Source organism: Burkholderia sp. FL-7-2-10-S1-D7, assembly GCF_001524185.1.
In the GTDB taxonomy this organism is placed as follows: Bacteria; Pseudomonadota; Gammaproteobacteria; order Burkholderiales; family Burkholderiaceae; genus Burkholderia; species Burkholderia diffusa.
On record NZ_LOWY01000100.1, the window covers coordinates 1 to 55,499 of the forward strand.

General features: G+C 67.0%; 56 protein-coding genes and 1 pseudogene (1 of these 57 running past the window's edge). 24 read left to right on the forward strand and 33 right to left on the reverse strand.

What is annotated here, in order from left to right:
• Window positions 1-358: 358 nt before the first annotated feature.
• The gene (locus WS75_RS28075) at window positions 359-607 is read right to left on the reverse strand and encodes a hypothetical protein (RefSeq protein WP_059685470.1); all 249 of its coding nucleotides are present in this window, start codon (window positions 605-607) and stop codon (window positions 359-361) included.
• Window positions 608-650: 43 nt separating this feature from the next.
• On the opposite strand from WS75_RS28075, the gene WS75_RS34830 reads away from it, so the two are divergent.
• Window positions 651-863, forward strand: a complete 213-nt coding sequence (locus WS75_RS34830; protein ID WP_257129469.1) for an ASCH domain-containing protein — start codon at window positions 651-653, stop codon at window positions 861-863.
• A 249-nt stretch (window positions 864-1,112) separates the two neighbouring features.
• Here the strand turns inward: WS75_RS34830 and WS75_RS33950 are convergent.
• Window positions 1,113-1,190 (reverse strand): annotated as a pseudogene (locus WS75_RS33950) (aspartyl/asparaginyl beta-hydroxylase domain-containing protein); the annotation flags it as partial.
• A gap of 61 nt (window positions 1,191-1,251) precedes the next feature.
• On the reverse strand, window positions 1,252-1,650 hold the full coding sequence (locus tag WS75_RS28085; RefSeq protein ID WP_059685472.1) for a nuclear transport factor 2 family protein: 399 nt from the start codon (window positions 1,648-1,650) through the stop codon (window positions 1,252-1,254).
• Window positions 1,651-1,728: 78 nt separating this feature from the next.
• Between WS75_RS28085 and WS75_RS28090 the strand changes: the two genes are divergently transcribed.
• Window positions 1,729-2,670, forward strand: a complete 942-nt coding sequence (locus WS75_RS28090) for a LysR substrate-binding domain-containing protein (RefSeq protein ID WP_059686326.1) — start codon at window positions 1,729-1,731, stop codon at window positions 2,668-2,670.
• A gap of 28 nt (window positions 2,671-2,698) precedes the next feature.
• On the opposite strand, the gene WS75_RS28095 is transcribed toward WS75_RS28090, so the two are convergent.
• Window positions 2,699-3,388, reverse strand: a complete 690-nt coding sequence (locus WS75_RS28095; RefSeq protein ID WP_059685474.1) for an aspartyl/asparaginyl beta-hydroxylase domain-containing protein — start codon at window positions 3,386-3,388, stop codon at window positions 2,699-2,701.
• Window positions 3,389-3,592: 204 nt separating this feature from the next.
• Between WS75_RS28095 and WS75_RS28100 the strand changes: the two genes are divergently transcribed.
• Together WS75_RS28100 and WS75_RS28105 are read left to right on the forward strand one after the other, a co-directional pair.
• Entirely contained in the window at window positions 3,593-3,937 is a 345-nt protein-coding gene (locus tag WS75_RS28100) for a DUF4148 domain-containing protein (protein ID WP_059685476.1), read from the forward strand.
• Between the two features lie 71 nt (window positions 3,938-4,008).
• Complete coding sequence (locus WS75_RS28105; protein ID WP_059686328.1) at window positions 4,009-4,293, forward strand: DUF4148 domain-containing protein; 285 nt, start codon at window positions 4,009-4,011, stop codon at window positions 4,291-4,293.
• A gap of 267 nt (window positions 4,294-4,560) precedes the next feature.
• Here WS75_RS28105 and WS75_RS28110 read toward each other — a convergent pair whose 3' ends face one another.
• From WS75_RS28110 to WS75_RS28120, 3 genes are all read right to left on the reverse strand, one after another.
• Window positions 4,561-5,088 carry a cytochrome b gene (locus tag WS75_RS28110; RefSeq protein ID WP_059685478.1) on the reverse strand — a complete coding sequence of 176 codons (528 nt, stop codon included), beginning with the start codon at window positions 5,086-5,088 and terminating at the stop codon, window positions 4,561-4,563.
• 70 nt (window positions 5,089-5,158) lie between these two features.
• The gene (locus WS75_RS28115) at window positions 5,159-6,610 is read right to left on the reverse strand and encodes an ATP-binding protein (protein WP_059685481.1); all 1,452 of its coding nucleotides are present in this window, start codon (window positions 6,608-6,610) and stop codon (window positions 5,159-5,161) included.
• On the reverse strand, window positions 6,607-7,266 hold the full coding sequence (locus tag WS75_RS28120) for a response regulator (protein WP_059685483.1): 660 nt from the start codon (window positions 7,264-7,266) through the stop codon (window positions 6,607-6,609). The genes WS75_RS28115 and WS75_RS28120 overlap by 4 nt, the downstream gene beginning before the upstream one ends.
• A gap of 231 nt (window positions 7,267-7,497) precedes the next feature.
• Between WS75_RS28120 and WS75_RS28125 the strand changes: the two genes are divergently transcribed.
• The 3 genes from WS75_RS28125 to WS75_RS28135 all read left to right on the forward strand — a co-directional run bounded on the left by WS75_RS28125 (window position 7,498) and on the right by WS75_RS28135 (window position 10,219).
• Window positions 7,498-7,896 carry a hypothetical protein gene (locus tag WS75_RS28125; RefSeq protein ID WP_156429908.1) on the forward strand — a complete coding sequence of 133 codons (399 nt, stop codon included), beginning with the start codon at window positions 7,498-7,500 and terminating at the stop codon, window positions 7,894-7,896.
• A gap of 68 nt (window positions 7,897-7,964) precedes the next feature.
• A complete protein-coding gene (gene hpnI, locus WS75_RS28130) occupies window positions 7,965-9,134 on the forward strand; it encodes a bacteriohopanetetrol glucosamine biosynthesis glycosyltransferase HpnI (protein ID WP_059685487.1) in 1,170 nt (389 codons plus the stop codon).
• A complete protein-coding gene (locus tag WS75_RS28135; protein ID WP_059685489.1) occupies window positions 9,131-10,219 on the forward strand; it encodes a lysylphosphatidylglycerol synthase domain-containing protein in 1,089 nt (362 codons plus the stop codon). The genes hpnI and WS75_RS28135 overlap by 4 nt, the downstream gene beginning before the upstream one ends.
• A gap of 79 nt (window positions 10,220-10,298) precedes the next feature.
• On the opposite strand, the gene denD is transcribed toward WS75_RS28135, so the two are convergent.
• The 8 genes from denD to WS75_RS28175 all read right to left on the reverse strand — a co-directional run bounded on the left by denD (window position 10,299) and on the right by WS75_RS28175 (window position 18,489).
• Window positions 10,299-11,270 (reverse strand): D-erythronate dehydrogenase, encoded by a 972-nt coding sequence (gene denD / locus WS75_RS28140; RefSeq protein WP_059685491.1) that lies wholly within the window; start codon window positions 11,268-11,270, stop codon window positions 10,299-10,301.
• 28 nt (window positions 11,271-11,298) lie between these two features.
• Window positions 11,299-12,075, reverse strand: coding sequence for a 2-oxo-tetronate isomerase (gene otnI / locus WS75_RS28145; RefSeq protein ID WP_059685494.1), 777 nt, complete (start codon window positions 12,073-12,075; stop codon window positions 11,299-11,301).
• Window positions 12,076-12,135: 60 nt separating this feature from the next.
• Window positions 12,136-13,461: an MFS transporter gene (locus WS75_RS28150; RefSeq protein WP_059686330.1), complete on the reverse strand. Its 1,326-nt coding sequence runs from the start codon at window positions 13,459-13,461 to the stop codon at window positions 12,136-12,138.
• A gap of 138 nt (window positions 13,462-13,599) precedes the next feature.
• A complete protein-coding gene (otnC, locus tag WS75_RS28155; protein ID WP_059686332.1) occupies window positions 13,600-14,238 on the reverse strand; it encodes a 3-oxo-tetronate 4-phosphate decarboxylase in 639 nt (212 codons plus the stop codon).
• On the reverse strand, window positions 14,238-15,524 hold the full coding sequence (gene otnK / locus WS75_RS28160; RefSeq protein ID WP_059685495.1) for a 3-oxo-tetronate kinase: 1,287 nt from the start codon (window positions 15,522-15,524) through the stop codon (window positions 14,238-14,240). The genes otnC and otnK overlap by 1 nt, the downstream gene beginning before the upstream one ends.
• A 19-nt stretch (window positions 15,525-15,543) precedes the next feature.
• Window positions 15,544-16,434, reverse strand: coding sequence for an L-threonate dehydrogenase (gene ltnD / locus WS75_RS28165; protein ID WP_059685498.1), 891 nt, complete (start codon window positions 16,432-16,434; stop codon window positions 15,544-15,546).
• A gap of 69 nt (window positions 16,435-16,503) precedes the next feature.
• Window positions 16,504-17,208: a FadR/GntR family transcriptional regulator gene (locus WS75_RS28170; RefSeq protein WP_059452152.1), complete on the reverse strand. Its 705-nt coding sequence runs from the start codon at window positions 17,206-17,208 to the stop codon at window positions 16,504-16,506.
• A gap of 207 nt (window positions 17,209-17,415) precedes the next feature.
• The gene (locus WS75_RS28175) at window positions 17,416-18,489 is read right to left on the reverse strand and encodes a GlxA family transcriptional regulator (RefSeq protein ID WP_059686334.1); all 1,074 of its coding nucleotides are present in this window, start codon (window positions 18,487-18,489) and stop codon (window positions 17,416-17,418) included.
• 260 nt (window positions 18,490-18,749) lie between these two features.
• Here WS75_RS28175 and WS75_RS28180 point away from each other — a divergent pair, with 260 nt between their 5' ends.
• From WS75_RS28180 to WS75_RS28205, 6 genes are read left to right on the forward strand one after another with little or no spacing between them, the layout of a single operon-like run.
• Window positions 18,750-20,135, forward strand: a complete 1,386-nt coding sequence (locus WS75_RS28180) for an L-serine ammonia-lyase (RefSeq protein WP_059685500.1) — start codon at window positions 18,750-18,752, stop codon at window positions 20,133-20,135.
• A gap of 15 nt (window positions 20,136-20,150) precedes the next feature.
• Window positions 20,151-21,395 (forward strand): sarcosine oxidase subunit beta family protein, encoded by a 1,245-nt coding sequence (locus WS75_RS28185; RefSeq protein WP_034180813.1) that lies wholly within the window; start codon window positions 20,151-20,153, stop codon window positions 21,393-21,395.
• Between the two features lie 28 nt (window positions 21,396-21,423).
• On the forward strand, window positions 21,424-21,723 hold the full coding sequence (locus WS75_RS28190; RefSeq protein WP_059685502.1) for a sarcosine oxidase subunit delta: 300 nt from the start codon (window positions 21,424-21,426) through the stop codon (window positions 21,721-21,723).
• Complete coding sequence (locus WS75_RS28195) at window positions 21,720-24,731, forward strand: sarcosine oxidase subunit alpha family protein (RefSeq protein ID WP_059685504.1); 3,012 nt, start codon at window positions 21,720-21,722, stop codon at window positions 24,729-24,731. Before WS75_RS28190 ends, WS75_RS28195 begins: the two co-directional genes overlap by 4 nt.
• Window positions 24,721-25,350 carry a sarcosine oxidase subunit gamma gene (locus WS75_RS28200; protein ID WP_059685506.1) on the forward strand — a complete coding sequence of 210 codons (630 nt, stop codon included), beginning with the start codon at window positions 24,721-24,723 and terminating at the stop codon, window positions 25,348-25,350. The genes WS75_RS28195 and WS75_RS28200 overlap by 11 nt, the downstream gene beginning before the upstream one ends.
• Window positions 25,347-25,787: a dihydroneopterin aldolase gene (locus WS75_RS28205; protein WP_059685508.1), complete on the forward strand. Its 441-nt coding sequence runs from the start codon at window positions 25,347-25,349 to the stop codon at window positions 25,785-25,787. Before WS75_RS28200 ends, WS75_RS28205 begins: the two co-directional genes overlap by 4 nt.
• 76 nt (window positions 25,788-25,863) lie before the next feature.
• Here WS75_RS28205 and WS75_RS28210 read toward each other — a convergent pair whose 3' ends face one another.
• The gene (locus WS75_RS28210; protein WP_059686335.1) at window positions 25,864-26,970 is read right to left on the reverse strand and encodes an alkene reductase; all 1,107 of its coding nucleotides are present in this window, start codon (window positions 26,968-26,970) and stop codon (window positions 25,864-25,866) included.
• A 169-nt stretch (window positions 26,971-27,139) separates the two neighbouring features.
• On the opposite strand from WS75_RS28210, the gene WS75_RS28215 reads away from it, so the two are divergent.
• The gene (locus WS75_RS28215; protein ID WP_059685510.1) at window positions 27,140-28,015 is read left to right on the forward strand and encodes a LysR family transcriptional regulator; all 876 of its coding nucleotides are present in this window, start codon (window positions 27,140-27,142) and stop codon (window positions 28,013-28,015) included.
• 75 nt (window positions 28,016-28,090) lie between these two features.
• Here WS75_RS28215 and WS75_RS28220 read toward each other — a convergent pair whose 3' ends face one another.
• The 5 genes from WS75_RS28220 to osmF all read right to left on the reverse strand — a co-directional run bounded on the left by WS75_RS28220 (window position 28,091) and on the right by osmF (window position 32,774).
• Entirely contained in the window at window positions 28,091-28,759 is a 669-nt protein-coding gene (locus WS75_RS28220) for a lytic transglycosylase domain-containing protein (RefSeq protein WP_059685512.1), read from the reverse strand.
• A 217-nt stretch (window positions 28,760-28,976) separates the two neighbouring features.
• Window positions 28,977-29,744: an ABC transporter permease gene (locus tag WS75_RS28225; protein WP_156429909.1), complete on the reverse strand. Its 768-nt coding sequence runs from the start codon at window positions 29,742-29,744 to the stop codon at window positions 28,977-28,979.
• Window positions 29,741-30,679, reverse strand: a complete 939-nt coding sequence (locus WS75_RS28230; protein WP_059685514.1) for an ABC transporter ATP-binding protein — start codon at window positions 30,677-30,679, stop codon at window positions 29,741-29,743. Before WS75_RS28230 ends, WS75_RS28225 begins: the two co-directional genes overlap by 4 nt.
• Window positions 30,676-31,854: an ABC transporter permease gene (locus WS75_RS28235; protein WP_059685516.1), complete on the reverse strand. Its 1,179-nt coding sequence runs from the start codon at window positions 31,852-31,854 to the stop codon at window positions 30,676-30,678. Before WS75_RS28235 ends, WS75_RS28230 begins: the two co-directional genes overlap by 4 nt.
• Entirely contained in the window at window positions 31,851-32,774 is a 924-nt protein-coding gene (gene osmF, locus WS75_RS28240) for a glycine betaine ABC transporter substrate-binding protein OsmF (RefSeq protein WP_059685517.1), read from the reverse strand. The genes WS75_RS28235 and osmF overlap by 4 nt, the downstream gene beginning before the upstream one ends.
• A 166-nt stretch (window positions 32,775-32,940) precedes the next feature.
• Here osmF and WS75_RS28245 point away from each other — a divergent pair, with 166 nt between their 5' ends.
• Entirely contained in the window at window positions 32,941-33,870 is a 930-nt protein-coding gene (locus tag WS75_RS28245) for a 2-hydroxyacid dehydrogenase (RefSeq protein WP_059685519.1), read from the forward strand.
• 100 nt (window positions 33,871-33,970) lie between these two features.
• Here WS75_RS28245 and WS75_RS28250 read toward each other — a convergent pair whose 3' ends face one another.
• Both WS75_RS28250 and WS75_RS28255 read right to left on the reverse strand, forming a co-directional pair.
• A complete protein-coding gene (locus WS75_RS28250; RefSeq protein WP_059685521.1) occupies window positions 33,971-35,917 on the reverse strand; it encodes a Xaa-Pro dipeptidyl-peptidase in 1,947 nt (648 codons plus the stop codon).
• A 602-nt stretch (window positions 35,918-36,519) separates the two neighbouring features.
• Window positions 36,520-36,858, reverse strand: coding sequence for a helix-turn-helix domain-containing protein (locus WS75_RS28255; protein WP_044844401.1), 339 nt, complete (start codon window positions 36,856-36,858; stop codon window positions 36,520-36,522).
• 78 nt (window positions 36,859-36,936) lie between these two features.
• On the opposite strand from WS75_RS28255, the gene WS75_RS28260 reads away from it, so the two are divergent.
• Both WS75_RS28260 and WS75_RS28265 read left to right on the forward strand, forming a co-directional pair.
• On the forward strand, window positions 36,937-37,842 hold the full coding sequence (locus WS75_RS28260; RefSeq protein ID WP_059600279.1) for a hypothetical protein: 906 nt from the start codon (window positions 36,937-36,939) through the stop codon (window positions 37,840-37,842).
• Window positions 37,843-38,122: 280 nt separating this feature from the next.
• Window positions 38,123-38,353, forward strand: a complete 231-nt coding sequence (locus WS75_RS28265; protein ID WP_059685523.1) for a hypothetical protein — start codon at window positions 38,123-38,125, stop codon at window positions 38,351-38,353.
• An 81-nt stretch (window positions 38,354-38,434) separates the two neighbouring features.
• On the opposite strand, the gene WS75_RS28270 is transcribed toward WS75_RS28265, so the two are convergent.
• The 4 genes from WS75_RS28270 to WS75_RS28285 all read right to left on the reverse strand — a co-directional run bounded on the left by WS75_RS28270 (window position 38,435) and on the right by WS75_RS28285 (window position 41,497).
• The gene (locus WS75_RS28270; protein WP_179948962.1) at window positions 38,435-39,283 is read right to left on the reverse strand and encodes an alpha/beta hydrolase; all 849 of its coding nucleotides are present in this window, start codon (window positions 39,281-39,283) and stop codon (window positions 38,435-38,437) included.
• 116 nt (window positions 39,284-39,399) lie between these two features.
• Complete coding sequence (locus WS75_RS28275; protein WP_059685527.1) at window positions 39,400-40,131, reverse strand: alpha/beta fold hydrolase; 732 nt, start codon at window positions 40,129-40,131, stop codon at window positions 39,400-39,402.
• Window positions 40,128-40,934 carry a DinB family protein gene (locus WS75_RS28280; protein WP_059685529.1) on the reverse strand — a complete coding sequence of 269 codons (807 nt, stop codon included), beginning with the start codon at window positions 40,932-40,934 and terminating at the stop codon, window positions 40,128-40,130. The genes WS75_RS28275 and WS75_RS28280 overlap by 4 nt, the downstream gene beginning before the upstream one ends.
• A 131-nt stretch (window positions 40,935-41,065) precedes the next feature.
• Window positions 41,066-41,497, reverse strand: a complete 432-nt coding sequence (locus tag WS75_RS28285; RefSeq protein ID WP_059685531.1) for a YciI family protein — start codon at window positions 41,495-41,497, stop codon at window positions 41,066-41,068.
• A gap of 364 nt (window positions 41,498-41,861) precedes the next feature.
• Here WS75_RS28285 and WS75_RS28290 point away from each other — a divergent pair, with 364 nt between their 5' ends.
• A complete protein-coding gene (locus tag WS75_RS28290) occupies window positions 41,862-42,092 on the forward strand; it encodes a hypothetical protein (protein ID WP_059685533.1) in 231 nt (76 codons plus the stop codon).
• A gap of 35 nt (window positions 42,093-42,127) precedes the next feature.
• On the opposite strand, the gene WS75_RS28295 is transcribed toward WS75_RS28290, so the two are convergent.
• From WS75_RS28295 to WS75_RS28305, 3 genes are all read right to left on the reverse strand, one after another.
• Complete coding sequence (locus tag WS75_RS28295) at window positions 42,128-42,829, reverse strand: MBL fold metallo-hydrolase (protein WP_059685535.1); 702 nt, start codon at window positions 42,827-42,829, stop codon at window positions 42,128-42,130.
• 145 nt (window positions 42,830-42,974) lie between these two features.
• Window positions 42,975-43,745, reverse strand: a complete 771-nt coding sequence (locus tag WS75_RS28300) for an ABC transporter permease (RefSeq protein WP_057927564.1) — start codon at window positions 43,743-43,745, stop codon at window positions 42,975-42,977.
• Between the two features lie 5 nt (window positions 43,746-43,750).
• Entirely contained in the window at window positions 43,751-44,695 is a 945-nt protein-coding gene (locus WS75_RS28305; RefSeq protein WP_059685537.1) for an ABC transporter ATP-binding protein, read from the reverse strand.
• 429 nt (window positions 44,696-45,124) lie between these two features.
• Between WS75_RS28305 and WS75_RS28310 the strand changes: the two genes are divergently transcribed.
• From WS75_RS28310 to WS75_RS28335, 6 genes are all read left to right on the forward strand, one after another.
• Window positions 45,125-45,421, forward strand: coding sequence for a cupin domain-containing protein (locus tag WS75_RS28310; RefSeq protein WP_059685539.1), 297 nt, complete (start codon window positions 45,125-45,127; stop codon window positions 45,419-45,421).
• 629 nt (window positions 45,422-46,050) lie between these two features.
• Window positions 46,051-47,664 carry a DUF2957 domain-containing protein gene (locus WS75_RS28315; RefSeq protein WP_059685541.1) on the forward strand — a complete coding sequence of 538 codons (1,614 nt, stop codon included), beginning with the start codon at window positions 46,051-46,053 and terminating at the stop codon, window positions 47,662-47,664.
• 71 nt (window positions 47,665-47,735) lie between these two features.
• Entirely contained in the window at window positions 47,736-48,989 is a 1,254-nt protein-coding gene (locus WS75_RS28320) for a DUF2957 domain-containing protein (RefSeq protein WP_059685543.1), read from the forward strand.
• Window positions 48,990-49,062: 73 nt separating this feature from the next.
• Entirely contained in the window at window positions 49,063-49,887 is an 825-nt protein-coding gene (locus WS75_RS28325) for an OmpW/AlkL family protein (RefSeq protein ID WP_059685545.1), read from the forward strand.
• Window positions 49,888-50,010: 123 nt separating this feature from the next.
• Entirely contained in the window at window positions 50,011-50,514 is a 504-nt protein-coding gene (locus WS75_RS28330) for a hypothetical protein (RefSeq protein ID WP_059534146.1), read from the forward strand.
• 241 nt (window positions 50,515-50,755) lie between these two features.
• Window positions 50,756-51,877, forward strand: coding sequence for a hypothetical protein (locus WS75_RS28335; RefSeq protein WP_059685547.1), 1,122 nt, complete (start codon window positions 50,756-50,758; stop codon window positions 51,875-51,877).
• A 77-nt stretch (window positions 51,878-51,954) separates the two neighbouring features.
• On the opposite strand, the gene betA is transcribed toward WS75_RS28335, so the two are convergent.
• The 3 genes in view from betA to betI are tightly spaced (at most 32 nt apart) and all read right to left on the reverse strand, a layout consistent with a single transcriptional unit that may run on beyond the window.
• Entirely contained in the window at window positions 51,955-53,655 is a 1,701-nt protein-coding gene (betA, locus tag WS75_RS28340; RefSeq protein ID WP_059685550.1) for a choline dehydrogenase, read from the reverse strand.
• Between the two features lie 25 nt (window positions 53,656-53,680).
• Entirely contained in the window at window positions 53,681-55,150 is a 1,470-nt protein-coding gene (gene betB / locus WS75_RS28345) for a betaine-aldehyde dehydrogenase (protein ID WP_059685552.1), read from the reverse strand.
• 32 nt (window positions 55,151-55,182) lie between these two features.
• Window positions 55,183-55,499 carry the 3' portion of a transcriptional regulator BetI gene (gene betI / locus WS75_RS28350; protein ID WP_059685553.1) on the reverse strand. Its footprint extends 268 nt past the window's final position, so only the last 317 of its 585 coding nucleotides appear in the window; its start codon lies beyond the right edge, outside the window; its stop codon occupies window positions 55,183-55,185.

Here is a 55,499-nt window from a genome sequence, read left to right on the forward strand (position 1 = left end):
GCTCCAGGAACTGAGCACCTACAACTACTGCCTCTAGTGAAGGAATGACTAGCAGCAGGCTCTCAGCATGTGGACGTGCATGAAATTCTCCAGGCACAAGCGTGCGCAATTACTCGCGATTTGAATATAGGATCGATCTGAAAAGCCATTTAGATGGGCGGCTAACTGTAAAAAATTCATTTTAGCGCACAGCCGTTCTCGTTGGCCGGGGGCGAAAAAAGGCGTGCGTCAGCAATGCTGGGGGGAGTCTCGGCCGGGTCCTGGACTAATATTGCGCATGGCGTAGGTCGGCTGATTCTGCGTCGTGAAGGGCGCACAAGGGGCAGCGGTTTTGCCATGGCCCGGCGCCAGTACCTGCTCACACCACAAGATTGCGCGCCGACGCCAGCCCGTCGATGTAGCCCAACCACGCCTGCAGCATCTTCCGCCGCTGGTAAACATAGTCGGCCCGGTTGTAGACGTCGCGCACACTGCCGATGGTGTGATTCAACGCTTTCTCCACCCCGTCCGCCTCCCAGCGCTGTTCATGCAGCAACTTGGAGGCTGAGCGCCGCAGATCATGGATCGTGAAGGCGGAAATCTCCTGCGCCTGTAATGAAACCTTCAACGCCTGGAGGTGACGCTATTTACCGAGGAAGAAAACCGTTGCCATGCCGCGATCCGCGCTGTCGATCGTCAAACCCGCCGTCGACGATATCGTCGCGGGCCGCAAGCGGGTGGAAATCCGGTCGTGGGCGCCGCCGGCCCTGCCGCTGCGCGATCTCGTGCTGGTGCGGAACACGCTCTTCCTGCGACAGGACGGACAGGCGGATCCCGATGGTATCGCGCTCGCGTTGGTCGACGTCGTGGGGATATACGACTGAACGCCTGATGAAGCCCGCGCGCAAGGCTAGCAATGGTGCGCCGGATACGTATGCTGGGAACTGACGAATGTGCGGGCGATCGATCCGCCTTTTCCGTGCGTCGCCAGGCGCGGTATCTATGCGTTGACGGATGACTCCGGCAAGGTATCCTGATGATTGCGCCGGCATCCCGGGCGTGCCGCGTCCCCTTTCGACACACAAGCGGCCGGTAGAATCGATCGATCACCCGGCGCGCGCCGGTGACGTGCGCTAAACCGGAATCGACCGCCCGCGAATCCTGATCCCGAGCCGCACGACGCCGATCACCGTATTCGACAGCCACGTCAGCAGCGACATTTGCCGTGCGGCCGGCGGCGCGACGACGTTGCTGCGTCGCGCCTTGATCCGGCTATGCATATTTGTCGCCGACGGTACTTCGCACCGGATGCGTGTCGTAGATGATGACCATGCGCTCGATGCGCGCGTCGTCGTCGAATTCGAACACGTCGACGCACTCGAACCGTACTTCGGAGCCGTCCTTCAGTCCCCAGTCGTAGACGAAATAGCCGGTGGCCCGACGGGCGCCCGTCGTGCTGACGCAGATGTCGATCGGCGTGATCCGGCTTTGTCCGGATGCCGCCGCGACTTTTTCGAAAAAGGGCTGCGGCGTCATCCAGCCGAGAAACGGCGAGAATATCCGTGCATCCGGCGCGAACAGCGCGCAGATCTCGGCGACGTCGCCGCGTTCCAGGGCTTTCAGGTAGGTACCGACCTGCCGCGTGTATAGTGCGTCGGACGACGAGACCATGGTATTTCTCCGCTGATGGTTGACGAGCCTGCCGCGACAGCCGTCGCGAACCGGTTCAACCACGATAGCGATGCCGCGATGACCGAACAAACGAATAATCCGCAACCCGGGTATGTCGCCCGCGCATATCCGCTGGCGGATCTGACCCGTGCGCTGCCGCCGCTGACGGCGTTCCAGGCGTTCGTCGCCGCCGCCGAACTCGGCAGTTTCAACCGGGCGGCCGAGCATCTGTGCCGGACCCAGGGTGCGGTGAGCCGTCAGGTGCAGCAACTGGAAGCGCACTACCGATGTGCGTTGTTCGTCCGTCATCCGTCGGGATTGACGCTGACCGCGGAAGGCGGCGCGTTGCTGACGGTGGCCGTCAACGTACTCGCGCAACTGGCGCAACACGCGTACGCCCATGCGCATTCCGCGTCGACCCTGACGTTGCGCTTGCCTTCCACGTTCGCGATTCGGTGGCTGCTGCCGCGGCTCTCGGCGCTCAATCACGCGTTGCCGCGAACCGAATTGCGTATTCACACGTCGGCGGATGACACACCGGATTTCACCGGCGCCGATTTCGATGCCATCGTCGTGCGCGGTACCGGAAACTGGCCGGGAATGGTGGTAGTGCCTTTGTTCGACGAGTGCCTTACGCCGATGTGCACGCGCGATGCAGGCACGTCGTTGAAGTCGTTCGCCGATCTCGCGCATGTGACGCTGCTGCATCCCGCGCGCAATCGCGACGAATGGCGATGCTGGCTCGACGCCGTCGGCGCAACGCAGATCGACCCGGGCACCGGGCTCGTATTCGATACGCTCGAACTGACGTTGACGGCTGCGGCTCACGCACACGGCGTCGCGATCGGCGATCCGCGCATGGCGGCGGATCGGCTGGCTGCCGGCGCGCTGGTCACGCCGTTTCCGGAGGTGGTGCGCAACGGTCTGGGTTACTACCTCGTCTACCCGGCACAGCGCGCCGCGCAACCCGCGATTCAAGCGCTCGCGGAGGTTCTGACGCGTCTCGCGCGCGAGGATTGACCGCCAAGGGCGGGCGCCGTGCGGTTGGCTAAACCGGAATCGACCGCCCGCGAATCCTGATCCCGAGCCGCACGACGCCGATCACCGCATTCGACACCCATGTGAGCAAGCGCGGCATCCCGCGCCGTCGGATATCGAGCAGCAGCACGATCCGCACGCCGTCGCTGTCGTTCCATACCTCGTGCACGAACGTGTCGTCCCACAGAAGGAAACGTCCTTCGTCGAGCCGGTATTCATGACCGTCGACCTTCAGCACCGCGGCCGGCGTGCCGTCCGCGCGCTTCGGCATCGACAGCACGAGATAGCCGCGCAGGATGCCGCGAAACGGCCCGCGATGCGGCGGGATGTGTTTGCCGGGCGCGAGGAACGACAGCGATGCGGACAACACGTCTGGCGACGCCGCGACGATCGACGCGACGGTCGGGCAACGCGACAGGTTGCGCGGGAACGGCTGGCCGTAAGCCTGCATGATGAACATCCGCCAGTCGCGCGCATCGTTGGCCGAGATGTCGTGCTGCTCGCGCATGATCTCGTGGAAACGCGGGATGCGCGGCAGGTCGCGCGCGACGGCCAGCGCTTCCGCGCGAATGGCCGGCCACGCGCGGACGAATCGCTCGGCGTCGGGGAACATGGCCGAGTCGAGCACGGCACTGCTGTCGATATGACGGTCGAACAGTGCGCGAAGCAGGCCGGCTGCATAGTCGTAAGCGACGGACATGATCGAGGCGCGATCCACAAGGTGTCGTCAGTCTGCCCCACGCGCGGTGGGGCCTGCGTTACGTCAGGTTACGCCGGCTGACGAAAGAATGACAGTTCGATGAACGTCCGGCACAAGCGGTTCGCCATTCCGGGAATAAACGAGCACCCCGCGTCGTCATACGGGTGTAGCACGTCGTTTCGTTGATTTCTCAAGGAGTGGAACATGAACACGCATGGGCTGGTGGCCGCCGCCGTGGCGGCGATTTCTCTCGCGGGTATCGCGCCGCAAGCGTCGGCACAGGCACTGACGCGCGCGCAGGTCAGGCAGCAACTGATCGACGCCGAAAACAACGGCCTGCGCTTCGTGACCGATACGTCGTATCCGGGCGTGAGCCCGCTGTTCCAGCAACAAGCCGAACAGATGCCTCGGCACCAGGCCGAAACAGCGGTCGGCAGCGATCCGGCCGCGACTTCGGATGCGGGAAGGCCGACGGTACTGCCGTCGCGTCCGCGTTCGGCCGCGTGCGTGGGCCCCGAGAGCTTCTGCACGCCGTATTTCGGAAGCTGAAGTAACGGACTGCCGCGACCGGCCCGAAATCCACGAAGGTTGAGCGGCACGCAAGATTGAAGGAGTCGATGATGAAAACTTGTATCGCACTACTGATGATGATCGGCGTGATATCCGGTCAAGCTGCATTCGCGCAATCGAATGCGCCGCTCACGCGGGCTCAGGTTCGCGAGGAGCTGATTCGTCTGGAAGCGGCGGGCTACGATCCGTCGAAGGGGGACGACGGCGAATATCCTGCGGACATTCAGGCCGCGCTGGCGAAGCTCGCCGAGCAGGATCGGGCGAGGATGGCGGCGTTGCCCGCCGCGCCGGCACCGGCGCCGGCCTCCGTCATGCCGGTGCAGACCGGCAACTAGGTGTCGACATGGACGTGTGTGTCTTCAGGCCGACGTGTTCGCGGTACGGCGATACGCATGCCGTTCGCGGCACGCGGCCTGGCCGATCTGCACGGACGGCGAGGCCGTCGATCGCGCGCCGCTTCGCGCGGCGCCGCGATCAGCTCGTGGCCCGAATCCGATGGGCGCGCAGGTGGATTGCAGGATGAGCCGCGATGCAGGCGAGCGCGCGATCGGCCATTGCGGGATATCTGCCCGGGACGGTGCGCAACGGGGCAGGTGGCGAGATTACCAGGGCATCATCCGTTGCATGACCCTGTCGCGCAGGACGAAACGATGCGCGACTGCGGCCGAGACGTGAAGGCAGATGCCGCCGAACAGTGCCCACGCGAGGATGCCGTGCACGTCGCCCATCGCGTGCCCGAATCCCGAGCCGGCCGCCGACAGCGCCGGCAACGGGACGATGCCGAACAGCGTCACGGCCCACGCGCGCGACGACGCATTGATCCAGCCGAGCAACGGCACCGCAATCAGCAGTGCATAGAGCCCGAAGTGCGTCGCGCCGGACACCGCGCGCATCGCGGGCGACAGATCGTCGGCGGGTGGGCGATGCGTCACGCGCCAGAGCACGCGGCAAGCCATTGCGGCAAGCAGCGCGGTGCCCACGATCAGGTGCGCGGCGATCAGGCCGACCGGTTGAGTATCGCGATGCACGTCGGGCATCGTCCAGCCGATTGCATACTGCGCGACGACCAACGCCACGATCAGCCAGTGAAGAAGGCGTGCGACTGCGTCGTATCGGGCGGTTGTAGTCATAAAAGCTCCTGCCATGCGGATGGGGACCGTATCTTCCGGCGGATTCTACGGCCGAATCCTTAACGAAACGTTAAGCGTGCGGCCGCGCAGCGGCGTCGCCCGATAACGCCTGCGTGCCATCGATCCGAGCCGATTCAGCCGACGGCAACGCGATCGTGACGCCGAGGCCGCGGCCGCCGATGCCGGGCCCGAACTGCACGGTTCCGCCGAAGTATTGCGCGATGCGCTGGACGATCGACAGCCCGAGTCCGCTGCCGGGCAACTGCGTGCCGGCGCCGCGATAGAAACGATCGCCGAGCCGCTCGTGCTCGCCTGGGGCGACGCCGGGCCCGTCGTCGCGCACGACGATGCGCTGCGCGGCGCCGTCGTCGTGTACGTCGATCTCGATGCGGCCACCTTGCCGGCCGTACTTGACCGCGTTGTCGAGCAGATTGTCGAGCAGGATGCCGAGCAGGATCGGATCGGCCTGGATCGCTCGCCCGGGCGTGCCGGTGGCGACGATGTCGATGAAGTGATCCGACGCCTTCGCGAGATGCCGCTCGATGGCCGCGTCGACCAGTTCGCGGACGACGACGGCGCGCACCGGAATGCGTTCGTATTCGTCGAGCCGCGCGAGCAGCAGCAACTGTTCGGCGAGACGCGCGCTGCGATCGACGCCTTGCACCACGCGCTGCATGGCGAGCTGCTTGCGCACCGGATCGTCGGTCGCGAGCGCCACCTGGGCCTGAACCTTGATCGCGGCCAGCGGCGTCTTGAGTTCGTGCGCCGCGTCGGACGTGAATGCCCGCTCGCGCACGATGGATTGCCGTAGTCTCGCGAGCAGGCGGTCGATCGCGTCGACCAGCGTGCGGACTTCTGCCGGAACGGTCGCGATGCCGAGCGGTTCGAGCGAGCGCGCATCGCGCGCGCCGATCAGCGTCGACAGCGTTTTCAGCGGCGCGAGACTGCGCCCGATCAGGTACCAGAGCAGCAACGCCAGCACCGGGAGCGCGACGATCAGCGGCCAGACGATGCCGCGCGCGATGCCCGTCGCGAGATCGCTGCGCGTGTTGGTCGGCTCCATCACCCGTATCCATCGCCCCGACGCGTCGTCGCGCAGCGTGTGCGTGCGCCATTGCGTGCCGCGCACGACGATCGTTGCAGGGGTGTCGCTTCGGCCCGCTGCATCGGGCCGGCCGGGCGCGTCGACCGGAAGGCTCGACGCAACGACGTTGCCCCGCGCGTCGCGGACTTCGAACAGCACGTCGCGCGGCAGACGATCGCCGTCGTTGTCTCGGGTGGCGGCCGACGTGCCGTGCGCCAGCTCGATGCGCGCGTCGGGCGGGAAGCGGGCGAGGCGCTCGAGGTCGGCCGGTGCGAGATCGACGAGCAGCGACGCATATTCGACGAGACGGGCGTCTTCCCATTCGCCGATCTCGCGTGTCGCGTGCCGGAAGCTGCCGAACACGGCGACGATCCACACGACGGTCACGCAGCCGAGCGCCATCGACGAAACGCGGCGTCGTATCGAGCGCGAGATCATGGTTTGTCGACGACGTAGCCGATGCCCCGCACCGTCCGGATCAGTTCCGCGCCGAGTTTCTTGCGCAGGTTCGAGATGTGAACCTCGATCGCATTGCTTTCGATGCCTTCCTGCCATCCATACAGGCCGTCCTCGAGACGCGCCCGCGACTGGGGCACGCCCGCACGACTGACGAGCTGAACGAGGATGGTCCATTCGCGTGACGTCAGCGCGATGCGCGTGGCGTCACGTGTCACCGTTTGGGTGGTCAGGTCGATCGTGATGTCGCGCCATACGATCTCGTCGCCGGCGCGGCCCTGGGAGCGCCGCACGAGCGCGCGACAGCGGGCGAGCACCTCGGATAGCTCGAACGGTTTCGCGAGATAGTCGTCGGCGCCGTCGTCGAGGCCACGGACCCGATCGGCCACGGTGCCGCGCGCGGTGAGTACGAGCACCGGCGTGGTATCGCCCGCGTCCCGCATCGCACGCAGCAGTTCCGTTCCCGATTTGCCGGGCAAGCCGAGATCGAGGACGACGAGCGCGAAGCGCGTCGTCGCGAGCGCGGTGGCGGCGGCATGACCGTCGCGCAGCCAGTCGACCTGGTAACCGGCCTGACTCAGGCTGATTTCGAGGCCGCTGCCGATCAGGTCGTCGTCTTCGACAAGGAGGAGTCGCATGGTCGATTCGTGTGCAGATACGTGCAATTGTACGAGCCAGACTGTGCGCGCCGTGCAACGGATTGTAATTGCGTTCCCTCAACTATCGCCCGATTCTGAAGAACGCTTAAGGTTCGGCACCGGCATTCCCGCTACCATCGGCCACAACATTTCTCGGGACGATCTCCGCTTCCCCTGATCCCGAACCGGGTTCGGCGCGTCCGGCACGCGCTTGCCCGTCCACCCGCGACCATGTCGATCGAATCAGGATCGATGCAGGCCGTCCGCACGGGAGGTTCATTCCTGATGGCACCCTCGACGATCGAGCGATGGCGCGCCTACCTGTTGATCGCCGCGCTCACCGGTATGTTCATTCAGTGTTTCGTGCTGGTTTCGTTGTTTGCGCTGCGCGTACCCGAAGCGTTTTTCACGACGATGACATTCCGCATCTGGACCATCGTCGCGGTCGCAACCGCGATCCTGTCGGCGCGTAAGGTGGCCGACGCGGCGTTCAGGGCCGCGGACGTGTGCGGCCATGTGCGCGTGTCCGGAATCGATCGCCGCACGGTAGTCGTGTCATCTGATTGCGCGTACCGTTGGTTGATCGTCCTGCATATCCGGCTCAACGGGAATCGATACGGCGGCGTGTAAGGGTGAGCGCACGTTCGCGCGTGCCGGCCCCGGGCGTCGCGGTCAATGAGCCACCACTGGGGAGAAGCATGGTATTGCTGCATGTGCTGTATGCGCTGGCCTGCGCGATGTCGATCGCCTGCGGGTTGGGCGCGTTGCTCGGCATTGCCTACACTGTCACGGCCAGCGTGCTCGTCGGCCGGTTCTTTTCGCGCGCGCGGGCGATGCCGCACGATTATCCGGGCGTCACCGTCGCGAAACCGCTGCACGGCGACGAATGGAATCTCGTACAGCATCTTGAAAGCTTCTTCGTCCAGGATTATCCGGGGCCGGTACAGCATCTGTTCGGGGTGCACGATGCGGGCGACGCGGCGCTCGCGGCCGTCGAAACGCTGCGCGCGCGCTATCCGGACGCGAACATCAAGGTCGTCGCCGATGCGCGGTTGTACGGGCCGAACCGCAAGATCGCGAATCTCGTCAACATGCTCGAACATGCGGAGCATTCGGTGCTGTGTCTCGCCGACAGCGATGTGCTGGTCGAGCGCGATTATCTGCGTGCCGTCGTCGGCGCGCTACAGCAGCCGGAAGTCGGCATCGTGACGAGCGTGTATCGCGGCATCGCGTCGCCGGGCTTCTGGCCCGGTGTCGCCGTCGCGATGACGAACTACCATTTCCTGCCGGGCGTCATTACCGGGCTTGTCATCGGGCGCGCGCGTCCGTGCTTTGGCCAGACGATTGCGATCACGCGCGCAACGCTCGAACGCATCGGCGGGCTCGCGCGTTTCGCGCATCACCTGGCCGAGGATCACGCGCTCGGCGAAGCGGTGCGGCAGGTCGGCGCGCAGGTCGTCGTCCCGCCGTTCGTCGTCGGACATGCCTGTGTCGAAGAGACCTTCGCCAGCCTGTACGCGCACGAATTGCGCTGGAGCTGCACGATTCGCGCGGCGGACCGGCTCGGTCACGCCGGGTCGGTGCTGATGCACCCGGTGCCGCTCGCGCTGCTGGCCGTGCTGTTCTCCGGCGGCACGCGCGCCGCCTGCTGGCTGGCCGTCGCGGCGCTCGCCGCGCGGGCGCTGCTGATGCTGAAAACGAGCCGTGCGACCGGTGCCGGGCTGCGCGGCGCGCTCTGGCTGCCGTTCGTCGATCTGCTGCAGTTCCTGGTGTTCGTGTCGAGCTTCTTCTCGTCGCACGTGGTCTGGCGCGGCACGCGCTTTCGCGTCGATCGCGAGGGCTTGCTGTCGCCGGCAGGGAAATCATGATGCACGACACGCATTTCGATGTCGAAGGCGCGGACCAGCGGTCCGCGCGTCGCGATGCACGGTTGCGGCATGCGGGGCGCGCGGCGGCGCTGGCCGGGCTGGTGCTCGCGGTGTGGCTGATCTGGCGCGAGCATCCGCTGGAGATCCTGCACCGGTTGCGGATCGCCGGCGCCGGGTTGCTGATCGCCGCGCTGGCCCACATCCTGCCGATGCTCGCGAATGCGTGGGACTGGCGGATGCTGATCCGTGGCCCGCGCCGGCCGTCGTTCGCGACGATGCTCAAGCTCGTGTGGATCCGCGAATCGATCAACGGGCTGTTGCCGGTCGCGCGGATCGGCGGCGAGCTCGTGTCGTTCAGCCTGCTGCGGCAGGCGGGCGTGCGCCCGGCGACCGCCGTAGCGAGCCTCGTCGCGGACATGCAGCTGACGCTGATCAGCCAGCTGGTGTTCGCGCTGGTCGCGATCGGCTACGTGCTCGAACACGTGTCGTCCGACGCCGCGCACGTGGCCGCGCGACTCGCCATCGGCATGGCGGCGCTCGTGCCGGTGCTGCTGCTGTTCGCGCTGGTTCAGCACGCGCGCCCGTTCGAGCGCGCGATGCGCGTGGTCAACCGCGTCACGAGCGGCAAGGTGGTGGCGCTGGTCGGCGAATCGGCACGCACCGATCAGTCGATCCGGATGATCTGGAGAAAGACGGGTATCGTCGTCCGCTATCTGGCGATCTGGCAGACGCTGCAATTTGTCGGCTATGCGCTGGAAATCTGGCTCGCGCTGCATTTCCTCGGCGCCGATCCTACATTCGCGCAGGCGCTCGCGATCGAAGCGCTGATCCAGCTGCTGAGCAGCATCGCGTTCCTGATGCCGGGCGGGTTGGGCGTGCAGGAGGGCGGGTTCGTGCTGATCGGCGGGCTGCTCGGGTTCGACCCGACGACTTGCCTGGCGCTCGCCGGCGCGCGGCGCGTGCGCGACTTGCTGTTCTATCTGCCGGGCTTGCTGGCATGGCAGCATGCGGCCGGCGCGGCGCGCTCGCCCTACGAGGCGAAGCGCGCATCCATGCGCGTCGGGGAGTCCGCCGGGCCGCGTTGATGCGGCCCGACGTTGCCTGCCAGCCGGGCGGGAAGCGGCGCGCCGACGCGGCCGCGTGCCCCGCCGGGCGGCGCGGCCATCAACGCCGCTCGTCGGCGATGTAGCTGCGGATCACGTCCGCGAACGACGTGTCGCCCTTCAGTCCGAGCGCTTCGGCGCGCGTCGTGTCCCAGCTGCCCGGCCAGCTGCCGACGATCTTCTCGACGCGTTCGTCCGGCGCATGGCGAATCAGCTTCACGACGTCGTCGCCCGCGACTTCGCGCAGCGCCGCGATCATTTCGTCGACCGACACCGACAGGCCGGGCAGGTTGATCACGCGCTTGTTGCCGAGCTTCTCGCTGTCGATCTCGCAACCCGCGACGAGCGCGTCGATCGCGCCGCGCGGCGACAGCAGCCACAGCCGCGTCGAACCGGGCACCGGGCATACGCTTTCCTCGCCGTTCAGCGGTTCGCGGATGATACCGCTCGCGAATGACGACGCGGCCGCGTTCGGGCGACCGGGCCGCACGCTGATGGTCGGCAGCCGCAGCACGCGGCCGTCGACGAAGCCGCGCCGTGCGTAGTCGCACAGCAGCAGTTCGGCGATCGCCTTCTCCGCGCCGTACGACGATTGTGGATTCAGCGCGGTGTCGTCCTGCACGACGTCGGGCAACACGCCGCCGTAGACGGCCACCGAGCTCGTGAACACGACGCGCGGACGATGGCCGCGCGCGCGGCACACTTCAAGCAGCGTGCGCGACGCGTCGAGGTTGATCCGCATGCCGAGATCGAAATCGGCTTCGGCCTGCCCGCTGACGATTGCCGCGAGATGGAAGATCGCGCTCGTCTGCGCGTCGATCGCGCTTTCGAGCACCGTGCGATCGGCGATGTCGCCGACGATCGACGTCACGCGGGCGTCGCCGAAATCGCTGCCCTTGACGACGTCGAGCAGCACCAGCTCGTCGATCTTGCCGGTCCGGCCGTCGGGGCCGGTCAGTTCGCCGCGCTCGAGCAGCTTGCGCGCGAGACGCTGGCCGAGAAAGCCGGCGCCGCCGGTGATCAGTACTTTCATGTTGTGAGCCCTCTTCGGAATGCCTGGATTACAGATAAGACTTGAGCCAGCCAAGCCCTTCGGACGTGCCGGCCTTCGGGCGATACTCGCAGCCGATCCAGCCGTCGTAGCCGAGCGCGTCGATCAGCTCGAACAGATACGGGTAGTTGAGTTCGCCGATGTCCGGCTCGTGACGCTCGGGCACGCCGGCGATCTGGATGTGGCCGATGCCCGCGAAATCGCGCTTGAGCTTCATCGCAAGGTCGCCCTCGACGATCTGGCAGTGATAGCAGTCGAACTGCACCTTCAGGTTCGGCGCGCCGACTTCCGCGCGGATGTCATGCGCATCGTCCTGGCGGCTCAGGAAATAGCCGGGCATGTCGCGCTGGTTGATCGGCTCGATCAGAATCGCAATGCCATGCGCGTCCGCCGCCTGCGCCGCATGCCGCAGGTTTGCCACGTAGGTATCGCGATGGCGCGCACGGTCGGCGCCCGGCGCGACCATCCCGGCCATCACGTGCAGCTTCTTGTTGCCGAGCACGCGCGCATAGTCGAGCGCCTGGTCGATGCCGCGCCGGAACTCGTCCTCGCGGCCCGGCAGCGACGCGATCCCGCGTTCGCCGGCGGCCCAGTCGCCGGGCGGCGCGTTGAACAGCGCCTGCTCGAGGTTGTGCGCATCGAGGCGTGCGCGGATGTCCTCGGCGGCGAAGTCGTACGGGAACAGGTACTCGACGGCCTTGAAGCCGTCGTACGAGGCAGCGGCGAAGCGTTCGAGGAACGCATGCTCGGTGTACATCATCGAGAGGTTGGCGGCGAAGCGGGGCATGGCAGCGGGTCCTGTGAATGAATGGGGCAGGGCGCTCGGCGCCCCGCGTCGAATGACGGATCAGCGGTTCACGAGTTTCGCGGGCGTGAGCCACACGGCGATCGCGCCGATCACGAGCATGGCGGCCAGCACGTACATGCCGGATGCCGTGCTGTGCGTGACGTCCTTCAGGTAGCCGATCACGTACGGGCTCGCGAACCCGGCGAGGTTGCCGACCGAGTTGATGATCGCGATCCCGGCGGCCGCGGCGGAGCCGGCGAGAAACGCGGTCGGCAGCGACCAGAACAGCGGTGCGCAGGTCAGCACGCCGCCCGCCGCGAGCGACAGGAACACGATCGACACCGCCGTATTGTGCGAGTACGACGCGGCGACCGCAAACCCGACCGCGCCCATCAGCGCCGGCACGATCAGGTGCCAGCGGCGTTCGCGGCGCTTGTCCGCGCTGTGGCCGAACAGGTTCATCACGACGATCGCGACGACGAACGGAATCGCCGACAGCAGGCCGATCTGCAACGTATCGGTGATGCCGGTCGACTTCACGAGCGTCGGCATCCAGAACGTGAGACCGTACTGGCCGGTGACGAACGCGAAGTAGATCAGCGACATCCACCACATGCGCGGGTCGGAGAACACGGCCTTCAGCGAATGGCCGTGTTTCTGCTGTTCCTGCGGCTGCGCGGCGATTTCGTCCTCGAGGATCCGTTTCTCGCGCTCGTCGAGCCATTTCGCGCTGCGGATGCTGTTGTCGAGATACAGGATCGTCGCGATGCCGACGAGCACGGCCGGCACGGCCTCGATCATGAACATCCATTGCCAGCCGTGGAAGCCCGAGCCGCCGTGAAAGCGCTCCATGATCCAGCCCGACAGCGGGTTGCCGAAGATGCCCGACACCGGGATCGCCGACATGAACACCGCGATGATCTTCGCGCGGCGATGCGACGGGAACCAGTACGTGAGGTACAGGATCACGCCCGGATAGAAGCCGGCTTCGGCGAGACCGAGCAGGAAGCGCAGCACGTAGAACTGCGTCGGCGTCTTCACGAACGCGAACAGCGCGGACAGCAGGCCCCACGTGATCATGATCCGCGCGATCCAGATGCGCGCGCCGATGCGGTGCATCAGCATGTTGCTCGGCAGTTCGAACAGGAAGTAGCCGAGGAAGAAGATGCCGGCGCCGAGGCCGAACACGGTTTCGCTGAACGCGAGGTCCTGCGACATCTGCAGCTTCGCGAAGCCGACGTTGACGCGGTCGAGATACGCGACCACGTAGCAGAGCATCAGGAACGGCACGATGCGCCAGAACACTTTCTTGTAGGTTCGGTCGAGTTCGGCCGATTGGGCGGGCGCGGCGGGCGAGCGGCCTGCGGCCGCGTCGAGAGCATTCATCGTCGTCTCCTGGGATGTCATGTGCCGGCGGCGCGTACGCCGCCGGATTGTGTCGTGTGTGCTGATGGCGGGCCCGCGCACACGGCGGGCATGGAAATCGGTACGTAGTCCTGCGTGATCCGGACGCGATGCGTTGCGTTACCAGCGTGCGCCGAAGGTCTTGCGCAGCTCGTCGAGCGCCGCGTCGGACAACGGCTTGGGTTTCGGGTTCGTCATCAGCCAAAGCCGCGCGGTTTCCTCGAGCTCTTCGAGCGCGTACGACGCGTGCGACACCGACTGCCCCCACATCACCGGGCCGAGGCGGTCGAGCAGCACGCCGCGCACCTGGTCGGCGAGCGCCGCGACTTCGGCCGCGACCGCCGGGTCGCCGGGGCGGCGGTAACGGATCAGCGGAATGTGGCCGACCTTCATCACGTAGTACGGCGTGATCGGCGGCAGCACGTCGGTGTCGCGCCATACGCCCGCGAGCGTCAGCGCGACCAGGTGCGTCGAATGCGTGTGGACGATGCCGTTTGCTTCCGCGTTGCGCGCGTAGATGCCGCGATGCAGCGCGAGCGTCTTCGATGGCTTGCCGCCCGATACGGGCTGGCCGTCCAGGCCGACTTTCGCGATGTCGTTCGGGTCGAGGCGGCCGAGGCAGGCGTCGGTCGGCGTGATCAGCCAGCCGTCATCCAGGCGCGCGCTGATGTTGCCGGCGCTGCCGACTGCGTGGCCGCGCGCATACAGGCTCGCGCCGACGACGCAGATCTCTTCGCGCAGTGTCGCTTCGTGGCTCATCATGCGGCTCCGTCGAGCGCGCGCAGCGCCTTGTCGAAAAAGTCCACCGTGCCGAAGTTGCCGGATTTCAGCGCGAGGCCGAGCGGCTGCGCGTCGATGGTGGCCGTCGCCGGCACGCCCGGATCGATTTGCGCACCGATCTGCAGCGACTTCACGTCGAGCGCCTGCACGACCGCGCCGGACGTCTCGCCGCCGGCCACGACGAACTTGCGCACGCCGAGGTCGCGCAAGCCCGTGGCGATCGCCGCGAGCGTGCGCTCGACGAGTTGGCCGGCCGCCTCGACGCCGAGCGCCTGCTGGACGGCCTTCACTTCGTCGGGCGTCGCGGTCGCATAGATCAGCACGGGTTGGGGCAGGTGCGAGCGTGCGAATGCCAGTGCCGCGTCGACGACGGGTTCGCCGCGCGAGGCCGCGAGCGGGTCGATCCGGAAGCTCGGCCGGCTTTCGCGCCACGCGGCGACCTGGGCGTTGGTCGCCTTCGAAGCGCTGCCGGCGAGCACGGCGGACAACCCGTCGATGCGCGGCAGCGAGGCTGCGTTGTCGCGCTCGGGCAGTTGATCCGCGCGGCGGAAATTCGCGGGCAGGCCGAGGGCGACGCCCGAGCCGCCGGTGACGAGCGGCAGGTCCGTACACGCTTCGCCGAGCACGTAGAGGTCGCGATCCGACAACGCGTCGGCGATCGCGAACCGCACGCCTTCCGCGCGCAGCTGTTCGATCCGCGCGCGCACGGCGGCTCCGCCCAGGGCGATCGTGTCGTAGCGGATCAGGTCGACATGCGACTTCGTTTGCCGCTGCAGCACGCGCACGAGGTTCGCGTCCTTCATTGGCGTGAGCGGGTGGTTCTCCATGCCCGATTCGTTCAGCAGTACGTCGCCGACGAACAGATGGCCGCGGAAGATCGTGCGCCCGTTCTCCGGGAACGCCGGACACGCGATCGCGAAGCCGCCGCCGGCCGCATCGAGCAGCGCATCGGCGACGGGCCCGATGTTGCCCGCATCGGTCGAGTCGAACGTTGAGCAGTACTTGAAGAAGAATTGCCGGCAGCCCTGTGCGCGCAGCCATTCATGGGCGGCGAGCGATTGCGCGACGGCGTCGGCGGCGGGAATCGTGCGCGACTTCAGCGCGACGACGATCGCGTCGGCGTCGATTGCAGCGTCGCCGGCGGGCACGCCGATCGTCTGCACGGTACGCATGCCGCTCTTGACGAGCATGTTCGCGAGATCGGTCGCGCCGGTGAAATCGTCGGCGATGCAGCCGAGCAGGGGACGGGAAGCGGAAGCGGTCATGGCAGGAACGTCGTTCGAATCAGCGGGCGGGCGGCAGCGTGATGCCGGGGAAAGTTTTGATCACGGCGGAATCGTCCTCGCCGCCGTGGCCGGCGCTCGACGCGCTCATGAACATCTGGTGCGCGGTGGCCGACAGCGGCAGCGGGAACTTGCTGCGCCGCGCGGTATCGAGCACGAGGCCGAGATCCTTCACGAAGATGTCGACGGCGGACAGCGGCGTGTAGTCGCCGTTCAGGATGTGCGGCACGCGGTTCTCGAACATCCACGAGTTGCCGGCGCTGTGCGTGATCACGTCGTAGAGCGCGTTGGCATCGACGCCTTCGCGCAGGCCGAGCGCCATCGCCTCGGCGGCTGCCGCGATGTGCACGCCGGCCAGCAGTTGATTGATGATCTTCACCTTCGAGCCGATGCCGTGCGCGTCGCCGAGGCGATACACCTTGCCGGCGATCGCGTCGAGCACGTCGTCGCAGGCTGCGTAGGCGGCGGCGGGGCCCGACGTCATCATCGTCATCTCGCCGGAGGCCGCGCGCGCGGCGCCGCCGGACACCGGCGCGTCGAGCATTTGCAGGCCTGCGGCCTCGATGCGCGCGCCGAGCGCCACCGCGAAGTCGGGTGCGACGGTCGCGCTCGCGATCACGACGCCGCCGGGCTTCATCGCCGCGACCGCGCCGTGCTCGCCGAACAGCACCGTTTCGGTCTGCGCGGCATTGACGACGAGTGTGATGACGACATCGCACCGCGCGCCGAGCTCGGCCGGGCTCGCGCAGGGCACGCCGCCTTCGGCCGCGAACGTCTGCAGCACGGTGTCGCGCACGTCGCATGCATGCACGCGGAACCCCGCGCGCAGCAGCGAGCGGGCGACGCCGAGGCCCATCGCGCCGAGGCCGATGACTCCAACATTTCGTGACATGGTCAACCTTGATCGATTCGGGAAAGGTTCGGGACGGTGGCGGCGCCCGCTCGGGCACCGCCGCCGGCTTCAGCAGATGCCGGCTTCCGCGAGACGGCGGGCGGCGTTGTACATGTGCGTGCGCGCCGCGTTGCGCGCCGCCATCGGGTCGCGCGCGCGGATCGCGTCGGCGATCGCCGCGTGTTCCTCGCGCACCTGCCGCGAGAAATCCTCGCGCGTCGCTTCGTTGCGCCGCGTGACCTTCACGCCGGCCTCGAGGTACTGGTTCAGGAACTGCAGTGTCTTCAGGAAATACGGGTTGCCGGTGACGGCCGCGATCGTGCGGTGGAACGCGACGTCTTCCGCGACGCCGTCGCGCCCTTCGGCCACCGCATCGTCGATCTTGCGCAGCGCGTCGTCGATGTCGGCCATGTCGTCGGCCGTGTGGTGCAGCGCGGCTTCGGCCGCGACTTCAGCCTCGATCGCGCGGCGCACCGCGAGAAGGTGCGGCAGCGAGCTGGCCTCGACGGCTTCCGCGTAGTCGATCCGCAGCGGCCGGATGGCGCCGTGCTGGTTCACGTACACGCCGCTGCCCTGGCGCGGCTCGACCACGCCCTCGTTCTTCAGCCGCGAGATCGCTTCGCGGATCACGGTGCGGCTCACGCCGAATTCCTGCGCGAGGACGGCTTCCGTCGGCAGCTTGCCAGTGGCCGAGAAACTGCCGACTTCGATCTGCTTCAGCAGCTGCTGCGCGACGTGGTCGCTCATCGCACGGGCGGGAATTTTCTCGAACATGGCGCTCAGGTTTGTAAGGTGATGTGGTCATCATACAAATTTGAAGATGCGTCAGCATCCGGGATAACCCTCGGTTAATGCGCAGCAACGTCGGTCAAATTGATTGGAACCGGTTCCAAAATGGCGTGAAATTGCCGCGATCGTATGTGACGTCGAGGCGTGGGCAGGGGGAGGAAAGGGGGCGCGCGCCGGCGGCGCGCGAGATCGTCAGTCGGCGACGTCTTCGACGGGATCGGGATCAGCCGCCATCGGTGCGTCGGCTTCCGCGCCGTCCCCGCCGCGCTCGCGATAGGTCGCCGGCGGCACGCCGAACTGCTTGCGGAACTCCCGGCCGAGGTGCGACGCGTCGGCGAACCCGCAACTCGACGCGATATCGGCGACGGTGCGGTCGGAGCTGGTCAGCAGCCAGGCGGCCGTGCGCAATCGCACCTGCTTCGCGAACGCCTGCGGGCTCTTGCCCGTTTCGGCCTTGAACAGCCGCTCGAGCTGGCGCGTCGACATGTCGAGCTTGCACGCGAGCTCCTCGAGCGGCAGCGCGCGGCCGACATGCTGTTCCATCAGGAGAATCGCGCGCTTGACCTTCGGGTGCGTGGCCGGCTCGAGGCCCGGCGGATGCGGCTGCGGCGCATTGCCCTTCTGCATCTCTCCGACGAGCAGGATGCGCAGAGCCTTCTGCACGGTCGCATGATCGAAATGGCGCAGCAGGACCGCGGCGGCGACGTCGATCGACGCACGCCCGCCCGAGCAGGTGATCCGTCGCCGGTCGATCACGAACAGGCGATCGGCGATCAGCATGTCGGGATCGGCGTTCGGGAAGCGTTCGATGAAATCCCAGTAGTGGAACCAGCTGACGCAGGTGCGGTAGCCGTCGAGCACGTTCGCGCGCATCAGCGTGAACACGCCCGTGCAGATCCCGACGAGCGTCGCGCCGCCCGTCGCCGCGCGGCGGATGAAGTCGAGCGTTTCGGGGCCGGCTTGCGGCCCCGAATGCAGCAGGCCGCCGACCACGACGACGTAGTCGAACGGCTCGGCGCTCTCGAAGGTTTCCCACGGCGTGATCTGGATCCCGCAACTCGCGCGCACCGGCGCCAGCGTTTCGCCGATCACGCTCCACGCGCAGCGCACCGGCTTGCTGTAGTCGCCGTCGTCGGCCGACAGCCGCAGCATGTCGACGAAACCCGAGAAGGCCGTGAGCGTGAAGTTCGGCAGCAGCACGATGCCGAAACGGATGCGCTGCGGCGCGGGTTCGGCGAAGGGGGAAACGGGTACGTCGGGTGTCATCGCGGTCAATCTCGTCACGCCGGGAAGGCGGGTCTCACTCGTTGCAATCTGTTCGCGGGCACGGTTGCCGGTTGGCGCGGACCCGGCCGACTTGTGGTTTTTCGTCGCCAACCATCGTCAAAACGCACTTTCCGGCCGTCCTGCGCGGGGCTTGGCGGCGGTATCCCACGCCGATGCCGTTTTTGTTCTATCGGCCAATTTTACGCTTTGATGTACTGATGCCAACGACATTTCACGTACGCCCACCCAGAGGAAGTCAGATGAACGTCAGCGCGTTCGACCTGTTCAAGATCGGCATCGGCCCGTCCAGCTCGCATACGGTTGGCCCGATGATCGCCGCGTGCCGCTTCGCGTCGCACATCGAGGACGCGAACCTGCTCGGCTTCGTGCGCCGCGTGCGGGTCGAACTATACGGCTCGCTCGGTGCAACGGGCAAGGGCCACGGCACGGACAAGGCGGTGCTGCTCGGCCTCGAGGGCCATCTGCCCGACACGATCGATCCGGACCTGATCGAGCCGCGGCTCGCGGCGATCCGCGCGGAGAAGTCGCTGGCGCTGCTCGGCAAGCAGACGATTCGCTTCGACGAGAAGGAGAACATCGGCTTCTATCGCAAGCTGATGAGCGGCACCAGCATCGTGCATCCGAACGGGATGCGCTTCCAGGCGTTCGACGAGCACGGCCAGCTGCTCGTCGAGAAGGAGTATTACTCGATCGGCGGCGGCTTCGTCGTGAACCGCGACGGCGATCGCGTGAACGGCGTGCGTGCCGCGGCCGACGTGCCGTATCCGTTCCGCACGGGCGACGACCTGATGCGCCAGTGCCGCGAACACGGGCTGTCGATCGCCGAGCTGATGCTGCGCAACGAATCCACGCTGCGTCCGGAAGAGGAAGTGCGCGCCGGGCTGCTCGCGATCTGGCGCACGATGGCCGCGTGCGTCGAGCGCGGCTGCAAGGTCGAGGGCGAACTGCCGGGCCCGATGCGCGTGAAGCGCCGCGCGGCCGAACTGAACGGGCGCCTGCGGGCGCGTTCGGAGGAGTCGCTGCGCGATCCGCTGTCGATGCTCGACTGGGTCAACCTGTATGCGATGGCCGTCAACGAGGAGAACGCGGCGGGCGGCCGGGTCGTCACCGCGCCCACGAACGGCGCGGCCGGCGTGATCCCCGCGGTGCTGCACTACTACGTGAAGTTCGTGCCGGGCTCGAACGAAGCCGGCATCGTCGAATTCCTGCTGACGGCCGCGGCGATCGGGATCATCTACAAGGAAACGGCGTCGATCTCGGGCGCGGAAGTCGGCTGCCAGGGCGAAGTGGGCGTCGCGTGCTCGATGGCCGCGGCCGCGCTCGCCGCGGTGATGGGCGGCACGCCCGACCAGGTCGAGAACGCGGCCGAGATCGGGATGGAGCACAACCTCGGCATGACCTGCGATCCGGTCGGCGGGCTCGTCCAGATTCCGTGCATCGAACGCAACGCGATGGGCGCGATCAAGGCGCTGAACGCGTCGCGCATGGCGCTCAAGGGTAACGGCCAGCACTACGTATCGCTCGATTCGGTGATCAAGACGATGCGCGAGACGGGTGCCGACATGAAGACGAAATACAAGGAAACGTCGCGCGGCGGTCTTGCCGTGAACGTCATCGAATGCTAACGAAGGATCACTAACATGAGCCGCTACTCGATATTCAGCCTGTTCCGCAACGGCCTCTCGTATCACGAGAACTGGGAAAAGCAGTGGAAGAGCCCGGAACCGAAGAAGGAATACGACGTCGTGATCGTCGGCGGCGGCGGCCACGGCCTCGCGACCGCCTACTACCTCGCGAAGGAGCACGGCATCACGAACGTCGCGATCCTCGAGAAGGGCTGGATCGGCGGCGGCAACACCGCGCGCAACACGACGATCGTGCGCTCGAACTACCTGTGGGACGAATCGGCCGCGCTGTACGAGAAGGCGATGAAGCTGTGGGAAGGGCTGTCGCAGGACCTCAACTACAACGTGATGTTCAGCCAGCGCGGCGTGATGAACCTCGCGCACACGCTGCAGGACGTGCGTGACACCGAGCGTCGCGTGAACGCGAACCGCCTGAACGGCGTCGACGCCGAATTCCTGACGCCCGCGCAGATCAAGGAAATCGAGCCGACGATCAACCTGAACAGCCGCTACCCGGTGCTCGGCGCATCGATCCAGCGCCGTGCGGGCGTCGCGCGTCACGACGCGGTGGCCTGGGGCTTCGCCCGCGGCGCCGACCGCGCCGGCGTCGACATCATCCAGAACTGCCAGGTGACGGGCATTCGTCGCGAAGGCGGCGCGGTGGTCGGCGTCGATACGGTGAAGGGATTCATCAAGGCGAAGAAGGTCGCGGTGGTCGCAGCCGGCAACACGACGACGCTCGCCGACATGGCCGGCGTGCGCCTGCCGATCGAGAGCCACCCGCTGCAGGCGCTGGTGTCCGAGCCGATCAAGCCGGTGGTCAACTCGGTGATCATGTCGAACGCGGTGCACGCGTACATCAGCCAGTCCGACAAGGGCGACCTCGTGATCGGCGCGGGTATCGACCAGTACACGGGCTTCGGCCAGCGCGGCAGCTTCCACATCATCGAAAGCACGCTGCAGGCGATCATCGAAATGTTCCCGGTGTTCTCGCGCGTGCGGATGAACCGCCAGTGGGGCGGCATCGTCGACGTGTCGCCGGACGCGTGCCCGATCATCACCAAGACCGACGTGAAGGGCCTCTACTTCAACTGCGGCTGGGGCACCGGCGGCTTCAAGGCGACGCCGGGCTCGGGCTGGGTGTTCGCGCACACGATCGCCCGCGACGAACCGCATCCGCTGAACGCGCCGTTCGCGCTCGACCGCTTCTACACGGGCCACCTGATCGACGAGCACGGCGCCGCCGCCGTCGCGCACTGACCCCCGCACTGAACGAGGAGAAAGAAACATGTTGCTGATCGAATGTCCGTGGTGCGGGCCGCGCGCCGAATCCGAATTCACGTGCGGCGGTGAAGCCGACATCGTGCGCCCGGTTGCGAACGAGAACATGACCGACCGCGAATGGGGCGAATACGTGTTCATGCGCGAGAACAAGCGCGGTATCCACCGCGAGCAGTGGCTGCACACGCAGGGCTGCCGCCGCTGGTTCAAGGTCACGCGCGACACGGTGACCTACGATATCAAGGGCTACGAAAAGTTCGGCGGCGCACCCGCCGGCAACGCACACGAAGAGGGCACGAGCAAATGAGCCAGAAAGACCGCCTCGGCACCGGTGGCCGCATCAATCGCGCGATTCCGCTGACGTTCACGTTCAACGGCCGCACGTATCAGGGCTTCCAGGGCGACACGCTCGCGTCCGCGCTGCTCGCGAACGGCGTGCACTTCGTCGCGCGCAGCTTCAAGTACCACCGTCCGCGCGGGATCGTGACGGCGGACGTCGCGGAACCGAATGCCGTCGTGCAGCTCGAGACCGGCCCGTACACGGTGCCGAACGCGCGCGCGACCGAGATCGAGCTGTACCAGGGCCTCGTCGCGACGAGCGTGAACGCCGAGCCGTCGCTCGAGAACGACAAGTACGCGATCAACCAGAAGTTCTCGCGCTTCATGCCGGCCGGGTTCTACTACAAGACCTTCATGTGGCCGCGCAACATGTGGCCGAAGTACGAGGAGAAGATCCGCGAGGCCGCCGGCCTCGGCAAGGCGCCCGAGGTGCTCGACGCCGATCGCTACGACAAATGCTACGCGCACTGCGACGTGCTCGTGGTCGGCGGTGGCCCGTCGGGCCTCGCCGCCGCGCATGCGGCCGCGACGGCCGGCGCGCGCGTGATCCTCGTCGACGACCAGCGCGAGCTCGGCGGCAGCCTGCTGTCGTGCCGCGCGGAAATCGACGCGAAGCCGGCACTGCAGTGGGTCGAGAAGATCGAGGCCGAACTGCGCAAGCTGCCCGACGTGACGATCCTGTCGCGCAGCACCGCGTTCGGTTATCAGGACCACAACCTCGTGACGGTCACGCAGCGCCTGACCGATCACCAGCCGGTGTCGATGCGCAAGGGCACGCGCGAGCTGCTGTGGAAGGTCCGCGCGAAGCGCGTGATCCTCGCGACCGGCGCGCACGAGCGTCCGATCGTGTTCGGCAACAACGACCTGCCGGGCGTGATGCTTGCCGGCGCGGTGTCCACCTACGTGCATCGCTACGGCGTGCTGCCGGGCCGCAACGTGGTCGTGTTCACGAACAACGACCGTGCGTACCAGACCGCGCTCGACCTGAAGGCGTGCGGCGCGAAGGTGACGGTCGTCGATTCGCGTGCGTCGTCGAACGGCGCGCTGCCCGCGGCCGCGAAGCGGCAGGGCGTAACGGTGATGAGCGGTGCGGTCGTGACGGCTGCTTCGGGTAAGTGGCGCGTATCGTCGGTCGACGTCGCGTCCTACACGAACGGCCAGACCGGCGGCAAGCTGCAGTCGCTGCCGTGCGACCTCGTCGCGATGTCGGGCGGCTTCAGCCCGGTGCTGCACCTGTTCGCGCAGTCGGGCGGCAAGGCGTGCTGGAACGACGAGAAGGCCTGCTTCCTGCCCGGCAAGCCCGTGCAGGCGGAAGCGAGCGTCGGTGCGGCCGCTGGCGAGTTCGGTCTCGCCCGTGCGCTACGGCTCGCGGTCGACGCGGGCGCCGAAGCGGCGAAGGCAGCGGGCTTCACGGCCGCGCAGCGCCCCGTCGCGCCGCAGGTCGCGGAAACCGTCGAAGGCCCGCTGCAGCCGTTGTGGCTTGTCGGCAGCCGCGAGGCCGCCGCACGCGGGCCGAAGCAGTTCGTCGACTTCCAGAACGACGTGGCGGCCGCCGACATCCTGCTGGCCGCGCGCGAAGGTTTCGAGTCGGTCGAGCACGTGAAGCGCTACACCGCGATGGGCTTCGGCACCGACCAGGGCAAGCTCGGCAACATCAACGGGATGGCGATCCTCGCGCAGGCGCTGGGCAAGACGATTCCGGAAACGGGCACGACGACGTTCCGCCCGAATTACACGCCCGTGTCGTTCGGGACGTTCGCGGGCCGCGAGACCGGCGACTTCCTCGACCCGATCCGCAAGACGGCCGTGCACGAATGGCACGTCGAGCACGGTGCGATGTTCGAAGACGTCGGCAACTGGAAGCGGCCGTGGTATTTCCCGAAGAAAGGCGAGGACCTGCATGCGGCCGTGAAGCGCGAATGCCTGGCGGTGCGCAACAGCGTCGGCATCCTCGACGCGTCGACGCTCGGCAAGATCGACATCCAGGGTCCGGATGCAGTGAAGCTGCTGAACTGGATGTACACGAACCCGTGGAACAAGCTCGAGATCGGCAAGTGCCGCTACGGGCTGATGCTCGACGAAAACGGGATGGTGTTCGACGACGGCGTGACGGTGCGCCTCGCCGACCAGCATTTCATGATGACGACGACCACCGGCGGCGCGGCGCGCGTGCTCACGTGGCTCGAGCGCTGGCTGCAGACCGAATGGCCCGACATGAAGGTGCGGCTCGCGTCCGTCACCGATCACTGGGCGACGTTCGCGGTGGTTGGCCCGAAGAGCCGCAAGGTCGTGCAGAAGGTGTGCCAGGACATCGACTTCGGCAACGACGCGTTCCCGTTCATGAGCTACCGGAACGGCACCGTCGCGGGCGTGAAGGCGCGCGTGATGCGGATCAGCTTCTCCGGCGAACTCGCGTACGAAGTGAACGTGCCGGCCAATGCGGGCCGCGCGGTGTGGGAAGCGCTGATGGCGGCCGGTGCCGAGTTCGACATCACGCCGTACGGCACCGAGACGATGCACGTGCTGCGCGCGGAGAAGGGCTACATCATCGTCGGCCAGGATACCGACGGCTCGATCACGCCGTATGACCTCGGGATGGGCGGGCTCGTCGCGAAGTCGAAGGACTTCCTCGGCAAGCGTTCGCTGTCGCGCTCCGATACGGCGAAGGAAGGCCGCAAGCAGTTCGTCGGCCTGCTGACCGAGGACGAACAGTTCGTGCTGCCCGAAGGCGCGCAGATCATCGCGAAGGACACGCAGGTGTCGGCGGTCGATCCGACGCCGATGATCGGCCACGTGACGTCGAGTTATTACAGCCCGATCCTGAAGCGCTCGATCGCGCTGGCGGTGGTGAAGGGCGGCCTGAACAAGATGGGCGAGAGCGTCGTGATTCCGCTGGCCAACGGCAAGCGCATCACCGCGAAGATCTCGAGCCCGGTTTTCTACGATACCGAAGGGGTGCGCCAGCATGTGGAATGAAACGAGAAACCAGTCGCAAGTGGCGGGCGCGGGCGTGAGGCTTGAATCGCCGTTCGTCGGCGCGGCCGATGTGCTGAAGGCGCATCAGGCGCGCGCATCGAAGAAGTTCATGCTGCGCGAGCGGGCCTTCCTCGATCTCGTGAACGTGCGCGGCGAGCTGAGCGACCCGGCATTCGTCAGCGCGTTCGAGCGCGTGGTCGGTTGCCGGCCGCCGTCGGCACCGAACACGGTGGCGCGCAGCGCCGAGTACGACGTGCTGTGGCTCGGTCCCGACGAGTGGCTCGTGCGCTCGAACGGGCCCGTGCAGGCGGGCGTGCTCGAGGCGCAGCTCGCGGAGGCCGTGCAGGGTTCGTTTGCGGCGGCGGTCGACGTCGGCAGCGGCTACACGGTCGTCGAGGTCAGCGGCGAACGCGTGCGCGACGTGATCGCGCGCGGCTGCCCGCTCGATCTGCATCCGCGCGTGTTCAAGCCGGGCCAGTGCGCGCAGTCGCACTACTTCAAGTCGCCGATCACGCTGATCCCGACCGGCGACGATACGTTCGAGATCGTCCTGCGTCGCAGCTTCGCCGACTATTTCGTGCGCATCATGCTCGACGCCGCGGCGCCGCTTACGTCATGAAGCCGTTCGACGAACCGTTCGTGGCGATCGACGCGCCGCGCCTGCGCGGGCGCGGCTGGAGCGTGTTCGTCGACGAACTGAAGGTGCCCGCGCGGATCGGCATCCACGCGCACGAGCACGAGGCGCCGCAGCCGATCGTGATCGATGCACAGCTCGGGTATCGCTGCGAGCCGAGCGAGCAGGGCGAGTGGATCGACTACGACGGTTACTGCGCCCGCGTCGCGTCGTTCCTGTCGCACAAGCCGCATACGCGGCTGCTCGAAACGCTCGTCGCCGATCTCGCGGTGATGTCGTTCCGCGAATGGCCCGCGCTGGAATCGCTGACGCTGTCGATGTACAAGCCGAAGATCCGGCCGGGGACGAAGCGCGTCGGCGTGTCGCTCGACTGGACGCGTGGGGATTACCTGCGGTGGACGGGGGCGGCGGGGCAGCTGTGACGGGCTGAGCAGCCCGTATCGTGCCAAGGCGGCGCGTCATGACGACATCATGACGCGCCGTTTCTCTTTGCAGCGCTTATGCCGCGCCGCTCAGCGCCGGATAGTCGACATACCCGCGTGCATCGCCGCCGAAGAACGTCTCGCGCTGTGCGTCGTTCATCGGTGCGCCCGTCTTCACGCGCGTCACGAAATCCGGATTGGCGAGCACCATCTGGCCATACGCTTCGAGATCGGCGAGACCCGATGCCACATCGGCACCGATCGCGTCGCGCGTGCGCCCCGGGCGGTTCAGGATCAGCGTGCCGCGCCAGCGCGCACGCAGGTCCGCGAGCAGCGATTCATCGCCCTGATGCATCACGTGCAAATAGGCGAGGCCGAGCGCGTCGAGCTGCGTCGCCAGGTAGCGGTACAGCTCGGCGCATTCCGGACCTTCGTCGATCCCCCACAGCGTGGTGCCGGGCGACAGGCGAATCGCCGTGCGATCCGCGCCGATCTCGTCGGCGATCGCGGCAGCGACTTCGATCGCGAAGCGCGCGCGATTCTCGATCGATCCGCCGTATTCGTCGGTGCGCGTATTGGCGTTCGGCGCGAAGAACTGCTGGACCAGATACCCGTTCGCACCGTGAATCTCGACGCCGTCGGCGCCGGCCTCGATCGCGCGTCGCGCGGCGAAGCGGAAGTCGTTCACCGTGTCGCGCACCTCGGCCGTCGTCAGTGCGCGCGGCGCCGGAATTTCCTGCATGCCCGTCGCCGTGAACATCGGCACGCCCGGCGCGATCGCCGACGGCGCGACCCCTTGCCGGTGGTGCGGCGTGTTGTCCGGATGCGACATGCGGCCCACGTGCATCAGCTGGATGAACAGGCGGCCGCCGCGCGCATGCACGTCGTCGCTGATCGTCTTCCAGCCGGCGACGTGCGCGTCGGTATAAATACCCGGCGTCGTCAGGTAGCCTTGGCCGTCGGCCGACGGTTGCGTGCCCTCGGTGACGATCAGCCCGAGGCCCGCGCGCTGCGCGTAGTACTCGGCGGCCCACGCGCCGGGCGTGCCGTCGAACGCGGCGCGGCTGCGCGTCATCGGCGCCATCACGAGGCGGTTGTCGAGCGTGTACCGGCCGACGCGCACCGGGGCGAACAGTTGCGGCGTGTCCTGGTCGGTCGGGGCCGGGACGAACAGTTGTTTCATCGCGTTTTCCTCATCGAAGTTCGGGATGCGCCACCGGGGCGATGCCGCATCGGGCGGCAGCCGCGCACGTTGCGCCGGCCTCGCCTCCACGTCAGCATCATCCATTGCTTCCTTTTCGAGATAAACCGGGTATCGTGGAGATCATTGATCCATTGATGGAGCAGTTGGCATGGAGCTGCTGAACGACATGGCGCTGTTCGTGGAGGTCGTGAAGGCGCACGGCTTTCGTAGTGCCGCCCAGACGCTGGGGATGCCGAATTCGACGTTGTCGCGGCGGATCGGCGCGCTGGAAAAGGCAATCGGCTTGCGATTGCTGCATCGCACGACGCGCCGGATCGAGCTCACGGAGGCCGGGCAGCTGTACTTCGAGCGCTGCAAGCGCATCGTCGACGAGGCGCGGCTCGCGCACGAGCAGCTCGGCGGGCTGCTGGCCGAACCGTCCGGGGTGCTGCGCGCGTCGTTTCCGGTCGATTTCGCGGTGATCTACCTGACGCCGCTGATCGTCGAATTCGCGGAACGGTATCCGAAGCTGACGTTCGATTTCGAGCTGACGTCGCGGCGCGTCGACCTGGTGAGCGAGCCGTTCGATGTCGCGATCCGCATCGGCGAATCCGCGGACTCGCAGCTCGTCGCGCGGCGGCTCGCGACGTTGCGCAGCAACCTGTATGCATCGCCACGCTATCTCGAACGTTCGGGCGAGCCGCTCGAACCAGGCGACCTGACGCGCCATCAGTGTCTGAGCGTGCAACGCGTCACCACGTGGACGCTGCGTCGCGGCGAGCGCACGGTCGACGTGCCGGTGGGCGGGCGGTTCGTCGTCAACAGCGTCGGCATGAACCGGCAACTGGCCGTGCACGACGCGGGGATCATCCAGTTGCCGGAGGAAGTGGTGGCCGACGACGTGGCCGCCGGCCGGTTGCGCTGCGTGCTACCGGAATGGGAGGGCACCCCGGTGCCCATCTATGCGATGACCGAAACGCGTTTGCTGCCCGCGAAAACGCAGCATTTCATCGAATTTCTGCGCGCGCATTTCGCACGCGAGTGAGCGGCGGTATGTGCCGTCGTGCGTCCCGCCGCTGCGGGATACGCAGGTACGCGCGGTGGGTAGCGTGAGGTGCGCTTACTTCGCGTTGCGGCTCGCGGCGGGCGCCGCGGTCGACAGATCGCTGACCGGCATCATACGCGCGCTCGTGTCGTTCGCGCCTTTCGCGCCGTCTTCGGGTTCGAGCACGAAGCGGAACGTGTCGACCCGCTGCATCACCTTTGCCGCATACGCATTCGATCCGCCGTAGCTTTTCAACCCGGCCTGCACGTTGCCGCCGGCCGCCCGCACATAGCCCGACAGAATCTTCGAGCCGGCTTCGACGTTCGCATTCGGTTCGGTCAGGTCTTTCACGTTGCGCAGCATGCCGCGGTGCGCGGAAGGCACGACCTGCATCAGTCCGGTCGCGCCATGCTGGCCGCGCGCCTTTTCCTGGAAGCGCGATTCGATCGAGATGATGGCGTAAACGAGTGCAGGAGGCAGCGAATATTTCGTCGCAGTCATGCTCACGATATCGGCGAGCTTCGCGGCGCGCTCTTTCGCGACGCCGAATTTTTTCGTCAGGTAGGACGTGATGCGACGATTTGCTTCGTTGGGCTGATCGTTCGCGAGCGGGTTGGATGCGTCGGTCGGCGCGGATGCGGCGGCTTCGGGCGCGGAGGCAGGCAATGCGGGCGCCTGCTGCGCCGAGGCCTGGTGCGCGATGCCGAGCGAAAACACGATCAGCCAGAGAAACCGTCGTCGCATGGTGAAGTGCGGGGAAATGGGAGGCGCATAGTATATCGGCCAATCATCGGGCGTGTGCGAGTGCGGGCTCGAATGAAAGCGCGATGTAGGATTTTGTCGGCGGGTGCCTCGCACGGACTCGATCGTTGCACGAACACGTATCGGAGTCCGGATGAAGAACGGCCGGATTTTCTCTGGCGCCCCCATTTCATACGCGTGTCGCGATCGCGGATGCGTGCTACGGCCGCCGCGCGCTCGCCACCCGTGCAAGTGCGCCGATCGCATCACTGACCAGCACCGCGAGCAGCCCGACGATCACGCCGCCCTGCAGCACGAACGCCGTGTTCGACGTCTGCAGGCCTGCGATGATCACGTCGCCGAGCCCGCGCGCGGCGACCGTCGAGCCGATCGTCGCGGTGCCGAGATTGATCACGACCGCGAGCCGGATGCCGTTCACGATCACCGGAAACGCGAGCGGCAGCTCGACCGACGTCAGTTGCTGCCAGCCGCTCATCCCCATCCCGCGCGCGGCGTCGACGACGTCGCGCGGCACGTCTTCGAGCCCCGCGATCGTGCTCTCGAAAATCGGCAGGAGCCCGTACAACACGAGCGCGATCAGCACGGGTTTCAGCCCGAAGCCGACGGCCGGCACCGCGAGCGCCAGCACTGCCACCGGCGGAAAGGTCTGGCCGATGTCGACGACGCTGCGCGCGACCGGCAGGAAATCCGCGCCGGCCGGCCGCGTGACCGCGATGCCGGCCGCGACCGCGACCAGCGTGCCGATCAGGCTCGACAGCGCGACGGTGCCGAGATGCGCGAGCGTGAGGTCGAGCAGGCTCGCGCGATCGTAGATGACGGGCGCGCCGTTGTCCGCGAACGGCGCGAACACGCCCTGCAGCGACTCGGGCCGCAGCAGCAGCACGAGCAGCAGCGCAAGTGCGGCCGCACGCGCGACATACGCAGGGAACCGCCGCGGCAGGGTCGAACGCGCGGGCTTCATCGTCATGCGGGCTTCCTCGCATGCGCGCGGATCGCATCGAGGGTGATGCGGCGCGCAGCGTGCCCGTTGCCGTCGTCGACGGGCAATGCGTCCGCTCCTCGCCACAGCAGCTCGGACACCGCATCGCGCAGCGTGCGCGTCGCGGCGATCGGTTCGCCGTCGGCATGGCCGGGTTCGGCCACCACGTCGATCGGCGTCAGCGCGAGCAGGCGCAGCGGCCGGTCCACGCCGGCGACGAGCTGCTCGACGACACCCGCGGCCGGCTTGCCGAGGATCTCGGCCGGCGGCGCGACCTGCAGCAGCCGTCCGCCGTCCATCACCGCGATCGTGTCGCCGAGCTTCAGCGCTTCCTCGATATCGTGCGTGACGATCACGACCGTGATGCCGAGGCGGCGCTGCAGCGCGTACAGGTCGTCCTGCGCCTTGTTGCGGATGATCGGATCGAGCGCGCCGAACGGCTCGTCCATCAGCAGCATCGCGGGCTCGGCCGCGAGCGCACGCGCGACGCCGACGCGCTGCTGCTGGCCGCCCGACAGTTCATGCGGCAGCTTGGCCGCGAATTCGGTCGGTGCGAGATGAAACAGGTCGAGCAGTTCGCGCACGCGTGCGTCGATGCGCTCGGCCGGCCAGCCGAGCAGGCGCGGCACGGTCGCGATGTTGCGCGCGACGCTCCAGTGCGGAAACAGGCCGTGCCCCTGGATCACGTAGCCGATGCGCCGCCGCAACTGCTCGGGCGGCACGCTCGCGGTGTCGACGCCGTCGATGCGGATCGTGCCGGCGGTCGGCGCGATCAGCCGGTTGATCATCCGCAGCAGCGTCGACTTGCCGCTGCCCGATGCGCCGACGAGCGCGGTGATCGTGCCTTGCTTCATCGTCAGCGACACGTCGTCGACGGCGACGACGTCGCCGAAGCGTTTGCCGATGCGTTCGATCTCGATCATGCGGTACGTCCCTTCGCAAGCGTGGTCGCGGCTTCGAACACGACGGCGGCCGCCAGTGCGAGCGCGATCGTCGGGATCGCGCCGAGCAGGACGAGATCGGCGGCCGATTGCCCGATCCCCTGGAAGATGAAGGTGCCGAAGCCGCCGCCGCCGATCAGCGCGGCGACCGCGGTCAGCCCGATGTTCTGCACGAGCACGATGCGCACGCCGCTCAGAATCACCGGCAATGCGAGCACGAGATCGACGCGCAGCAGCCGCTGCGCGCGCGTCATGCCCATCGCGCGAGCCGCTTCGGTCACATGCGGCGGCACCTGTTCGAGCCCGACCACGACGCTCGACGCGATCGGCAGCAGCGAGTAGAGAAACAGCGCGAGCACGGCCGGCGCGACGCCGATCCCGCGGATGCCGAGCGCGGCCGCGAGCGGCACGTGCGCGGCGAGCAGGCCGAGCGGTGCCATCATCAGCCCGTACATCGCGATACTCGGGATCGTCTGCACGATATTGAGCACCGGCATCACGACGGTGCGCACCGGTGCGACCCGCGCACACGCGACGCCGAGCGGCAGGCCCGCGACAAGCGCGGCCGCGACCGATCCGCCCGCGAGCGACACGTGCCGGATTGCTTCGCGCCAGAAGTCGTCGCTGCGCACCGCGTATTCGCGCATCACGGACAGGCCGTCCCACCAGCCGGTCGCAAGCGGCACCGATATCGCTGCGATCGCGACGATGAGTGCGACGAGGCGGCGCCACGGGCCGAAGGCGAGCCGCGCGAGGGCGTCGGCGACCAGCACCGCCCAGGCGAACAGCAGCAGCCAGACGCCTGCCGCGGGCGACACGCGTGCGAGCACGTCGTCGGGTGCGACGACGTGCGTCGCCGCGGCGCCGACCGCGTAGGCCAGCGTCGCGAGCCACGTGCAGCCCGCCGCGAGCCGCCACGCGGGACGGCTCGCCGTCATCGCCCACAACGCGCCGACGACCCACAACGCGGCGAGCGCGGCCCCCTGCACCGCGGGCAGCGCGGCGAACGCCGACAGCCCCGTGCCGGCCGCGATGCGGTTCGGCCGAAGCACCATGAACGGCAGGCCGAACACCGCGACGATCGTCAGGACACCGATCAGGATGCCGACTTTATCCAGCGCGATGCGTCGCGCGGACGCCACCGCGCGACCCGTCACTTGACGAAGCCTTTCGACTTCAGGTAGCTCTTTGCCACGCTGGCGGCCGGTTCGCCGTTGATCTGGATGCGCGCGTTCAGCATTTGCAGCGTCTTCAGGTCGAGGCTTGCGAACACCGGCTTCAGGTACTCGGCGATTTGCGGATGTGCTTTGAGCACGACTTCGCGAATCACCGGCGTCGGCGCGTAGACGGGCTGCACGTGCTTGTCGTCGTCGAGTACGACGAGGCCGCTCGATGCGATCCCGCCGTCGGTGCCGTACACCATCGCCGCGTTCACGCCGTCGGTCTGGTTCGCGGCGGCCTTGATCGTCGCGGCCGTGTCGCCGCCCGACAGTACGACGAGCTGATCCGGTTTCAGCTTGAAGCCGTAGGCCTTCTCGAACGACGGCAGCGCGGACGCGCTGTTCACGAATTCGGCCGACGCCGCGAGCTTCAGCTTGCCGCCGCCCGCGATCCACTTGCCGAAATCCGAGAAAGTCTTCAGGTGCTGCGCTTGCGCGACCGGCGCGAGCACGGCGATGCCCCACGTGTTGTTCGCGGGCGCGGGTGCGAGCCAGACGAGATGGGTGGCGGCATAGTCGAGCTTCTTCGCGGTGTCGTAGCCCTGGCTCGCGTCCTTCCAGAGGGGATCGTCGGCCTTGTTGAAGAAGAACGCGGCGTTGCCCGTGTATTCGGGGTAGATGTCGATTTCGCCGCTCGTGAGCGCCTTGCGCACGATCGGCGTCGTGCCGAGCGCGATCTTTTCGGTGACGGGGATGCCATGGGACTTCAGCACCTGTGCGATGACGTTGCCGAGCAGGTTGCCTTCGGTGTCGATCTTCGACGACACCACGACGGGCGTGTCGGCGTGCGCGCCGGGTGCCACGACAGCGGCGGCGAACGCGAGGCCCAGGATTCGGGCGGGCAGGGCGAGCTTCATCGGGGCCATTCTCCAGAACGGGGACGTACGCCGAAAGTTACTTGACTGAGTCGGCTTTGGCAAACCATGTGCGGCGGCACGTCCACAGCGCGCGTGGGGATAACCCGCGCGCGTCACGCGCCGTTGTTAAACTGGAACGCATTCCCGCCTGCGGACATTTGCTGACATGAAGCCTGAGCTGCTGGTCCTTATCGCGCTGCGCGACGACGCGCACCGCCAGATCGCCGCGTCATACGACGTCCATCATGCACCGTTCGCCGATGAACGCGAACGCGCGATCGCCGAACACGGCAGCACGATCCGCGCGGTGTTGACCAACGGCAGCACGGGCCTGACAGCTGCCGAAATCGATCGTCTGCCGCAGCTCACGTTCGTCAGCGCGCTCGGCGCGGGCTACGAGCACATCGATGTCGCGCATGCGAAGGCGCGCGGCATCACCGTGGTGACGGGCGCAGGCACCAACGACGATTGCGTCGCCGATCACGCGTTCGCGCTGCTGCTGGCGGCCGTGCGCAACGTCGTGCAACTCGATGCGAACACCCGCGCCGGCGTATGGCGCGACGCGCTGCCGATGCCGCCGAACGTGTCGGGCAAGAAACTCGGTATCGTCGGGCTCGGCAAGATCGGCGAGAAGTGTGCGCGGCGCGCGGCCGGCTTCGACATCGAGATCGGTTATCACAACCGTTCTGCGAAGGATGTTCCGTATCGCTATTTCGATCGTGTCGAGGCGCTCGCGCAATGGGCCGATTTCCTGATCGTCGCGACGCCGGGCGGCGCGGGCACGCGTCATCTGATCGATCGCACGGTGCTCGACGCGCTCGGCCCCAGCGGGTTTCTCGTCAACGTGTCGCGCGGCAGCGTTGTCGATTCTGCTGCGTTGGCGGATGCGCTGCGCGAACGGCGCATCTCGGGCGCCGGGCTCGACGTGTACGAAGGCGAGCCGGAGCCGCCGCGCGCGCTCACGGCGCTCGACAATATCGTGCTGACGCCGCACATGGGCGGCTGGTCGCCGGAGGCGCTCGATCGTTCGGTCCAGCAGTTTCTCGACAACGCCGCGCGGCATTTCGCGGGGGAGCCGGTGCTGACGCCGTTGTGAGCGGGGGCGACGCCTTCGATACGTGTCACCCGGCGTCATGCGCATGCGATCGGGCGCGATCGCATGCGCGTGGCGGTCAGTCGTGCCGGACCGCGCCGGCTCAGGACGAAACCAGCGGCACCGTCACGGACGTGCCTGCCGGATCGAGCGCGAGACCGGTGCCCGGCGTCGGCCGCAGTGTGGCCTCGTTGTCGCTCGACAGCACGACGAGGCCGAGCTTGTGACCCGCTTCGAGCGTGTAGTCGCGCGGCATGAACGTCAGCTTCAGGTCATACGGCATCCCCGGCAGCACGGGCTGCGAGAACCAGTCCGACACGCGATTGCGCGGATCGGTCCATGCCCGCGTGACGATCGTGGCCGACCCATCCGGTGCGCGGTCGACCAGCAGCGCCGTCACGTTCGCGACGCCGGTGAAGGTCAGCCGCACGCGTGCGGTCGCGGTGCCGGACAGGCGCGTGGCGGCCGCGAACGGCGCTGTCTCGAAGCGGCTGCGATGCTCGCCGGTCGCGGCGTTCGCCAGCGTGAGCGCGGGGATCGACGCATCGTCGGTGAAGCGCGCGAGCGGACCGCCGCTCGGCAGCCGCAACAGCGTGCCGGTGCCCGTGCCGTCGCCGCCCGCGAAGTAGGCGACCGGCGTGGCGTGCCGCGCGGCCCAGTCGGCTTCCTTCAGCAGCGTGCCGTCGGCCTGCTCGACCACCGCGCGCGGATCGCGTTCGACGCCGTTGTCGACGCCGATCAGGTAGCGCGTGAACCAGCGGTTCACCTCGGCAGTCCATGCATCGGCCATCGCCGGCACGCGGGTCGGGTCGGTGTGCTTCAGGCGATGCAGCCACAGTTGCGTCGGCACGCCCTGGCGCCGCATCGCCAGATACCATGACGTCGACTGGTCGACGCGCACGTTGTCGTCGGTCAGCCCTTGTGCGACGAGTGCCGGCGCGACCGCGTGCGCGGTCGGAATGTCGCGTGCGGCCCAGAACGGCGAATAGTCGCCCGTCTTGCGGTCTTCCTGCTGCGACGCCTCGTCGATCAGGTGCGTGCAGCGCTCCGGATGCGCGTTCGTCAGCAGTGCCTTGATATAGACGTCGACGTCCTCGCCCTGATAGCCCTCCGGCGCGCGCACGAGCCCGCCCGAGCGGTAGTAGCCGTACATGTTCGACAGGCCGGCGATCGGCACGATCGCGTCGAGCCCGCGCGTGCGCAGGCTCGCGACCATCTTCGGCAGCGTGCCGTCGTACGACACGCCGTACATGCCGACGTGGCCCGTCGACCAGTTCGCGACGACCGGCTTGCCGCTCGCATCCTTCGCGGTGGCATCGCGGCCGAGCCAGCGGATCACCGACGCCATCGCGACGGATTCGTCGCGCGTGAGGATCGTCGGGCAGCCGTCGGAACCGGCGGTGCCGAGCGAATCCGCATAGACGATCGTGAAGCCGCGCGGAATGAAGTAGCCCTCGATCCACGAACGGCCGGCCGCGGCCGCCTCGAGCTGCTGCAGCATGTGCGTCTGCGGCACCGCGGCCATGATGCGCGCGGACGCGCCGGTGGCTGCCGCGGCCGCAGTGACGGCCGGATGCGGGGTGCCGTCGAGTTCGACGTCGACGTCGTGGTTCGGGCTGTCGGCGAGCCCGGCATAGTACGGGCTTGCGAGCACGATGACCGGCGTGCGTGCGCCGTTGGCGGTTTCCGACGGACGCACGATGCGCACGTGAATGCGGTCGCGCGTACCGTCGCCGTCGGAGTCGACCGGCGTGTCGACCCACGCGTTTTCCTCGATCGTGCCACCGGATAGCGACGGCTGCACCTGACCGTTGGCGATCACCGGCTTGTAGCGCCCGCCGCTGGCCGGATTCGCGTACGGAACGCCGGACGGCGACACGCGCCCTTGAGCATTTTCACCCTGCTGATCCTGGTTTTGCCCTTGACCTTGCGCGAGCGCGGACACGCCCGCCACGCTGCCGCCGTCATCTCCGCCGCACGCGGCGAGCGTCGCGGCTGCAACGAGCGCGGGTAGCCATGCGCGGCGCGATCCTCTGAAATGAAATTGCATTGCCGACCTCGTTCTTTTGATTGTGTGGATACGACCGTTCCGCGATACGCCCCCTGCGGGCCGGGCCGATTACTGCATGCAACGAAAAGGAAACCGCACCATCGGGACAACGCCGGCGGCCTGCGCCGGCCTGAAAGCCGTGGCTTCGCCCTGCATATCATGCAGGACTGCAAAGTAAATGTGCGTATGCCGCGCGTCCTTCCAGGTGAGGCGGAACGACATCATTCGATGAGACGGGGATGTTGCGAGCTGCGGTGCTGCGCTGCGGAAAAACACGACGCGATGCGCGTGCGGCGAAGGAGTGAAACGGATTGGCGGTTTCGGCCGCGCCGCGCATCGTGATGGCTTGCCGGTTCGCGTTTGCTTTCCGGAAGCTTGCGCAAAAGTTATCTCAGTGAAAACGGCGTGTCAAACTTTTTTAACTGTGAGTAAAAAATATTTGAGACGCCATCGATGCGGCGCGCGTGGTGTGCTGGCGGCGCGTCTGCCGCCGCTTCGCGCCGCATCGTCCAATGCAAAACGGGCGATGACGAATCGTGTTCGCCATCGCCCGCTCGCGGGATGCTTTCAGTCTTGCATCCATTCATGAACGCCGGTGAGGGTCAGCCGTCGTCGGCCTTCGCCTGCAGATCCTTCAACCCCTGAATCACGACCAGCAGCGCCCGCCCGTGTTCGTCGGAGCCGTCCCAGGCGTCGACGATCGCGTCGCGCAGCAGGTCGTTGTACCGGCGGCGCGCCGGGCCGGTATCGACGCCATAGAAACTGCATAGCTTATTGAATGGCGCGCTGCGTCGCAGCCGATGCCCGTTCGACAGCCGAAGGCGCGACACGGTCGGCTGGCTGACGCCGGAAAGCCTGGCAATTTCGCTGGACGAGCGCGTGTCCGCCATCAGACGGCGCAACAGGTCTTGTACAGGAAAATCATGGTCCGGGGCTTCCATGCGATGCATTATACCTATACAGTTACGGTTGTTGAATGGGCTTGCTGTCACCAGCGAGGCTGTATCCCGAGAAAGTTGATGACACTGAAACACCTCCCTCCCACGTTCTGCTGGACGAAGATCGGTACCGAGTCCGGCGAGGAACTGCCGACCGTCGTGCTGCGCAAGGAATGGGAGCGCCGGCTCGGGGGCGGGCGTTTTCTGTGGGGGATCAACCAGCCGCTCGGCAGCAGCGCGCAAGTCGCCGCGCATCGCACGGGCTCGTTGCTCGCGCTGTTTTCGCCGGTCGCGTCGCGCACGCGGCCCGGTGAGCGCAGGCGCGAGGACGCGCTGCTGTGGAATGCCTGGGTCGACGCCAGCGGCCAGGTGCGGCCGCTGCCGGCGCACACCTTCATCGCGAGCCGCTCGACGCTGCCGTCGGGCCGGCGCCGCGAACAGCACTACGCACTCGTCTGCGCATCGTCCACCGCACTGACGGTCGGCACGCAACTGCGCGTGTTCCCCGACCACCTGCGCAGCGTGAGCACGGGCAAGCCGCTCGGCGTCGCGCAGGGCGCGGCCGTGGTCGATTGCATCGGGCGCGCGAAGGAGCAAACCGGCAAGAGCTATCCGCTTGCGCTGTCGGTCGAACTCGAAGCACCGTATTTCGTGCGACTCGCGCAGCCGTGCGTGCTGAAGGCGCGCGATCTCGCCGAGGTGAACAAGGCGACGCGCGCCGGCGATTTCGATCGCTTCGTCGAACTGGTCGCGCGCTTGCGCGGCCGTTCGCCGACGGATGCCGTGCGTGGCGTCACGCGCGACCTGTTCGACGTGCCGCCGATCGAAACGGCGGCCGCCTACGTCGCGCCCACGCATGTCGCGCGACTGCGCAGCCGGCCCACGGCCGAGCATCCGAGCGGGCTCACCGGCGATCTGTTCGATCTGTCGCCCGGCGAAGCGGCCGCGTTCGGCGGTCTCGCGCATCCGCGTATCGGGCGTGCATGACGTTCGCGCCGCGCATGTGCGGTGCGTGACGTGAAGCAGGACTGCTGAATGCGCGTGCAACGACGCGCATGTGTGTGGCCGCCATCGCGGAGCGCGCAAGAATGTGTTGCAAACTCGCCGTGGCAGATCGGCAAGCGTCGCGAGACAATCGCCACGAAGCATGCTGCGCGGTGGCTCGTGCGTTGACAGGCTGCTCGCCGTCGTTCACGCCGCTGACATGCGCACCACGCACGCTGGGCGTCGGCTTGCTTCACACTGCAATCCTGAGGGAGAAGTGTCGATGTCGATCCACATCTGTTCGCGGGAAGCCCAAGCGGCGCAACGCTTCGTCGAAGCGACGCGCAACGTCGATCAGGCGTTTCGCGCGGTGCGCGGCGAAAGCGACGACGACGTCTCGTCGGCCGAATATGCGCGTGCGATGTCGCGCCTCGATCGCGCGCTCGATGAACTGGCGCGTGCGCAGGAGTGCTTCGATCGCGTGGTGGGGGCCAACGCGGCGCACGGCAACTGAACGCAATTCGCGGCTGCTACGTTCACTTCCGCGCATGGCCGAGTGCGAAATGCGACACGCCCGTGTCGCGCCGGAAGGATGCTACGCGTAGCCGCCGTGCTGGAACGACGTCGCGAAGAACTGCATCTGGTAGCGGATCGCGTGTGCCCAGTAGTCCCATGTATGTCCGCCCGGACGCTCCGCATAGTCGTGCGGCACGCCGAGCGCGACGAGTCGTTGATGCAGCGTGCGGTTCGAGCCGACGAACGAGTCGTCGCGGCCGCAGTCGATCGTCAGGTCCAGATGTGCGCGGACGAACGCGCGCGCGTTTTCGACGATCGCGTTGCGGTTCCAGAATGACGGATGGCGGCCGGGGTCGCCGAATACGTGGTCGATGCCCGGTTCGTCCTCGCAGCAGCGTGGATCGACCGCGCCGCTGATGCTGCCGACCGCGCCGAACGTGTCGGGCCGGTCGAGCGCGATGCGCAGCGCGCCGAAGCCGCCCATGCTGAGCCCGGTGATGGCGCGCGCGCCCTTGGTCGCGATCGTTCTGAAGTGCATGTCGACATACGACACGACTTCGTCGCCGACGAAGGTTTCGTAGCGGCTGCCCGAGTCGAACGGACTGTCGATGTACCAGCTTTCGTGTCCGCCGTCGGGCATCACGAGGATCACGTGGTAGCGATCGGCCAGTGCCGCGATGTGCGTGTTCGCGGTCCAGTCGGTGTGGTCGCCGCCGGAGCCGTGCAACAGGTAGACGACCGGAAAACGCTCGACGCCGCGTTCCGGGCCGTGGCGCAGGCGTGCGTAGTCGTTGGGCAGCACGACGGTCGCCTTCAGCGTCTGGTTCATCGCGGCACTCGGAATCGCGACGACCCGCGCCTGATAGGCGAGGGCCGGGCCTGCGGCGGCGAGCAGCAGTAGTAGCCAGAACGCGCGTACCAGATTCATGGAGCCTCGCATCGGGAAAACCCTGTTCGACGACTCTAACAACCGTCCCTTTCAGCCATATTTCTGCGAAACCTACGGATTGTCAGGCGGCGGGCGCGCAGCCGCGGCCGTTCGCGTCAGCCGAGACAGCGTGCAAGCGCTTCCTGGAACGCGCCAGGCTGCTCGGCCGGCATCAGGTGCCCGCAGCCGGCGATCGTTTCGAAGCCCGCACAGCGCGCGAGCGCCCAGTCCGGCACGTGCCAGCCCGCACGCGAGCGTTCGCCCGCGACGAGCCACACCGGATGGCGCGCGAATACTTCGGCGAGCGCCTGCAGATAATCGGGATCGCCCGTCGTCGCGACGACCGAGCGTCCCGTCGCGCGCAGCGTCGACGCCGGCTGATGCGCGAGCCAGCGGCGCGCGTCGTCGAGCTGGCGTGGCGACGGATCGTCGATCGAGCCGCGCAGCCAGCCGACCGGATCGCCGCGCAGGCCGTCGAGCATCGCGTCGGCTTGCGCGGTCGACATGCGGCCGACCGACGCCGACCAGAACGCATCGTCGAGCGTGAAGTTGCCTTCGACGTTGACGATCCGGCGCACGCGCGCTGGATGCGCATGGGCGAACAGCATCGCGATCGCGCCGCCGACGGAGTGACCGACGACATCGACCGGCTGCGTGCCGAAGTGCGTGTCGATTGCCTGCCGGACATGCTCGACTTGCGCGGCGAGCGTGATCGCGTCGGACGGTGCGTCGCGATGGATGCCGTAACCGAGCAGGTCGGGGGCGAGATGCGGGCCTGGCCATCCGGGCACGTCGAATGTGCCGATGAAACCGTGAACGAAGACGACGGGCGGAGCGGGCTGGTTCATTGGGCGTTCGACAACGGAAGGGGCGGCAATTCGAATTCGGCGAGCAGTTCGTCGAGTTCGAGCGCGTGCGTGCGATCGTGGTCGAGCAGTTCGCGCACGAGTTCGTCGAGCGACATCCGGCGGATGCCGTCGCGCAGCCCGCAGCGCTGGCGTTCGGACGGTTGCAGCGCCGCGGCCGCCGCGCACAGCGCGGCGCGGCTGGCGCGGAATGCGGCGAGCGCTTCGTCGAGCGGCTGCGCGAGGTAGTCGCGCTGCGCGGCGAGCGCGGTCCCGTCGACGGACGCGATCACCGGCAGTTCGTGCATGCGCACGACATCGATGCGTTCGGCGAACACCGCGTCGAGGTCGCGCAGGTGGCACGCATGTTCGACGAGCGAGAAGCCCGTGCCGGCGGGGCGGCGCGTGACCAGCGCGGCGGGAACGCGAGCGGCATACGCGGCGACCCGGTCGGGCATCGCGGCCAGCGCGGCGACGACGTCGGCGAACGGCAGCACCCGCGGAAACGCGCTGAATACCGCGCCGTAGCTGAACAGCGCGCCGCCGATCCGGCCGCGCGCCTGCACGACGTCGTGCCCGTGGCGGCGCATCACGTCGGCGACCATCGCGCCGCAGAACTGCCGGGCGGTCGTATCGGCTTCGATTTCGGGGAATTTGTGCGCGATCTCGTGCTGGATTGCACCGATCGCCGCGACGCCGACGCGCGACAGCGCCGCGAATTCGAGATAGCGCGCGGGCTGCGTAATGAGGGCTTCGAGTTGCGCGCCGAGTGGCGTCGCGCGAAAACGGTCGAAACGGGAATGCATGACAGCAAGGCCTCGCCGAATAACGTGTCGAAATGCTACGTTACTCGACGAGACGCGGTCAATCCGTTTATGCAGAGGATTCGGCCGGGCGCCCGCTTCGATTGCGCTGCTGCGCGCCGGCCGGGCCAGCCTTATGCGCTCCGCTTGCCTTCCATCTCCGCGCGCAGCTGTGCTTCATGTTCCTGCAGCTCCGGCGTGAACGCCTCGCCGAAGTCCTCCGGCGAGAAGACCTGGCGGATCTCGATGTCCGATTCGGTGGGCATCGGATTCGGGCAGCGCTTGACCCATTCGACGGCTTCTTCCATCGAATTCACCTGCCACAGCCAGTAGCCGGCGATCAGTTCCTTGGTCTCGGCGAACGGGCCGTCGATGACGGTCCGGTCCTTGCCGGAGAAGTGCACGCGCTTGCCCCGCGAACTCGGGTGCAGCCCTTCGCCGGCCAGCATCACGCCGGCCTTCACGAGTGCCTCGTTGTACTGGCCCATTGCGGCCAGCAGTTCGGTATCGGGCATGGTGCCCGATTCGGAAATGGCCGTTGCCTTGACGATCACCATGACGCGCATTGTCGCTACTCCTTGAACGGGAAAGGGAAAATCCGCAATCGGCACTGCCGTGCGGACGGCAAAACGAGCGGTTACGACACTACGACGCATGACGTGCGCGCGAATCGACATCGCGCGCAAAAAATTATGATGCGCGGTGAAGGGGGAGGCGGCAGCCGCGGGCAGCATCGCGTCACGGACGCGCCGCGCGCAGTGGAGGATTCGCTCGCGCGTGCAACCGGAGGTGGACGGCATCGGCCGCGTCCCGACGCGGCGAGTCGCGCAAGCCGGTCGATTCCAGTTCGGGTCGATCGTGCGGCGACGCGCCGGAACCCCCGGTCAAAACTGGTATGCTGAGCAGCATTACGTTCATGTGGAGGGCGCCATGGCAACGAAGGAAGTCTCGAAGAAAAAATACCTGAAGATTCTGAACAAACGCCTGCGTGCCGAGCCGAATGCGCCGGCCGGCGCGTCGTTCGTGTTCTTCCCGCTCGGCGCGAAGGCCAAGCATGCGACGGGCGTCATATCCGACGAGCCGCGCAGCAAGCGCGAACTCGCAGTGATGGCCGCGATCCAGAGCAAGGCTGCTGCGGAATTCGTCGTGACCGGCGCCTGACCGGCGACGAGCGGCCGCACACGGCGGCGCGTGCGTTACGCCGCGGCCGCCTCGCAATGTGCGATCACACCGGCGATCACGCGTGCGATGTCATGCGTGATCGCCGGGCCGTGCATCGGCAGAATGATGTCGAGATCGAGCGCCTGGATGCGGCGCAGCGCGCTCGCCAGGTGCGCGAGCGACGGGAGGTAGTCCGAGCGCGTGATCGCGTCGAGGATTGCCGGCAGCGGGTCGTCGGTCTCCTCCCGGCCGAAGCGCATCAGGATGTCCGACGACAGCAGTGCCTTGTACGCCGGCAGATACACGACGAGCGCGTCCCACTGATGCACGTGCTTCGTGAAGACCGGCACGACGTCGATGCCCGAGAGCGTCGTCGGCTCGCCGTCCTTCAACGGAATCGCGCGTACGCCGAACACGTCGGCAAGCCCCCATGTACACATCGGATGTCCGTACGCGACGAGCGCCGGATTGGCCGCGAGGAAGTCGGGCAGCGCGCCCATTTCGTCGGCCTCGAAGTGCGGGACGATCACGTTGCTGACCATCGACGGCGCGATGCCGACGGTGTCGAGCGCCGCGCTCAGTTGCGTGAAGTTGGAACGCGTGCCCGTTTCGACGCACAGCACGTCACCGTGCGACGATCGGACGAAGAACTGACTGAAGCTCAGGTTCAGCGTGTCGACGTAGGACGTGGCGCGAAACAGGCCGTCGCGGACGGCGTCGATTCGGGAGGCGCTCATCGGGGATCCTCACGCAGGGAGGGGGGCGGCAGCCGCGCCGCCCGCGCACCGCGGTTTGCGGTGCGGCAGACGGCGGCAGTCGACCTTCCGATCCAGTCTAGCAGCGCCGCTCCGGATCCGCGAACCGGGGCAACCCTGCGGCGCGTCAGTTCTTCAGCTTGTAGCCGGTGCGGAACATCCACGCGACGATCGCGAGCAGGATCGCGAGGAACAGCGAGGTGGCCGCGAGGCTGATCCACACGTGCACGTCGGCCAGCCCGTAGAACGACCAGCGGAAGCCGCTGATCAGATAGACGATCGGATTGAACAGCGTGACGATGCGCCACGCGGGCGGCAGCATGTCGACCGAATAGAAGCTGCCGCCGAGGAACGTGAGCGGCGTGATGATCAGGAGCGGCACGAGCTGCAGCTTCTCGAAGCTGTCGGCCCAGATGCCGATCACGAAGCCGAACAGGCTGAAGGTGATCGACGTCAGCACGAGGAACAGCACCATCCAGAACGGATGCAGGATGTGCAGCGGCACGAACAGGCCTGCCGTCGCGAGGATGATCAACCCGAGCAGCAGCGACTTCGACGCGGCCGCACCCACATACGCGATCACGATCTCCCAATACGACACGGGCGCGGACAATATCTCGTAGATCGTGCCCGTGAAGCGCGGGAAGTAGATGCCGAACGACGCGTTCGAGATGCTCTGCGACAGCAGCGACAGCATCACGAGCCCCGGCACGATGAACGACCCGTAGCCGATACCGTTTACGTCGCTGATGCGCGAGCCGATCGCGGAGCCGAACACGACGAAATACAGCGACGTCGAGATCACCGGCGCGATGATGCTCTGCATCAGCGTGCGCCGCGTGCGCGCCATTTCGGCGCGGTAGATCGCGCGGATGCCGTGGAAATTCCAGTTCGCCATGTGCGTTAGGCCCCTTGTGTGCCGTTGCGGCGGTTGTCGATCAGGCTGACGAAAATGTCCTCGAGCGAGCTCTGCGTCGTGTGCAGGTCGCGAAAGCCGATGCCGGCCGAGCCGAGCGCGTTGATCAGCTTCGCGATGCTCGCGTCATCGCGCTGCGAGTCGTACGTGTAGACGAGCGCGGCGCCGTCGTCCGCGCGTTCGAGCCCGAACGCGGCGAGTTCGCCCGGCACGGTCGCGAGCGGATGCTCGAGCTGCACCGTCAGCTGTTTCTTGCCGAGCTTGCGCATCAGCTCGCGCTTCTCTTCGACGAGCACGAGCTCGCCGCCGAGGATGATGCCGATCCGGTCGGCCATTTCCTCGGCTTCCTCGATGTAGTGCGTGGTGAGCAGGATCGTCACGCCGCTTTCGCGCAGCGAGTCGACCAGCTTCCACATGTCGCGGCGCAGCTCGACGTCGACGCCGGCCGTCGGCTCGTCGAGGAACAGGATGCGCGGCTCGTGCGACAGCGCCTTCGCGATCATCACGCGGCGCTTCATGCCGCCCGACAGCGTCATCAGCTTGTTGTCGCGCTTGTCCCACAGCGACAGCGCCTTCAGCGTCTTCTCGATGTACGCGGGATCGGGTGCCTTGCCGAACAGGCCGCGGCTGAACGACACGGTCGCCCAGACGGTTTCGAACGCATCGGTCGTCAGCTCCTGCGGCACGAGGCCGATCATTTCGCGGGCGGCGCGGTATTGATCGCGGATGTCGTGCCCGCCGACCGTCACGCGGCCTTCGGTTGGCGTGACGATGCCGCAGATCGAGCCGATCAGCGTGGTCTTGCCAGCGCCGTTCGGGCCGAGCAGCGCGAAGATCTCGCCGGGGCGGATGTCGAGGGTCACGTGCTTCAGCGCCTGGAAGCCGGACGCGTAAGTCTTGGAGAGGTCGGAGACGGAAAGGATCGGTTGCATGCTCACGGGTGGCATGGCCGGTCGGTCCGACGCTGCGCGCCGCGCGAGCCCGGTGCCGCCGCTGCGAAGCGGCCGGTGTCGGGTGCGGCATGGCGAACGGGCGTCATGTCGAACGGCGTTGTGGTGCGGGATCGCAGGACCGCCATATTAGCAATCGGAAGATGGAAATGCATTTCGACGCAAAGGACATGCGATGCCGGCGTCGGATTTGCGGAAAATGTGTGCGTGTCGTTCAATAAAGCAGCGCTTTATTCCAATCGGGCGAACAATGCGCGCGATTTTCGGGCAACGGGATGGCGATCGCGCTTGTGCGCGGCAGCGGGGCGGGCACTATGCCGACTGTGCCGCTCGAACGTCGTCGGGCCGTACCGGGACGGTGTGCGCCGCGCTCGCGATAATGCATCCCTCTCACGTCCCGGAGCGAAGCACATGTCCTTGATCGATTTCAAGTCCGTCGCGGCCGCGCAGGCCGTTGCATGGAAATCCACGGTCGTCGGCGAAGTCGGGCCGGCCCGGATCAAGGTGCTGCGCATGGACGCGCAGCCGTACGAAGCGGAAGTGCACGACTACGACGAAGGGCTGCTGGTGCTCGACGGCAGGCTGATGCTCGAGGTCGACGCGGAGACGATCGTCGTCGAAGCCGGGCAGATGTATCTTGCTGCCGCCGGCTTGCGCCACGCGGTGCTGCCGGGCAGTCACGGCACGCTCGCGATCATCGACGTGTGAAGTTGCACCGCAGCATGCGTGCGGGCCACCGGCGGTTCGCACGCCGGGCCTTGCACGACGTGGGGCACCGACATTCAAACGCGCGTTATACAGCTCCGGTATTTGTCTGAGCAAATAAATTGAAGGCTGTTTGAAAAACTGTCAAACACCCTGCTCGCACCGAGGATCGCGCGGTTCGGCACGTTTGGAACTCTGCATCCATTTACTTGTGCGGATCGTCCGATCATAGTCTCGACAAACGACGCATCACGATAACGAATCACGCGTACGTACGGAGACCAAAACATGACATGCCTATCCGAGGGCCTTTCCACACTGCCGTTTCCCTGCTTTTCGCAGGATGCGGGCGCGCCGCGCATTGCGTGCTGCCTGCGTCATCGCATCGCGTTGTCGCTGTAGCGACGCACCCCATTCCATTTCGATTTCCCCGATGGCGCCGTGCCGCATGACGGCGGCGCCGGATAGCGCTTGCCAGCCGCGTCGATCCTGATCGCATTGGCGTGACCGGCAACACGGCGCACATCGTGCGCATCGTCATGTGCCGCGCATTGTCGCGTCGGCGCGATACCAACCGGTGGGCCACGCAGCTCATCCGGACGAGACCTGTCGTACCTAAAAAGGAGGGGTTGATGCTTTGCATTCCTGATTGGCGGAAGGCGATCCTGTCGTGCGCCGTGCTGGCGCTGCCGTTCGTTGCCGGTTGCGGCGGCGGCGACGATCCGGGCCCGATCAACGTGCCGCAGTGCTCAGGCAGCGCATGCGGGCCGAGCGGCGCGGAAACGACGCCGCCCGTCGTGACGAAGCTGTGTCCGGATTCGCTCGACTACACGACGACCTACACGGGCGGCGCCGGCAGCGGCGAATACGTGAAGGTGAAGTTCGACACGACGAAGCTCACCTACCAGATGCAGTTCATCGAATCGTCGGTGCCGACCGCGGCGGGGCAGGTCAACGACACGCGCGCGGGCCTGACGATCAGCGGTGCATTCCATCATCCGACCAATCTGCCGACCGCCGAGCAGAACCGCTGTGCGTTCGTGCTCGACAGCGGCGCGACGAGCGACGGCGCGTATGCGGTGGCGATCAATCGCGCGGATCCGCCGATGCTGTTCGTCGGCAACGGGGTGGTTGGCGGCGGGATTCCGGGCGCGACGATCGCGTTCGCCGGTCTCGAGCCGTTCCCGGGCATCGTGCTCGGCACCGTGCCGTCGCGCACCTTCGATTTCTATCCGTTCATCGGCTTCACCGATACCGAAACCGACTTCTCGAAGGTCGCGGGCAACTACAACGAACTCGGCATCCACCTGTCGCCGGTCGGCGGCAGCGCGCAGAGCAGCACGGGGGCGGTCGGCTGGCAACCCGACGTCGTCAACTGGAACCAGACGTTCAATGCCGACGGCTCGTGCACCATCACGGCAGGCAGCGATTACTCGTGCCAGACCACCGGAACGCCGTGGGCGCTGCGCAAGAACGCGGACGGCTCGCCCGACAACGTGTTCGTGAGCCACGCGGTGACGAACGCGGGCGGCACCCTCATCTATCCGTTCGCGGGGCAGGGATCGGCAATCGTCATCGTCGCGCCGAGTCAGGCGAAGGGCATCATGATCGTCGGCAAGCTGAACGGCGTTCTGGTGCCGGTCGTGATTCGCGTGGGCTACACGCATATCGACGCGAGCAACCTGCTGGCGTCGGTCGCCGATGCCGAGGTGGGGATCTCGATGCTGTCGCGGACGACGGCCGTCTCGGCCAATTCGTTGAAGGGCGGTTTCATCGGCGCAACGAGCGCATCCGCGTGCGGTGTCGTGGCACCCAGCACCGCGACGTTCGCGATCGCGACGGCGGGGCCGAGCTTCAACAACAACATCCCGCATCCGGATCTGCCCGGCACCTTCGACGGCACCTTCTTCCTGGCGCAGGCCGGCAGCTGCAACGACGGTACCGCCGTATCGACAATGGCCGCGAACTACACGTCGACGCTGTTCCAGGGCGCCACCGCGGCGTTCATCGACCCGCAGACGTCGTCGGTCACGTCGCAGTTCGCGCTCGACTACACGCAGGCCACGCCCGGCAAGATCAAGGTCACGGCGTCGCAGGATTTCAACGCGAAGGGGGCGAACGGCAATGTGGCGATCTTCAGCAAGGGCGACACCGGCTGGCTCGTGACGGCCGGGAACATCTACGCGATGGTCGTCAACAACAACAAGGTCAACCCGTTCTTCACGGTCGGCGCGTTCGTCCAGTAACGGCGGACTGAATACGGAACACCGGCGGCGCATGCGTTGCCGCCGGCGAATCGAAATTCTAGAGGATTCCTATGAATGTGAAGAATTGGATGGCCGCGGCGTCGCTCGCGCCCGTGCTGGTCGCCTGCGGTGGCGACGGCGACCCGCCGCCCGCGCCGGTGGTCAGGCTGTGTCCGCAGACGATCGACTACAACACCGTGTTCATCGGCGGCTCCGGCTCGGGCGAACTCGTGAAGGTGCAGCTCGACACGACGAAGATGACGTACCGGATGACCTACCTCGCATCGCCGGTGCCGACGGCCACCGGCACGGTGCAGCCGACGCGCGACACGGCGCCGGCCAACGTTGTCGACGGCACGCTGGCCGACGAAACGGGCCTGCCGACCGTGAAACTGAACCAGTGCACGTTCCGGATGCAGAACGCGAGCCTCGACCCGAGCCGGCCGGCGCGCCTGTTCCTCGGTGAAGGCGTGCTGGGTGGTGCGATTCCGGGCGCGACGATCCAGTTCGACGGCGTGATCGGCGTGGGCAAGATTTCGAAGACGACGTTCCCGTACTACCCGTTCATCAGCTTCTCGTCGCTCGAAACCGACCTGACGAAGATCGCCGGCACGTACAACCAGCTCGGCTACCACCAGGTGCCGTCGCAGAACTTCCAGCCGGTGGCGCTCGACCAGCAGGTGACGATCAATGCGGACGGCAGCTACGTCGAGACCGACAACTTCGGCAAGAAGAACGGCGGGCAGCCGCTCGCATCGAGCGCGACCGTGAACCAGCCGTTCACGCTGCGCCCGGACGCACCGGCGTTCCAGTCGTTGAACTACCAGCCGCAGATTCCGCCGACGCTCGCCGCACTCGATCCGGCGAAGGGCGGCAAGGGAATCCTGATCGTCGGCAAGCTGCGCAATCAGCTCGTGCCGGTCTTCATCCGCACCGGTGCCGCGAACGCGGACCTCACGCAGGGCCCGCCGAGCGCGGACGACGAATCGGGCATCTCGTTCCTGAGCCCGCAGACGGCCATCACCCAAGGCTCGCAGAACGGCGAATACACGGGCGTCGACAGCGCGTTCAACTACCGCGCGACCGCGCTCGTCGGTGCGCAGGCGACGCTTCTCGATCCGTTCAACGCGTCCCAGGCCGCGCTCACGCGTGCGCTGAACCTCGACTACACGCAGAAGGTGCCGGGTGTCGTGACGACCGTGCACGCGGACGCGGCGTCCGGGCCGGCGACCGGCAAGTTCGTGTTCACGGGCGGCGTGTTCGGGTTCCTCGACATGGCCGATACGAGCAATCCGTACTTCACGGTCGGCGCGTTCGTGCAGTGATCACTCGCGGATGGAGACACGGCGGCGTCGCGCATGGCTGCGCGGCGCCCGGATGGAATGAGGGGGAGACTTCATGAAGAAGCTGATTGTCGCGAGTGTCGTCGCATGCGTGTCGACGTTCGCATCGGCCCAGCAGGCGGGCGACAATGTCGCGACGCTGGGGTGGCTGCACATCATGCCGCAGGATTCGACCAACGGGCTGACGACGAATCTCGCGAGCATGCCCATCAACGGGCCGCTGCGGCTGCCCGGGTCGTTCACGTCGCCGGGCACCAGCCTGACGGTCAACAACGCCGATACGGTCGGCCTCACGCTCACGCACTTCTTCACCGACCATATCGCGGTGACGTCGGTGCTCGGCGTGCCACCCGAGTTCACGCTGACCGGGCACGGCGTGATCCGGCCGCCGGGCCCGGCCGGTTCGCTCGGCAGCGTCAACATGGACAATCCGTCGAACCAGCCGGCCGTGAAGAATGCGCGGCAATGGAGTCCGACGATCATTATGCAGTACTACTTCAATGCGCCGACAGCGAAGTTCCGCCCGTTCGTCGGGATCGGCGTGGCCTACAGCTGGTTCAGCAACATCGAACTGAACGGCAACTTCGCGAAGGACATCAACGAGAACCTCGGCAGTGTGCTCGCGGCCGGCGCCGGCAAGCCCGGGCCGACTTCGGTGGAGGGCAAGGCGTCGTCGTCGTTCACGCCGGTCTACAACGTCGGCGCGAGCTATGCGATCGACAAGCACTGGGGGCTGACGGCGACGCTGACCTACATGCCGCTGAAGACCTACTCGTCGCTTGTGATCAAGGCCGCCGACGGTTCGACGCTCGCGACCACGCGCACGCGGCTGAAGGCCGATCCGCTGATCACCTTCGTCGGGATTTCCTACAAGTTCTGAGCCGTCCGGCGTGCATTGCGCACGCCGGCGGTTTCTTGCGACCGAGCGGCCGGGCCGATCCGGCCGGCGCGTCGCGTTCCTGGCGGCATGCCGCCATTTGTGAAGAGAGAGGGGGCAGTTCAAATGAGCATTCGCAAAATCGTATCGCTTGTTGCTGCAGTGGCATTCACCGCGGTTTCGGCCGCGCCTGCTTTCGCCGTGACCGTCTCGCGCGCCGACGGGCAGGCCATGAACCCGAACGGGGAGCCGTTCTCCGCGACGGGCCTCACCGTCCTGGCCAAGGGGTCGATCAACGCGACCTGCAACGCGACGTTCAACGGCACGATCTCCTCGACGGGCATCGTCAACATCACGTCGACGACGTTTACGGGCGCCGCGACGTGCGGCCTGATCAGCGGCAGCGCGACCAGTGCATCGCCGTGGACGGGCCAGGCCGACAGTACGACGCAACTGTCGATCAACAACGCGAAGGTGACCGTTTCGCTGCTCGGCGCCTGCGGGCCGAGCAAGGTCGTGACGACGTGGAGCGATCCGAACTCGTCACTGACGTTCAACAACGCGGTGTTGACGCCGGACTGCACGGTCAGCGGCACGGTCGCCACGTCGCCGAAGTTCCACGTGCAGTAAGCGTCGCGCAATCGGAACCGGGCGCCCGCCAGGGACGAGGGCCGTGCAACGATGCGCGGCGGGCGTTCCGGTTTCGCGATGGATTCGTGTCGTCGCGTGGTTCCGCGTGACGACCGGCTGGCCGCCTGCTTCGCGATCCGATGCGGGCGGCCATGCGGGGGGCGGTGCGACGCACCGTGCCGCCTGCGTCGACGGACATAGAACAATCGTTTCGATTTGCCAGAACCATTCCGGACCACCCATGCTCACCGACCCAGCGAAGTATGGCGATGCCCGCGCTGCGACGCCCGACCGGCTGCGCACGGCCGCGTGGCTGCAGTACCTGATCGAATGCCTGAACGAAGCGGCTTGCGTGGCGACGGACGACGCTGGCGCACCGACCACCGAGTCGTCGCGTGCGGCCAGCGCGCGCACGGGCGTGACGCTGCCGCACGAAGCGCTGGCCGTCCTCCACGAACTCGCACCGTGGACGGCAATGGACGGCGGCGGTTGCGCGTGCGACGCTTCCGAGCCGCTCGGCGCGTGCATCCACGTGCCGAATGCGCGGCAACTTGCGCACGCGGAACGATGTTGCCCGGGATCGCGCGCAGTATTCGAAGCAGCGCACGGCGTCGTCGATGCGTGGGCCTTTGACGATCCCGCCGACGGCTGGGCCGCGCTGGAGCGCATTGCCGGCGGCGTCGAACCTGGCGATGGCGACGGCGCCGACGGGCACGACGGACGAAAACAACCCGCGAGCGGCGAAGCGCCACCCGCGAAGAACCTGAGAGAACGACGCGCGGCAGTCGTGGCCGCGTGCGTGGACCCGTCCGCGCCGCCCGGAGCGATCATCGACGCGATCGTGCTGCGCATCTGCGGGCCGCGCGACGATGCCGCTCGCATCGACGAGATGGCCGCGCTCGCGATGTTCTGCGCGGAGCTGGCTGCCGGAAAAGGGGCTTCCGTTGCCGCGTATGGCGGCCGGCACAATCTCGTCGCGCGTGCGATTCGCGAACGACGTGCCGATCTCGCGTCGGTCGACGGCCTGCTCGCGGCGGTGTTCGTGTGCCGGCTCGACCGGCTCGTCGGCGCGGGCAGTTTCTGGGCGTATTACCTGCTGGCGGGCATCGTGATCGCGGCGCCGGACATGGTGCGCGAGTTCGCGCGGCGCTTTCATGGCGACGCGTGGCAGGCATGGCTCGATGAAGTGCTCGCGTGGCCGGCGGTCGGTCGCTTCGGGATGAAGGAGGATGTCGCGTTCGAGCGTCTGAGCGGCGCGATGAGCCTGACGTCGCGATCGAATCCGATCGTGCGCGCGAAACGCGTGCGGCCGAGGGTGGCGGCGATCAAGCGCTTCAGTACGGGTGGCGAGAGCGCCCAATGAAATGAAAAACGGCTCGCGGCGAGACCGCCGCGAGCCGTGCATGTCGCTGCTGCGCCCCGGGAAGGGCGCTTGCGCGGTTACGCCGTCTCCGGCTGCCGCACCGCCTTCGCGATATTGCGCGCCGGCGCACCGTTCGCGACGAAGTAGGGCACGTCCACGCGCGCCAGCGGCGTGCGGCCGCGGATCTTGTCGGCGATCTTCTCCGCGATCATGATCGTCGGCGCGTTCAGGTTGCCGGTCGTGATGATCGGCATGATCGACGCATCGACCACACGCAGCCCTTCGAGACCGTGCACGCGGCCTTCCTCGTCGACCACGGCCATGTCGTCATAACCCATCTTGCACGAGCACGACGGATGGAACGCGGTTTCCGCCCGGGCCCGCACGAACGCGTCGAGTTCCTTGTCGGTCTTGCAGTCGGCACCCGGGTTCAGCTCGCGGCCGCGATAGCGGTCGAGCGCGGGCTGCCGCATGATCTCGCGTGTCGCGCGGATCGCATCGCGGAACTCGCGCCAGTCCAGCGATTCGGCCATGTAGTTGAACAGGATGCTCGGATGATCGTTCGGATCGCGCGAGCGCAGTTTCACGCGGCCCCGGCTCGGCGAACGCATCGAGCCAACGTGCGCCTGGAAGCCGTGCATCTCGATCGCGTTCGAGCCGTTGTAGTTGATCGCGACGGGCAGGAAGTGATACTGGATGTTCGGCCACGGATCGTCGTCGCGCGTGCGGATGAAGCCGCCCGCCTCGAAGTGGTTGGTCGCGCCGAGGCCGGTGCCGTTCAGCATCCACTCGAGGCCGATCTTCGGCTGGTTCCACCACTTGAGCGCCGGATACAGCGACACCGGCTCCTTGCACTCGTACTGGATGTACATCTCCAGGTGATCCTGCAGGTTCTGGCCGACGCCGGGCAGATCGAGGACGACGGGGATGTCGAGTTCCTTCAGCCACGCGCCGGGGCCGACGCCCGAGCGCTGCAGCAGCTGCGGCGACGCGATCGCGCCGCTGCACACGAGCACTTCGCGGCGCGCATGCGCGGTCGCGCGCTCGCTGCCGCGCAGGTACGTGACGCCCGATGCGCGCTTGCCGTCGAACAGGATGCGGTCGGCGAGCGCGTGCGTGACGATCTCGAGGTTCGGCCGCACCTTCGCCTGGTCGAGATAGCCGCGCGCGGTGCTCGCGCGGCGGCCCTTCGGCGTGACGGTGCGGTCCATCGGGCCGAAGCCTTCCTGCTGATAGCCGTTCAGGTCGTCGGTGCGCGGATAGCCGGCCTGCACGCCCGCATCGACCATCGCCTCGAACAGCGGGTTCACGCCCGGTTTGCTGGTCGTGACCGACACGGGGCCGTCGCCGCCGTGATAGTCGTTCGGGCCGACGTCGCGCGTTTCGGCCTTCTTGAAGTACGGCAGGCAGTCGAGATACGTCCAGTTCTCGAGCCCCTTGTGCGTCGACCAGTTGTCGTAGTCGAGCGCGTTGCCGCGGATGTAGCACATCCCGTTGATCAGCGACGAGCCGCCGAGCCCCTTGCCGCGGCCGCATTCCATCCGGCGGTTGTCCATGTGCGGCTCGGGGTCGGTCTCGTAGGCCCAGTTGTAGCGACGGCCCTGCAGCGGATAGGCGAGTGCCGCCGGCATCTGCGTACGGAAGTCGAAGCGGTAGTCGGGGCCGCCCGCTTCGAGCAGCAGCACCGTGACGTTCGGATCTTCCGTCAGGCGCGTCGCGAGCACGTTGCCCGCGGAACCGGCACCGCAGATGATGTAGTCGTATTCGCGTGTCGTCATGACGGTCAGTCTCCTTTCGTGATCCTTAAAACACCGGGTTGTAGCGGCCGAGCTCGACCTGCACCGACTTGATTCGAGTGTAGTGCTCGAGCGTCGTGATGCCGTTCTCGCGTCCGACACCGGATTGCTTGTATCCGCCAACCGGCATCTCGGCCGCCGATTCGCCCCACGTGTTGATCCAGCAGATGCCGGCTTCGAGGCGGTGGATCGTGCGATGCGCGCGCGACAGGTTCTCGGTCACGACACCGGCCGCGAGTCCGTAGTGCGTGTCGTTCGCGCGTGCAATCACTTCGTCTTCCGATTCGAAATGGAGGATGCTCATCACCGGCCCGAAAATCTCTTCGCGGACGATCTTCATGTCGTCGCGGCAGTCGCCGAACACGGTCGGCGCGACGTACTGGCCGCTGCCGAAGTGGCCGTCGGTCAGGCGCGTGCCGCCCGCGAGCAGCTTCGCGCCTTCGGCCTTGCCGCTCTCGATGAAGCCGAGCACCTTGTCGAGCTGCGCGGCCGACACGAGCGGGCCGAAGTTGGTGTCGGCATCGGTCGGCTTGCCGACGCGGATGCGCTTCACGCGTTCGAGCACCTTCTGCGTGAACGTGTCCTTGACCGAGCGGTGCACGAACACGCGCGTGCCGTTGGTGCAGACCTGGCCCGAGCTGAAGAAGTTGGCGGTGACCGCGATGTCGGCGGCGCGGTCGAGGTCGGCATCCTCGAACACGATCAGCGGCGACTTGCCGCCGAGCTCCATCGTCACTTCCTTCAGCGACGATGCGCCGGCGAGCGACATCACTTTCTTGCCGGTCTCGACGCCGCCGGTGAACGACACCTTCGCGATGTCCGGATGGCCCGTCAGCAGCGCGCCGACCGAACCGTCACCCTGCACGACGTTGAACACGCCGGCCGGCACGCCGGCTTCCGTATAGATTTCCGCGAGCTTCAGCGCGGTGAGCGGCGTGACTTCGCTCGGCTTGAACACCATCGCGTTGCCGGCCGCGAGCGCGGGCGCCGTCTTCCAGCACGCGATCTGGATCGGGTAGTTCCATGCACCGATGCCCGCGCACACGCCGAGCGGCTCGCGGCGCGTATACACGAACGACTCGGCGCGCAGCGGCACCTGCAGCCCCTCGATCGCGGTCGCGAGGCCCGCGTAGTATTCGATCACGTCCGCGCCCGTGACGATGTCGACCGCGAGCGTCTCGCCGATCGGCTTGCCGGTGTCGCGCGTCTCGATCGCCGCGAGTTCGTCGTTGCGTTCGCGCAGCAGATCGACCGCGCGGCGCAGGATGCGCGAGCGCTGCATCGCGGTCATCGCGGCCCATTCGCGCTGGCCTTCCCGTGCCGATGCGACCGCGCGGTCGACGTCGGCCGCGCTCGCCTGCTGCACCTGCGCGAGCAGTTCGCCGTTGGCGGGATCGAAGGTGTCGAAAGTCTTGCCGCTGGTGGCGTCGACGTAACCGCCGCCGATGTAGAGGCGCTGCAAACCGTATACGGACATGAGGATCTCCTTGAGGGCGACTGCGTGACGCGTCAGTCTGACGCGAGGAGCAGGTCGATGTAATCGTGGGCGAGCTTCAGTGCAGCCCGTGTGTCGATCGGGCCGCCGGCGAGCGCACCGCGCAGCCAGAGGCCGTCGATCAGCGCGGCGAGGCCGCTGGCGGCTTCCCGTGCCTTCGCGCGCGGCAACGCCTTGGCGAATTCCGCGCACAGGTTCGAATGGAGGCGCCGCGTGTTGACGTGCTGCAGGCGCTTGAGCATCGCGTCGTGCATGCTCTGCGACCAGAACGCGAGCCAGGTCTTCATCACGGGTGCGCTGACCTGCGTGTCGTCGAAGTTCGCGGCGACGA

Coding starts and splice junctions, on each gene's coding strand:
- otnC (WP_059686332.1), bottom strand. CDS start 14,238: ATGAGCCACGAAGCGACACTGCGCGAAGAGATCTGCGTCGTCGGCGCG.
- WS75_RS28190 (WP_059685502.1), top strand. CDS start 21,424: ATGTTGCTGATCGAATGTCCGTGGTGCGGGCCGCGCGCCGAATCCGAA.
- betB (WP_059685552.1), bottom strand. CDS start 55,150: ATGTCCGTATACGGTTTGCAGCGCCTCTACATCGGCGGCGGTTACGTC.
- WS75_RS28295 (WP_059685535.1), bottom strand. CDS start 42,829: ATGAGCGCCTCCCGAATCGACGCCGTCCGCGACGGCCTGTTTCGCGCC.
- WS75_RS28265 (WP_059685523.1), top strand. CDS start 38,123: ATGTCGATCCACATCTGTTCGCGGGAAGCCCAAGCGGCGCAACGCTTC.
- WS75_RS28175 (WP_059686334.1), bottom strand. CDS start 18,489: ATGACACCCGACGTACCCGTTTCCCCCTTCGCCGAACCCGCGCCGCAG.
- ltnD (WP_059685498.1), bottom strand. CDS start 16,434: ATGTCACGAAATGTTGGAGTCATCGGCCTCGGCGCGATGGGCCTCGGC.
- WS75_RS34830 (WP_257129469.1), top strand. CDS start 651: ATGCCGCGATCCGCGCTGTCGATCGTCAAACCCGCCGTCGACGATATC.
- WS75_RS28225 (WP_156429909.1), bottom strand. CDS start 29,744: ATGACGATGAAGCCCGCGCGTTCGACCCTGCCGCGGCGGTTCCCTGCG.
- WS75_RS28120 (WP_059685483.1), bottom strand. CDS start 7,266: ATGCGACTCCTCCTTGTCGAAGACGACGACCTGATCGGCAGCGGCCTC.
- hpnI (WP_059685487.1), top strand. CDS start 7,965: ATGGTATTGCTGCATGTGCTGTATGCGCTGGCCTGCGCGATGTCGATC.
- WS75_RS28330 (WP_059534146.1), top strand. CDS start 50,011: ATGAGCATTCGCAAAATCGTATCGCTTGTTGCTGCAGTGGCATTCACC.
- WS75_RS28115 (WP_059685481.1), bottom strand. CDS start 6,610: ATGATCTCGCGCTCGATACGACGCCGCGTTTCGTCGATGGCGCTCGGC.
- betA (WP_059685550.1), bottom strand. CDS start 53,655: ATGACGACACGCGAATACGACTACATCATCTGCGGTGCCGGTTCCGCG.
- WS75_RS28135 (WP_059685489.1), top strand. CDS start 9,131: ATGATGCACGACACGCATTTCGATGTCGAAGGCGCGGACCAGCGGTCC.
- WS75_RS28205 (WP_059685508.1), top strand. CDS start 25,347: ATGAAGCCGTTCGACGAACCGTTCGTGGCGATCGACGCGCCGCGCCTG.
- WS75_RS28280 (WP_059685529.1), bottom strand. CDS start 40,934: ATGCATTCCCGTTTCGACCGTTTTCGCGCGACGCCACTCGGCGCGCAA.
- osmF (WP_059685517.1), bottom strand. CDS start 32,774: ATGAAGCTCGCCCTGCCCGCCCGAATCCTGGGCCTCGCGTTCGCCGCC.
- WS75_RS28245 (WP_059685519.1), top strand. CDS start 32,941: ATGAAGCCTGAGCTGCTGGTCCTTATCGCGCTGCGCGACGACGCGCAC.
- WS75_RS28220 (WP_059685512.1), bottom strand. CDS start 28,759: ATGCGACGACGGTTTCTCTGGCTGATCGTGTTTTCGCTCGGCATCGCG.
- otnI (WP_059685494.1), bottom strand. CDS start 12,075: ATGCCCCGCTTCGCCGCCAACCTCTCGATGATGTACACCGAGCATGCG.
- WS75_RS28150 (WP_059686330.1), bottom strand. CDS start 13,461: ATGAATGCTCTCGACGCGGCCGCAGGCCGCTCGCCCGCCGCGCCCGCC.
- WS75_RS28230 (WP_059685514.1), bottom strand. CDS start 30,679: ATGATCGAGATCGAACGCATCGGCAAACGCTTCGGCGACGTCGTCGCC.
- WS75_RS28085 (WP_059685472.1), bottom strand. CDS start 1,650: ATGGTCTCGTCGTCCGACGCACTATACACGCGGCAGGTCGGTACCTAC.
- WS75_RS28215 (WP_059685510.1), top strand. CDS start 27,140: ATGGAGCTGCTGAACGACATGGCGCTGTTCGTGGAGGTCGTGAAGGCG.
- WS75_RS28185 (WP_034180813.1), top strand. CDS start 20,151: ATGAGCCGCTACTCGATATTCAGCCTGTTCCGCAACGGCCTCTCGTAT.
- WS75_RS28170 (WP_059452152.1), bottom strand. CDS start 17,208: ATGTTCGAGAAAATTCCCGCCCGTGCGATGAGCGACCACGTCGCGCAG.
- WS75_RS28090 (WP_059686326.1), top strand. CDS start 1,729: ATGACCGAACAAACGAATAATCCGCAACCCGGGTATGTCGCCCGCGCA.
- WS75_RS28210 (WP_059686335.1), bottom strand. CDS start 26,970: ATGAAACAACTGTTCGTCCCGGCCCCGACCGACCAGGACACGCCGCAA.
- WS75_RS28095 (WP_059685474.1), bottom strand. CDS start 3,388: ATGTCCGTCGCTTACGACTATGCAGCCGGCCTGCTTCGCGCACTGTTC.
- WS75_RS28195 (WP_059685504.1), top strand. CDS start 21,720: ATGAGCCAGAAAGACCGCCTCGGCACCGGTGGCCGCATCAATCGCGCG.
- WS75_RS28270 (WP_179948962.1), bottom strand. CDS start 39,283: ATGAATCTGGTACGCGCGTTCTGGCTACTACTGCTGCTCGCCGCCGCA.
- WS75_RS28310 (WP_059685539.1), top strand. CDS start 45,125: ATGTCCTTGATCGATTTCAAGTCCGTCGCGGCCGCGCAGGCCGTTGCA.
- WS75_RS28105 (WP_059686328.1), top strand. CDS start 4,009: ATGAAAACTTGTATCGCACTACTGATGATGATCGGCGTGATATCCGGT.
- WS75_RS28110 (WP_059685478.1), bottom strand. CDS start 5,088: ATGACTACAACCGCCCGATACGACGCAGTCGCACGCCTTCTTCACTGG.
- WS75_RS28125 (WP_156429908.1), top strand. CDS start 7,498: ATGTCGATCGAATCAGGATCGATGCAGGCCGTCCGCACGGGAGGTTCA.
- WS75_RS28305 (WP_059685537.1), bottom strand. CDS start 44,695: ATGCAACCGATCCTTTCCGTCTCCGACCTCTCCAAGACTTACGCGTCC.
- WS75_RS28100 (WP_059685476.1), top strand. CDS start 3,593: ATGAACACGCATGGGCTGGTGGCCGCCGCCGTGGCGGCGATTTCTCTC.
- WS75_RS28335 (WP_059685547.1), top strand. CDS start 50,756: ATGCTCACCGACCCAGCGAAGTATGGCGATGCCCGCGCTGCGACGCCC.
- denD (WP_059685491.1), bottom strand. CDS start 11,270: ATGAAAGTACTGATCACCGGCGGCGCCGGCTTTCTCGGCCAGCGTCTC.
- WS75_RS28285 (WP_059685531.1), bottom strand. CDS start 41,497: ATGCGCGTCATGGTGATCGTCAAGGCAACGGCCATTTCCGAATCGGGC.
- WS75_RS28180 (WP_059685500.1), top strand. CDS start 18,750: ATGAACGTCAGCGCGTTCGACCTGTTCAAGATCGGCATCGGCCCGTCC.
- WS75_RS28200 (WP_059685506.1), top strand. CDS start 24,721: ATGTGGAATGAAACGAGAAACCAGTCGCAAGTGGCGGGCGCGGGCGTG.
- WS75_RS28260 (WP_059600279.1), top strand. CDS start 36,937: ATGACACTGAAACACCTCCCTCCCACGTTCTGCTGGACGAAGATCGGT.
- WS75_RS28320 (WP_059685543.1), top strand. CDS start 47,736: ATGAATGTGAAGAATTGGATGGCCGCGGCGTCGCTCGCGCCCGTGCTG.
- WS75_RS28275 (WP_059685527.1), bottom strand. CDS start 40,131: ATGAACCAGCCCGCTCCGCCCGTCGTCTTCGTTCACGGTTTCATCGGC.
- WS75_RS28290 (WP_059685533.1), top strand. CDS start 41,862: ATGGCAACGAAGGAAGTCTCGAAGAAAAAATACCTGAAGATTCTGAAC.
- WS75_RS28255 (WP_044844401.1), bottom strand. CDS start 36,858: ATGGAAGCCCCGGACCATGATTTTCCTGTACAAGACCTGTTGCGCCGT.
- WS75_RS28315 (WP_059685541.1), top strand. CDS start 46,051: ATGCTTTGCATTCCTGATTGGCGGAAGGCGATCCTGTCGTGCGCCGTG.
- WS75_RS28300 (WP_057927564.1), bottom strand. CDS start 43,745: ATGGCGAACTGGAATTTCCACGGCATCCGCGCGATCTACCGCGCCGAA.
- WS75_RS28250 (WP_059685521.1), bottom strand. CDS start 35,917: ATGCAATTTCATTTCAGAGGATCGCGCCGCGCATGGCTACCCGCGCTC.
- WS75_RS28325 (WP_059685545.1), top strand. CDS start 49,063: ATGAAGAAGCTGATTGTCGCGAGTGTCGTCGCATGCGTGTCGACGTTC.
- otnK (WP_059685495.1), bottom strand. CDS start 15,524: ATGACCGCTTCCGCTTCCCGTCCCCTGCTCGGCTGCATCGCCGACGAT.